Genomic DNA, 57,077 nt, shown 5'->3' on the forward strand with positions numbered 1-57,077 from the left:
CATTGCCCGCGAGGCCGCGCAACGGATGGGCGGGCAGCTGACACTGGAAGAAACTCCGGGCGGTGGCCTGACGGCGGTTATCCATCTGCCACGCACTTGAAAGCCACACCGGCCCCTTGTGGGAGCGGGCTTGCTCGCGAATGCGGTGTGCCAGACAACATTTTCTTCGACTGACACTCCCTCTTCGCGAGCAAGCCCGCTCCCACATTGATCTGTGTCGATCACAAAACCATTGTGGGAGCGGGCTTGCTCCGGGCGGCGTTCCGACGAAGAGGCCCTAAGCAGAATACAAATCTCAGGGCCGGCGATCTTCAACCCGTGCCTGAGTCTTGCTCCAGTCGATCAACAGGCTGTAGGCCACCGCCAACAATGTCGGGCCAATGAACAGGCCGATGAAACCAAAGGCAATCAACCCGCCAAACACCCCAAGCAGCACGATGACCAACGGCAGATTACCGCCACGGCTGATCAGGTACGGCTTGAGCACGTTGTCGACACCACTGATGACGAATGTGCCCCAGATGCCGAGGAATATGGCCATCCCGTACTCGCCTTTCCAGGCCAGCCACGCGGTCGCCGGAATCCACACCAGCGGCGGGCCCATCGGGATCAGGCTGAACATGAACGTCACGATGCCGAGCACCAATGCTCCCGGTACGCCAGCGATCAGGAACCCGATCAGCGCCAGGATCGCCTGGGCCGCCGCGGTGCCGATCACACCGTTCACCACCCGCTGCACCGTGCCCGCCACCAGTTCAATGTAATAGCCGGCCCGCTGACCGATCAGCCGCTCCAGCAATGTGTGTACAAACGCCGCCAGGCGCGGTCCGTCACGATAGAAAAAGAACACGAAGACAATGCTCAGGGTCAGCTCGAGAATACCGCCGCCGATCTGCGCACTGCGCGCCAGCAACCAGTTACCCACCTGCCCCAGGTAAGGCTTGAGCGACACCATCATCGCCGCGCCCTGCTCATCGATGCTGTTCCAGATGCCTACCAACCGCTCGCCCACAAAGGGAATCGAACCCAGCCAGACCGGTGCTTCGGGTAGCCCCTCGACCTGCGCATCCTTGATGAATGCCGTGGCATCGCGCACATGATCGGCAAGGTTGAAACCCAGCCACACCAGCGGTGCCGCTACCAGCACCATCCAGCCCAGCGTCAGCAATGCCGCCGCCAGCGACTCGCGGCCATTGAGCCAACGGGTCAGCAAGCGCATCAGCGGCCAACTGGCAAACGCCAGGACCGCGCCCCAGAACATCGCCGACCAGAACGGCGCCATCACCCAGAAGCTCGCGCCGAACAACACCACGAGCAGGATCTGCACCAACAGGCGATCGTTATTGATCATCAAAAGTCTCGAAAAAGTCAGTCAGCAAAAGAGTAGGCGAACGCAGCTTGCACGCTCGCCCGGTACAGCCTAGCGCAATAGCTCGATGTGCAGGCCAGAGCCTTCGGCACTGCCGGTTTCCATCCGCGCGGCACGCACGCCCTGGCCAATCAGTGCCTGACGCCAGGCTTCGGCGTTCGCTCCGGAAATGCTGACCCGCAAGGTGGTGTCCAGATTCAGTCCGCGAGAAATCAGGCGTAGCCATGTCTCGTCAGGTACGCTGTTCAACATGGGAAAATCAAGCTCGCCGGTGCTCTTGAGTTCACGCAGCAAGGTCGCGGAAGTCGGCAACAACTCGCCCAGCGGCGCCGAAGCGTCGAACTGCTCGACATGCAGGTAAGCTTTGCGATTACCCCGAGTGATGCTGTACAGCGCGACGAGCGTGTTGTCTCGTGGAGCGGCAAGTCGCAGCAGCAGATAGGCTTGTTGATCGTCGGCGCCGTACAGCTTGGCATTGCCGAAGACCTCATTGGCCCAGAGGCTGCTTTCGCCGCAATCGCGCGCCTGGCACCAAAAGAGCAACCCGGCGCCCTGCTGTTGCAAAGCCTCGCGGGCAGCAGTGAACGCCTGGATGGATGAATGCTCCGGTGGCAACTCGTAGGTCACCGAAGTGACGTTGCCGCGGGCACTGACCTGACCGTCGAAACGTAACTGGCCACTGATTTTACGGATCGAGCCCAACGGGTAGATCCGCTCCAGTTCGGCGGCGGGGCGATAGTCGACAATCTGGGCGTCGACCATGCGCGGCACTATCGGGAGGTCCTGACTGCCCGGAACATCGGCGGCGAACAACAAGGGACTGAAACTGCCCAGCACCAGCAAACTGAATGAACGCATGGATAGACTCATCGGATCAGCATGGCCTGGGCGCCCTTGATGACACTGGCTTCATCGGCGCGTATCGGTACCTGCAGACCACGCTGCACCGCCGGCCGGGCCTCCATGGTTGCCATCCAGCGTTGCAACGCCGTCAAGCCCTCCACCGAGACGCCCGACCACTCGTAACCGCGCACCCAGGGAAAGGTGGCGATGTCGGCAATGCTGTACTGATCGGCGAGGAACTCCACGCTTTGCAACCGCGTGTCGAGCACTTCGTAGAGGCGGCGGGTTTCATGCTGATAGCGGTCGATGGCGCCCTGGAGCTTTTCCGGAAAGTAGCGGAAGAACACGTTGGCCTGACCCTGCATCGGGCCGATCCCGCCCATCTGGAACATCAGCCACTGCAATACCAGCGAACGGCCCTTCGGGTTCGATGGCATCAGTTTGCCGGTCTGTTCAGCGAGGTAAATCAGGATGGCGCCGGATTCGAACACGGCGAAATCGCCGTTGGCGCGATCGACAATCGCCGGAATCCGGCCATTGGGGTTGATCTTGAGGAAGTCCGCGGACTTCTGTTCCTTCTTGTCGAAACTCAGGGCATGCACCGTGTAGGGCAGGCCGAGTTCCTCGAGCACGATAGAGACCTTGTGGCCATTCGGGGTCGCAGCGGTGTAGAGATCTATCATGGTTGTCTCCCTTTTCAACCCGCCAAGCCTCGACAGTTGCCCGGCGCAAGTCAAGGAATGGCGAAAAACCGATTGAAACAGTCTGCGACAAGCTCGGCACCGGACTCGTCATTCAGGTGCAAATGGTGGCCGCCTGGCAGCTGTTCCCGGCTAAAGGGTAGACGCTCCAGCAATTCCGGGTGTTTGGCGAGCATGCCGTCGGCAGCCACCACCAATGTTGCAGGACACTTGATCCGCTGGACGAAGGCCATGGCCTGTTCGGTGGTAAGTCGCAGCGGCGATGGCAGTGTGAGGCGATTGTCGGTGCGCCAGGTGTAACCGCCCGGCACCGGCATCAGGCCACGCTGCGCCAACAGTTCAGCGGCCTCGCGGCTGACCGCCACCAGGCCCTTCATGCGCGCTTCGATGGCTCGGTCGAGGGTGTCGTAGACCGGTTTGCGCTTTTCCCGCAGGTCCAGTTGCGCCTGCAGGGCCATGCCCATTCGTTCGGCAGCGTTTTCACCTTTGTCTGTAGGAGGAATGATGCCGTCGATCAACGCCAGGTGGGTGACCCGCTCAGGCATCGACCCGGCAATGATCAACGAAGCAATGGCGCCCATCGAATGCCCCATCAGCGCAAATTTGCGCAGGCCAAGCTGTTCGGCGACTTGCAGCACATCGTGGGCATAGTCCCACATGGCGTAACCGGCGCCCGGCGGGCGATGCCCGGAATGACCGTGACCGGCCATGTCCAACGCGATGATGCGCAGGTCTTTGAGTTTGGGCGCCAGACGGGCAAAGCTGTTGGCGTTGTCCAGCCAGCCATGCAGGGCAATCACCGGCAATCCGTCTTCAGGACCGAACAGGTGCGCCGCCAGTTCGATGTGCGGCAGGCTCAGGCGGACCTCTTCGACGACGTGGTTCATGCGCATTCCTTTTGTCGACGGCCATCCCAGCGATAGAACAGGCCTTTGAGCATGTCAGCAGTAGCAAGGGGACGTTCGAGCGGAAACATGTGGCCGCCAGGCATGGTCAACGACTCGCCCAGCGGCAGGCGGTCCACTGAACTGGCGTGATGGCGCATCACCACGCGGCTGTTGTGCCCGCGAACCACCGCCAGTGGTACTTGCAACTGCCGGGTGCTGCCCGGGCTGGTGTGCGGCACGCCACGGTAGATGCTGATTTCCGTGGCCGGGTCGAACCGCAGGCGCAGCTTGTCGCCGACCTGATGCAAGCCGTGTTGCAGGTAGGCATCGAAGCATTCCGGGTCGAAGCCGCGGAACAGGGTTTTACCGGCGAAATACTTCCGGGCGCTTTCCAGGTCGGTGAACTCTTCACGGCGGCCCAGGGTACGCCCGGCCGGGGTCAGGCGATCAATAAAGCCGAAACGCTTGGCCGCGCGAATCACCCATTGATCGGTTCGGGTCAGCACCGGCGAGTCGAGCATCACCACCCCGCGATACAACTCGGGGCAGCGCAAAGCCGCATGCAGGTGCAACACGCCACCGAAGGAGTGACCGACGCCCCACACGGGCTCGGCCTGTTGTTGCAGGTGATGGATCAGCTCATCCACCAGGTTGTACCAGTTGTCGTCCGCCGGGAAACGCGGGTCGTGGGCGTGCTGCTCCAGATGCGTCACCTGAAATTCGGGTGCCAGCGCCGCAAACAACTTGCCGTAGGTCCCCGAAGGAAAACCATTGGCGTGGGCGAAAAAGATCTGTTGCGACATACCTGCAATTCCATGAGCGTGAACAGGCGTTGATTGTCCGCAAGACCGCGTCCTACAGCAATGACCGTAACTGCCAGGAATGATGACAGACCTGCCGTGGCTATTACGCCACTGCGGGCGCCACCTGTTATTTCTGACAGTTGACTGCCAACCAGTATCAAGTGGATAAGAAGGGCTGTTCCGCCGAGCCATGGGCAAACTCACTATGCCCCACGCCAACACTCCGGCCATCCAGGTACTTGACCCGCGCGGGCTGAGCGTGCGCGGTGTGGCGTATCACCGGCGCGAGAGCGCGTCGGTACCAGAGCCTTGCATCACCCAACAGGAATATGACGGTGCCGGTCGAGCTGTTCTGAATCGTGATCCACGCCTGTTCCGTTTGCATCAAGACGGCCAGACGGCAGCCAATCAGCAAAACGTTTTCAGTCTGTCGGGCGCTGTCGTGCTTTCGCAAAACAGCGATGCCGGCTGGCGCCTGGGATTGCTCGGGGCGCATGGGCAACGTGTTGAAGGCTGGGATCAGAAACTCAGTCAGAGCCGCGTGGACTATGACCCTCAGTGCCGACCGGTGGCTGCGTTCGAGCGCGCGTGGCAAGGAGCGGAACGCTGCATCGCACGGTTCACCTATGCCGATACTGATACTGATACTGATACCAACGCCGATGCCGGCCGAAACCTGCGCGGTCAGTTGATTCGGCACGACGACACCGCCGGCACCCTGCTCTTCACCGGGTTCAGTCTGAACGCTACGCCGTTGCAGCACGGCCGCACCTTCCTCGCCGACCCGCAATGGCTGGTGGATTGGCCCGAGTCAGAGCCTGAACGCGACGCCTTGTTGGAGAACGGACCAGCCATCACTCGCCTTTATTGCAACGCCGCCAGCGAGCCCGTCAGCCAGACCGATGCATTGGGCAACCGGCAGACGTTCATTCATACCTGTGCAGGCGAACTGCGCGAAATTCGCGTGAACCTTGCCGGACAGGCCGATGAAACGGCATTGGTCCGGGACATCCAGTACAACGCATTCGGCCAGATCGAACAACAGCGTGCGGGAAACGGCGTTGTTTCATGCGCGACTTATCGGCCCGACGACGGCCGACTGAAACACTTGAAAGCCTATGTGCCAGGGCAACCGGCGTTGCAAGACCTGACCTACGAATACGACGCTGTGGGCAATGTCACCTGCATCACCGACGCCGCTGAAGCGACTCACTATCATCGCAATCAGCGCATCGAGCCGGTTAATCGCTACCGCTACGACAGCCTCTCCCGCCTGATCGAGGCCAGTGGCCGGCAATTGCGCAACGCGCCGGGTGGGCCACAGCTACCGGATTTCCAGCCCACCCCTGATCCCGGACAACTGGAAAACTACACACGTTTCTACACCTACGATGAAGCCGGCAACCTGAAGGTCGTGCAGCATCAGGCAGACAGCGCCAGCCGGATCGAACGCACGGCTGTCGCCCGGTTCAGTAATCGCAGCCTGCCCGAAAAGCCCGATGGCGAGCTGCCCGACGAAGAGGAAATTGCCGTCGGTCACGACCTGAACGGCAACCGTACCGGTCTACAACCGGGACAAACCCTGCAATGGGACCTGCGCAATCAACTGCGGCAGGTCGATCAGGTGGTTCGTGAAGATGAACCGGACGATTGCGAGTTTTATGTGTACGACGGCAGTGGCCTGCGTCAGCGAAAAATCCGTCGGGCCTACACCGGCACATTGACCCGCACCCACGAAACCCGTTACTTGCCGGGCGTGGAAGTGCGCACCTCTGCCAATGAGATCTTGCACGTAGTGACGATCAAGGCCGGACGCAGCACGGTGCAAATCCTGCACTGGCAGACTGAACCACCAGCCGGCATTTCCCGATACCAGCATCGCTACAGTTTTTCCGATCATTTGGGCTCCAGCGCCCTGGAGCTGGACGAAGCGGCCTTGCTCATCTCCCGGGAAAGTTACTACCCCTACGGCGGAACCTGCTGGTGGGCCGGGCGCAACAAACTCGAAGCCAGCTACAAGACGCTGCGCTATTGCGGCCAGGAACGGGATGCCACCGGGTTGTACTACTACGGGTTGCGCTACTACGTGCCCTGGTGCCAACGCTGGCTGAACGCGGACCCGGCGGGAGTTGCCGATGGGTTGAACCTGTTTGTCATGGTGCATGGCAATCCGATGGGACACGTCGACTTTCAGGGGCTGATCACTGTAGATGAAGTGTTTAACGCTGCCGGCGCAACGCTTGCGCGTGATGGGCTGAGTGCCTTGGCGGGTGGAACGGTCAAGTATTTTGTGGCACAGGCACTGACGCAATGGGCAACACCGTCTGACGACGCAGACAGTCAAGCCGTAGACCCTGGCCTCAACCTCGCTTTGACCGTAGCAGGCTCAATGGTGGGTACATTGGCCGGCGGATCGATGGGGATGGGTGCGGGCAGCAATATCGTCTCCCGTTACAGCAACAACCGTACCGCGCAAAGAATCGGGGCGGGTATTGGCGGTTTGTTGGGTGCTGCAGCGGGAGCAGCGGCTCCACTCTATTCATACTTGAGCAACCCTGGGGCATTGAATACGATAGCCATCAGCGTCATTAGCAGTGTGCCAGCGGGGCTGACAAGGGAAACCGGGCAACGAGTCTCCGCAGAGCTTGGCCCCCGGCTCACCCTCGCCCCGTCCGGCGTGGCAACGACCCTGCGCGCAGGCGCCTACGGGGTGTTGCTGTTTAGCGGCGGCGCCATTCAAGCAGAGTTCCCGGCCGTGGCCGCAGTAGCCGTCAGTGCGATCGTCGAAGGTCTCGATGGGGCGTCTATCGTCGGCATCAACGCATTGCGTGGAGGTACCTACGCATCAGGTACCAACCAACTATCCATGCCACATTTCTGGGAGCTGATGTATGGCTGGTCTACGCGTACAGCCGGCTCAGGCTTGACCTCCTCACTGAGGTTCATGTTCACCCCCCTGAACAGTGCGATTGAAAACGCCAATGTGCGGATGGGCCTCGTTGCAGTAATGGCAACGCCTACCGAAGCCAGAACGTATTTGGGGCAACATGTGCAGCGCGGCGTTGCCGCGCTGTTCAGATACGACGATGCGGACTTCACTCTGGACCACTTCACCCAACCGAACAGGGTGTGGACGGGACACCCGGAGATGCCCACTCACAACGACACTCCGATGATAACGTTCAGCAGGCCCCGTGCTTCGAACTCGCCTTAACGCCCCGGCGGCGTCTCACCCAACGGCACCACCGCCATGGTCAGCCGCGACACACAACTGGCCTTGCCCTCATCGCTGGTCAGCCGAATGTCCCAGACATGGGTCGTGCGGCCAATGTGGATCGGTTTGGCCACCGCCGTCACCCGTCCGCTGCGCAGACCGCGCAAATGGTTGGCGTTGATTTCCAGGCCCACGCAATAGAATTTGCTGGCATCGATGCACAGGTAGCTGGCCATGGAACCGACCGATTCGGCCAGCACCACCGAGGCACCGCCATGCAGCAAGCCGTAGGGCTGATGGGTGCGGTGATCGACGACCATGCTGGCGGTCAGGGACTCGTCGTCAAAGGCTTCGAAGCGGATGTCCAGCACTTCGCCAATGGTGTTTTTCTGGATTGCGTTCAACTGATCGATGTTCGGGGTGGTGCGCCACAGGCTCATCGCAGGGTTTCCTTGTTGGTTTTTTTCGTGAGTCAATCCTGCCACAGCACCGCTTCGCTGCGCTCGCTCCATTCCTCAAAGCGCTCACCGTAAGCCGCTTCGATCACGTTGCGCTTGATCTTCAGGGTCGGGGTGAGAAAGCCGTTTTCCACGGCCCAACTGTCCTTGACCACCACCAGGCGCCGCAGTTGTTCATGCTTGTCGAGGGCGCCGTTGACCTCTTCCAGCAGTTTTTCCAGACTCGAATGCAGGCCGGCGCGCGCGGCCCCGCCGGCATCCTGCTGGCCGACCGTCGACAACACGCACAAGCCCAGCGGCGCACTCAAGCCATCGCCCACCACGCAGACCTGCTCGATGCGCGAATGCACGGCCAGGCGATTTTCAATCGGTGCCGGAGCCACGTATTTGCCTTTGCTGGTCTTGAAGATTTCCTTCAGGCGTCCGGTCAGGCGCAGATTGCCTTCGGCGTCTTGCTCGCCCTTGTCGCCGGTACGCAGGAAGCCGTCCTCGGTAATGGTGTCGGCGGTTTTTTCCGGCTCCTTGTAATACCCGAGCATGGTCGCACCACTGCGCACCATGACCTCCCCCGTCTCGGCGATCCGCACTTCGACCTCCGGACACGGTTTGCCGATCCAGCCCGGTTTGTTCTGGCCCGGGATGCCGATGTGGGAGTAACCGCAACTCTCGGTCATGCCGTAGACCTCCAGCACATCCAGCCCCAGTTTGCGGTACCACTGCAGCAAGGTCTGCGGCACCGGAGCTGCGCCGGACAACGCGATGCGCAACGCATCCAGCCCCAACCCGGCGAGGACTTTATGCCCGACCCGTTTGCCGATGATCGGCAGGCCGAGCAGGAAGTCGAGACGTTTTGCCGGGATCTTGCTGTACACGCCCATCTGGAATTTGGTCCAGATACGCGGCACGCCAAACAGTGCGGTCGGGCGCGCACGCTGCAGATCGGAGAGGAACGTGTCCAGGCTCTCGGCGAAAAACACCGTTTGGCCGGTATAGATCGACGCCAGTTCGACGAACATCCGCTCGGCAACGTGGCACAGCGGCAGGTAGGACAACAACCGGTCCGACTCGTTGAGGCCGAACAACGCAGTGCCGCGTGAGGTGGCGAACCCTAGATTGCCGAAGCTGTGCATCACGCCCTTGGGCATGCCCGTGGTGCCGGACGTGTAAATGATGGTCGCCAGTTGATCGGCGGCAGGTTTCGGATCGTCCTGGATTGGCGAGCTGAGTTGCAAGTCGGCCCAACTGAAATCGAACGTACCCGACGGATGCAGCGGCAGGCTGATGGTCGGCAGGTCGGGGCTGACGCCACGGGACATGCCCGGCCAGTCGTCGAGCTTGCCGATGAATGCCAGCGCCGCCTCCGAATGTTCGAGTACCTGGGAAACGGTCTCGGCGGTGAGATTGGGGTACAACGGCACCGACACATGCCCGGCCATCCAGATCGCCAGGTCGGCAATGATCCAGTGCGCACAGTTCTTCGAGATCAGGGCGATATGGCTGCCCTGCGGCAGATCCCGCGCTCGCAACCAATGGGCCGCGCAACGGGCCTGGTGGCCGACGTCCGCCCAGGTCAAAGTCTCGACCTGGCCACCGCCGACAGGCTGGACCAGAAAGCGCTGACGGGGATGACGGGCCTCACGTTCGTAGAAAACGTCCAGTGGCAAACGAAAAGCAGCAGACATGCGACTCGCTCCTGTGATTTTGGTCTGGAGCAAGCGTAGCCAACCAAGCAAGTGCTTGGTTGACTATTTCATACAAAAATTTTCGGGTTATGACGTACCTGTGGGAGCGTGGCTTGCCCGCGATGCAGGCTCCGCGGTTTATCAGGCATAACCGAGTCGATGCCTTCGCGGGCAAGCCACGCTCCCACAGAAAAGCTGCGCTAAGGGTGCTTGATGCTGTTGAGCCTCATCGACCCGACCACCAACTCATTGCTCTCGAGCTCGGCCAGGCCGGCGGTGCTGACCCGCTCCGGTGGATGTCCAGCGCCATGTTGCAAGTAACTCAACAAATTCCCCACCAGCGGATTGTGGCTGACCAGCAGGACATCGCTCACCGCCACCATTTGCTCGGCGACCTTGTCCGGCTCAGTGTCCGGCGTCAGCCACTCGACGGTGCGGATCTCCGGCTCGAACCCCAAAACCTCGCGCACCAGATGCGCGGTCTCCTGCGCTCGCAGGTACGGGCTGGCATAGATCGCCGTCAACGGCTGCCCCATCAACTGCTCGGCGCTGCGCAGCACTTCCTTACGACCGTGGTCCGTCAGCTCCCGCTCCGAATCGTGGGGGCGGGAGCCGTGCGGTACAGCTTCACCATGACGCAATACCCAGAGTTTCATAGCTTGGGTTCCTCATCTCGAGCCGGATGCGGTGCCGGTGCCACGACATGCGGCGCCTCACCTTCCGGTGTACGCGGCGTCGGCCAGTCGGCGAACGGCCAGGGCTTCTGGTCGCTGTGAAAGCTGCCGAAACGACCGATCTGCGCCAGAAACTGGCTCAGGCTGTCGCCGAAATTCATCAAGCTGGCGCTTGGGGCGCCATAGAACAAACGATAGATCAACTGCACCAGCACGACGGCGCCGAGGATGAACTGCGCCACTTGCCACACCAGCACGAAGACGATCATCCACAGCACCCGCAGCAGGATGGACTCGTACTTGGCTTCTACTTTTGGATCGTTCATGCGCAACTCCCTGCTTTTCTGGCAAGCGTGATTAGTTGAAACCACTGGTGGAAATAAAGTCGACGTCGGTTTTCGGCTCGCCACGCATTAACAGGCCGATGACCTGCTCCAGCGTGCGCCCCTCGAACAGGATCGCGTGCAGCCCGGCGACCAGCGGCATGTACACGCCAACCTCCTGGGCCTTGGCCTTGAGCACTTTAAGGGTATTGACCCCTTCGGCGACTTCGCCCAGGCGCGTGACGGCCTCGTCCAGGCTCAGGCCCTGGCCGAGGGCGAAGCCGACCTGATAGTTGCGGCTCTTGGGCGACGAACAGGTCACGATCAGATCGCCCACGCCCGCCAGTCCCAGGAAGGTCATCGGGTTGGCGCCCTGATTCACCGCGAAGCGGGTCATTTCCGCCAATGCCCGGGTGATCAGCATGCTCTTGGTATTTTCCCCCATGCCCAGTGCCACCGCCATGCCGGCGATGATCGCGTAGACATTTTTCAACGCCCCGCCCAGCTCCACGCCGAAACGGTCGGCGCTGGCGTACACACGAAAGGTACGGCCGTGCAGTGCGGCCTGAACCTGCTGGCAGAGTTCGTCGTCTTCACTGGCGACCACCGTGGCAGTCAGTGCATGTTCGGCGATTTCGCGGGCCAGGTTGGGCCCGGACAGGACGCCGATGCGTGCCTGCGGGGCGATCTCTTCGAGGATCTCGCTCATCAACTTGAATGTGTGGGCTTCGATGCCTTTGGTCAGGCTCACCAGCAATTTGCCGGTCAAGCGTTCGGCGTGCGGCACCAGCACCGAGCGCAGTGCGCTGGAGGGCAATGCGACAAAACACAGGTCACAGGCGTCCAGGGTGGCTTGCAGGTCGGTGACCGGTGTGACGCCGGGCAGAATCTTGATGCCTTTGAGGTAACGCGGGTTCTCGCGATTGACCCGGATGGCCTCGGCCTGTTCGGGGTCACGCATCCACTGAAGGACCTGATGCCCGTTCTCGGCCAGCAGATTAGCCACGGCGGTTCCAAAACTTCCGCCTCCCAGGACCGCAATCGGGCGCTGTTCAGTCATATGCAATCCGTTAATCCATACCAGTGGCGATGTCGGCATTATACGGGGCAGCCCACCGGCGGCCAGCCCCGACATCAAATACCTGCACCCGCAGGAAGAAGACCGATAAAACCGAGGAAAATGCAGACATCGTGAATGGAAAAGTCATTCGGCTCGGTTAACATGCGCGCCATCGATCACTGACAGGAATGTGTTGTGTCTCCGGGCTCTCCTTCACCGCATTCGCCTCTGGTACTGGCGCTGATATTCAGCTCGCCAGTGCTGGCCGACGACTTGTTCCTGGACAGCGAACCGCTGCCGCAAGTGCTCACCGCCACACGTCTGAAGCAGTCGCCGGCGGCGGTTCCGGGAAGCATGACGGTGATCGACAGCGCCCTGATCCATGCCAGCGGTGCCCGCGACATCAGCGAACTGCTGCGCCTGGTGCCGGGGATGATGGTCGGCAACATCAGCGGCAACCAGGCAGCGGTGAACTACCACGGCACCAACGCGACTGAAGCGCGACGCATGCAAGTGCTGATCGACGGGCGCTCGGTGTATCGCGCCGGCCTGTCCACCGTCGACTGGAGCGACATTCCGGTGGCCATGGAAGACATCGAGCGCATCGAGGTCTTTCGCGGGCCGAATACCGTCAGCTACGGCGCCAATGCCCTGATGGCGGTGGTCAACATCATTACCCGGCGGCCGGCTGACAGTCACGGTACGCGCATGAAGGTCACCCGGGGCCAGCGCGGCATCAACGATTTTTACGCCAGCCAGGGCCTGGGCTGGGAAGACGGTGACTTGCGCCTGTCCCTGTCCGGCCAGCAAGACGACGGTTTCGACACCGATCGAACCGGCGCGGACTACCATGACAGCCGTCGCCTCGATCGCTTCAATCTCGCCGTCAGCCAGAACCTCGACGAACGGCAAAGCCTCGATTGGCAATTGAATGCCAAGGACGGCACCAACCAACGACCCTATACCTACCGCCCGGTGTTCCCGGGGATTACCCGCGCGGGCAACGACTCCGACGTCACCGCCAAGGACTACGCCGGGTCCTTGCGCTGGAATCTGGACGTCAATCCCGACCACAGCCTTTATATCCAGGGTTCGGCGCAACACTGGGATCGCCAGCAAACCTGGCGCGCCTGTGACGCTGAAATATCGTTCAGCCCGCAACTGACCGAACTCTGGCAATTGAACCCGAACTACACCGAACGCCTGGCCCGCAATATCACGCGTTTCATCGGTCCTGGTGCGCCGGCCGGCACGCCCGCCGAACAGGCGCTGGCCAACCAGGTACTCGATCAATGGCGCAACGGCGCGAGCCAGACGGTTTGCGGCGACATCGACCAGAGCACACGGGAATCGCGCTACGACCTCGAACTGCAGGACACCCTGAGCCTTGCCGATAACCTGCGGCTGGTCAGCGGGATGAACTATCGTTACGACCGGGCGGATTCCGAGACCTACTTCAATGGCACTCTCGATGACACGATCTGGCGGGCGTTCGGCCAGTTCGAGTGGCGTGCCACCGAACACTGGCTGCTGCAAGGCGGTGCCATGTTCGAGGACAGCCGGTTGACCGGCAGCTCGCTGACACCTCGCATGGCAGTCAACTACCTGATCAACCCGCGCCACGGCTTGCGTGCGGTGTACTCCGAGGCCATCCGTTCGCCGGACATGTTCGAGAACAACGTCAACTGGAGTTATCAGGTCACCAACCTCAGACCCGGTGCCTTTGGCCAGTCCAGCGCCCGCTATTTCGTCAAGACCCGTGGCCCCGGCGACCTCGATCAAGAGCGCATGCGCTCCCGGGAGCTGGGCTACAACGGCTATTTCCCCGGACCGGGGCTGGCGCTCGACGTGAAGCTGTTCCACGACGAAATCACCGGCATGATCAGTGAACCGCTGCGCAACAATCAGTACATCGCCAGCAACGCCAACAAAGCGCGTTTTTCGGGGGGCGAAACCCAGCTCGACTGGCGTGTCGGCAGCCTCGATCGCCTGCGACTGACCTATGCCTACGTCGATGCCGACGCCAGCAACCCGCTGGATGCCAGGCAGACGGCAAACAACAGTGGTTCGGCCGGATGGCTGCGCGATTGGGGCCAAGGCTGGAACAGTGCGCTTTTCTATTACGGCGATGACGCCCTCAACGGCTACCGCTTCGAACGGGTCGATGCGCGCATCGCCAAACGCTTCGCCTTGGGCAAGGCCAGCCTGGAACTGGCCGGGGTGCTCCAGCAACGGCTGGACAATCAGCCAACCACCTTCATCGACAACAATTATGACCAGCGCCACGTGATGTATTTCAGCGCGGAGCTGGAGCTTTAAGATGCCGTATCGTCCGGCCTGGAAAGCGCCGCCCCTGCGCCGGCTGCTGGTCGTGCTTTGTCTATTGTTCAGCAGCATGCTCGGTAGCCTGCCGGGTAACGCGGCCGACATTTTGCTCACGGGGGCCGAAGACAGCCCCGGTGTGCGGGCGTTTACCCACGCCCTGAGCGAGTTGCGCCCGCGCGATAACGTCCGATTCCAGACACTGGCCAGTTTGCCGATACCGGACAAACTGCCGGAAAACATCCGTTTGATACTGCTCGACCTGCCCAGCCTCGACTGGCGCCTGCAGGACGCCCAGGGCCCGGCGACACTGGTGTTGCGCATCAGCCGCCTGCAAGCCCGGCAACGCTTGAACAACACCCTGCCTGCGCGTCTTTCCCTGCTATGGAGCGATCCACCATTGGACCGCCAGTTGCGCTTGACCCGCACCCTGTTGCCCCAAGCCAGACGCATCGGCGTGCTCTACGACAACCACAGTGAATTCCTCTTGAATGAGCTGCGTCAGGCCGCCCTCCCCTTGGGTCTGGAAGTGGTCACCCAGCGCTGGGACAACATTCACGACAGTCGTCCGTTACAGGCCCTGCTGAATAACAGCGACGTGTTGCTGGGCCTGGACGATGCCGACCTGTACAACCCGCAAACCGCAAAGAACCTGCTGCTGAGCAGCTATTCACGGCAAATCGCGCTGATCGGACCCAACGCAGGCTTCGTCAAGGCCGGAAGCCTGGCGAGCACCTACAGCGATCAGAGCGACTGGCTGGCGATCCTCGACGAATTGCTCGACCGGCCACCGGCCACCTGGCCGCGCACGCACTATCCCCATCGATTCAAAGTCGCGAGCAATCCGCAGGTGGCGCGTTCATTGGGTATCGAAGAGATAAACGACGCGTCGGTCGCCACACTGCTGGCTGAAGGAGAACGCCGCCCATGAACTTTCGCCGTCGCTGGGACATCAATACTCGCACCCAACTCATCAGCCTCGGCCCTGCTCTGCTGCTGACCTTGTTGCTGATCAGCTTCTTCACGTTCGTGCGCATCCAGGATCTGCGTCAGGAAATCACCCACACCGGCCAGTTGATCGCCAATCAACTGGCCCCGGCCACCGAGTACGGAGTGATTTCGGGCAACATCGAAGTGCTCGAAACTTTGCTCAAGGCGACGCTGGCCACACCTAACGTGAGCTTTCTGGAAATCCAGGACAGCGCCAGCCGGGTTCTGGTGTACGTCGAACAACCGAGCGAACACTACAATCGCGCGCAACAGCTCGAAGTGTTCCAGGCACCGATACGGCTCCAGCGCATCGCGTTGCACAACGATTTTTTCCAGAGCAGCAAAACCGCCAGCGTGGCCCCCACCGAAGACTATCTCGGCCGGGTGATCGTCGGGCTGTCCAACGATGCCTTCAGCCGGCGCCAGCAGGAAATCGTGCTCAAGGCCGCCATTCTGGCCCTGTTTGCCCTGCTGTTTACCTTCTTCCTGGCGCGGCGTCTGGCGGGCAGCCTGTCGCAACCGATCCGTGATATCGGCAATGCGGTCAAGGCGATCCAGGACGGCGACTACAAGACACCGCTGCCGATTGTCGACGACACCGAGCTGGGGGCGCTGTCGCAACATATCAACAACCTCGCCAGCGGTCTCGAGCAAGCCAGCCGCGAACAGCATCAGGCCATGGCGCAGTTGATCCAGACCCGCGAAGAAGCGGAAAAGGCCAACAACGCCAAATCCGACTTCCTCGCCATGATGAGCCATGAACTGCGCACGCCGATGAATGGCGTACTGGGCATGCTGCAGTTGCTGGAAACCACCGACATGACCGAGGAACAGCTCGAGTACGCGGCGCTGGCCTCGGAATCCACCGAGCACTTGCTCAAGGTCATCAACGACATCCTGGATTTCTCGCGGATCGAACGTTCGGAGCTGGAACTGGAGCACATTGCGTTCAACCTCGTCGAACTGATCGGCAGTTGCGCCCAGTCGTTCCAGCACAGCGCCGCGCAACGCGGTCTCGACCTGCAACTGATGATCCCCGATGACATGCGCGGCTTGCAGGTCAAGGGCGACCCGACGCGGATCCGGCAGATACTGGTCAACCTGATCGGCAATGCGCTGAAGTTCACCGAGCAGGGCCGCGTCACCATCGAGGCACAGTGGCAGTCGCTGGACCACGAGTTGCTGTGGTTCACCTGCACCGTGCGTGACAGCGGCATCGGCATCCCGGCGCAAAGCCTGGAATTGATGTTCGACGCGTTCCAGCAGGCCGACAGCTCCATTTCAAGGCGCTACGGCGGCACAGGGCTGGGCCTGCCGATTGCCCGTACCCTCGCCGAACGCATGGGTGGCACCTTGCGCGCGCAGAGTGAGGAAGGCCGCGGTTCGGTATTCACCCTGGAAATCCCCCTGGCACTGCACCAGCAGACGCAGCCACTGTTGCCCCCGCGCACGCAAACCGGCAACAGCGGCGGCGAAGGGTGCAATGTGCTGCTGGTCGAAGACAACCCGGTCAACCAGACGGTCATCGAAGCGATGTTGCGCAGCCTGGGCTTCAAGGTCAGTGTCGCCGCCGACGGCGCGCAGGCGGTACGCAGTGCCGAGAGCCTGATTTTCGAAGCGATCCTGATGGATTGCCGCTTGCCGATCATCGATGGTTATGAAGCCACCCGACAAATCCGCAAGCTACCCGGTTGCACCGACCTGCCGATTATCGCCCTGACCGCCAATGCCTTGCAGGGTGACCGCGAAGCCTGCTTGTCGGCGGGGATGAACGATTACCTGGCCAAGCCGTTCAAACGGACTGATCTGCAGCAAATTCTGCAGCGATGGGTGCAGTAGTACAGGCCTTTCGAGCATCTGCGACTGGCGTGAAAGGCGAAAGTGCGGCAGTCTTAAGCCCCCGAACAGGCCCGAAAAGGGGCTTGAATAATAATTTCAGTGCACAAGTGTACATTCATGTCCTTGGTGCTGTGACTTTCACCACAACGCAATAGTCTATGAGTAGGCTGCCGGTTCGAGGCATGAACGCTTCGATCGGCCGGGAAGATTTGCCCCACCTGCCGCATGGGACTATTGAGGAGCTCGCATGACCAAACAAAACGCCTTTACCCGGGAAGACCTGCTGCGCTGCAGTCGCGGTGAGCTGTTCGGCCCTGGTAACGCGCAACTGCCCGCCCCGAACATGCTGATGGTTGATCGCATCACCCTGATCAGCGAAGAAGGTGGCAAGTACGGCAAAGGTGAATTGGTCGCCGAGCTGGATATCAATCCGGACCTGTGGTTCTTCGCCTGCCACTTCGAAGGCGATCCGGTGATGCCGGGCTGCCTGGGCCTCGACGCCATGTGGCAACTGGTCGGCTTCTTCCTGGGCTGGCAAGGCCTGCCGGGCCGTGGCCGTGCGCTGGGTTCGGGCGAAGTGAAATTCTTCGGCCAGGTCCTGCCAACCGCCAAGAAAGTCACCTATAACATTCATATCAAGCGCGTCCTCAAGGGCAAGCTGAACCTGGCCATTGCCGACGGTTCGGTGACTGTCGACGGTCGCGAAATCTACACCGCCGAAGGCCTCCGGGTCGGCGTGTTCACCTCCACTGACAACTTCTAAGGGTTATCCGCATGCGCCGCGTCGTTATCACTGGTCTGGGCATCGTTTCTTGCCTGGGCAATGACAAAGAGACCGTCTCCGCTAACCTGCGTGCAAGCCGCCCTGGCATCCGGTTCAACCCGGAATATGCCGAAATGGGTCTGCGTAGCCAGGTTTCCGGCTCCATTGACCTCAACCTTGAAGAACTGATCGATCGCAAGATCTATCGCTTCGTCGGCCACGCGGCAGCTTATGCCTACCTGGCCATGAAAGACGCCATCACCGACTCCGGCCTGACCGAAGAGCAGGTGTCCAACCCGCGTACCGGCCTGATCGCCGGTTCCGGTGGCGCATCGACCCTGAACCAGATGGAAGCGCTGGACATCCTGCGCGAGAAAGGCGTCAAGCGCGTCGGCCCATACCGCGTAACGCGGACCATGAGCAGCACCGTTTCCGCTTGCCTGGCCACTCCGTTCAAGATCAAGGGCCTGAACTACTCCATCGCTTCTGCCTGCGCCACCAGTGCTCACTGCATCGGTACCGCCATGGAACAGATCCAGATGGGCAAGCAGGACATCGTCTTCGCCGGCGGCGGTGAAGAAGAGCACTGGAGCCAGTCGTTCCTGTTCGACGCCATGGGCGCCCTGTCCAGCAAGCGCAACGACACTCCGGAAAAAGCTTCCCGTGCCTACGACGCCGACCGTGACGGTTTCGTCATCGCCGGCGGTGGCGGCATGGTCGTGGTTGAAGAGTTGGAACACGCTCTGGCCCGCGGCGCGAAGATCTACGCGGAAATCGTCGGCTACGGCGCGACCTCCGACGGCTACGACATGGTCGCCCCGAGCGGCGAAGGCGCGATCCGCTGCATGCAGCAGGCGCTCTCCACCGTCGATACCCCGATCGACTACCTGAACACCCACGGCACCTCGACTCCGGTCGGCGACGTCGCGGAAATGAAAGGTGTGCGTGAAGTGTTCGGCGACAAGGCTCCGGCCATCAGCTCCACCAAGAGCCTGTCGGGTCACTCCCTGGGCGCCGCCGGCGTTCACGAAGCGATCTACTGCATGCTGATGATGGAAGGCAACTTCATCGCCGGTTCCGCCAACATCGACGAGCTGGACCCTGAAGTGGCCGATCTGCCGGTGCTGACCAAGACCCGCGAAAACGCCACCATCAACACCGTGATGAGCAACAGCTTCGGTTTCGGTGGCACCAACGCCACGCTGGTACTGAAGCGCTGGCAGGGTAAGTAATACCCCCGCCATAACGCCGCACATGAAAACGCCCCGACTGGTTCGGGGCGTTTTTTTTGCCTGCAAAAAATGGAAAACGCCGCAATCCTTGTGGGGGCGGGCTTGCCCGCAAAGGCGTCGTGTCAGCTGATACCTGCATTGACTGATACACCGCATTCGCGGGCAAGCCCGCTCCCACAGGTTCGGTGCTAGACCCGCGATTTCCTTCCTCGCAAACATGAAACCTTTGTCATAAAACTCAAGGCCCTGCGACTGAATGTCACGTATTCCGGGGGCTGCAGGACTTTCTCAAGATTTGCAAAAGTCTGTTTCCAAATCGAAGAGTTTACTTAGCAAGCTACCAAACCCTATAACAGAGGCCTGCACATGCCTTGCTGCAGATAACAGAGATTGGAGCTAGCAGATGACTGTAAAAGTAACTGAACGCGACGATTCACATAAATCCCACGAGGGTGTAGCCGCCGGTATCCGGATCTGGGATGTGCACCAACAAGACCTGCTGGTCGGGATGTTCCATTGCGAGACCGATGCGCAAAACTACAAGGCCGAACTGGAAACCCTGGAGCAGCAACGCGAATTGCGTTCCGCATAGGCAAACACAGCATTGAAAGCGACAAACCCCGCCATGAGCGGGGTTTGTCGTATTGCAGCCTTCAGCGTGTTACCACATCAGATCATCAGGGATTTTATAGGCGGCGTACGGATCATCCTCGACACTCACTTCTTCAGTCTGCACATTCAACTGCACGATGCGTTGCGGGTCGCGCTCCTGAATCTTCAGCGCCGCCTCGCGCGGAATCACTTCGTAGCTGCCAGCGTGATGCACGATGGCCAGCGAACCGCTGCTGAGCTTGTTGCGCATCAGGGTGTTGACGGAAATGCGCTTGACCTTCTTGTCGTCGACGAAGTTGTAGTAATCCTCGGTCGTCAATTTCGGCAGGCGCGAGACTTCGATCAATTGCTTGACCTGCGCGGCACGGGCCTTGGCCTCAGCCTTTTCCTGCTGCTGGCGGTTGAGTTCCTGGTCGCGCTTGACCTTCTCGGCCATGGCTTCCTGTGCCGCGCGCTGCTGGGAGTCATCCAGCTCGATCTGGCCTTTGTGGGCCAGGCGCTGCTGTTTCTGCTTGTCTTTGCTGACCTGCTTGGCCTGCTTCTGGTTGACCAGCCCTGCTTTGAGCAACTGGTCGCGAAGGGAAATGCTCATGGTGCTTATTACTCACTTAGGCCACTGCTCAACCACAGCTGGGCAAATTCTTTTCCTGACGTTTGGCTTCGCCCCACAAGGCGTCCAACTCTTCGAGGGTGCAATCTTCCATGGGACGGCGGGTGTCGCGCAATGCCTGTTCGATAAAACGAAAGCGTCTTTCAAACTTGCCGTTGGCGTCACGCAGTGCGGTTTCCGGATCAACCTTGAGATGCCGCGCCAGATTGACCACGGAAAACAGCAGGTCACCGATCTCGTCGGCCACGGCCTCGGGATCATTTTCCGACATAGCTTCGAGGACTTCATCGAGCTCTTCACGCACTTTATCGAGCACCGGCAAGGCGTCCGGCCAGTCGAAACCGACCTGCCCTGCGCGCTTTTGCAATTTTGCCGAGCGTGACAGCGCCGGTAATGCAGCAGGGACGTCATCAAGCAACGACAGCTGTTCGGGGGCTGAAGATTTCTCCGCGCGCTCCTCGGCCTTGATCTCCTCCCAACGCTGCTTGACCTGCTCTTCACTCAGGCGCGGGACATCCAGCGGTGCATAGAGATCGCCCGTAGGGAACACATGGGGATGACGGCGGATCAGCTTGCGGGTGATGCTGTCGACCACGCCGGCGAACTCGAAGCGCCCTTCTTCCCGGGCCAACTGGCTGTAATACACCACCTGGAACAGCAGATCGCCCAGCTCACCCTGCAAGTGATCGAAGTCACCGCGTTCGATGGCGTCGGCGACTTCATAGGCTTCTTCCAGAGTGTGGGGGACGATGGTGGCGTAAGTTTGCTTGATGTCCCACGGGCAGCCGTACTGCGGGTCGCGCAGGCGGTTCATGAGGTGCAGTAAATCTTCAAGGTTGTACATCATTATTCTGTCTCACCATAAAACCCTGTGGGAGCGGGCTTGCTCGCGAAAGCGGTACATCAGGCAACATTGATGTCGACTGACACTCCCTCTTCGCGAGCAAGCCCGCTCCCACATTGGGTCGGCGCCGGTCTTCAAGGCGTACGGTTACGCCGGGTTTCGATGATGTTCGGCAACTGGGAAATCCGCCCCAGCAACCGCCCCAATGCATCCAGCCCCGGAATCTCGATGGTCAGGGACATCAACGCGGTGTTGTCCTCTTTGTTCGAGCGGGTGTTGACCGCCAGCACGTTGATCCGCTCGTTGAGCAGTACCTGCGAAACGTCACGCAACAAACCGGAACGGTCGTAGGCGCGGATGACGATGTCCACCGGATAGGTGAGTACCGGCACCGGGCCCCAGCTGACCTGGATGATTCGCTCCGGCTCGCGCCCGCTCAGTTGCAGCACCGACGCGCAGTCCTGGCGGTGAATGCTCACGCCGCGCCCCACGGTGATGTAACCAACGATGGCATCACCCGGCAATGGTTGGCAGCAGCCGGCCATCTGGGTCATCAGGTTGCCGACGCCCTGGATCTGGATGTCGCCGCGCTTGCCCGGTTTGTAGCCGGTGGCCTTGCGCGGTATGAGTTCAAGCTGTTCGTTGCCACGCTCCGGCTCGACCAGTTGCTGCGCCAGGTTGACCAGTTGCGCCAGGCGCAAATCCCCGGCGCCGAGGGCGGCGAACAGGTCTTCGGCGGTTCTCATGTTGGCCTTGTCGGCCAGCTTGTCGAAATCCACCGCCGGCAAGCCAAGGCGATTGAGCTCGCGCTCAAGCAGGGTTTTACCGGCCGCGACGTTCTGGTCGCGAGCCTGCAACTTGAACCAGTGAACGATCTTCGCCCGTGCCCGCGACGTGGTGACGTAGCCCAGGTTCGGGTTCAGCCAGTCGCGGCTCGGGGTGCCGTGCTTGCTGGTGATGATCTCGACCTGTTCACCGGTTTGCAGGCTGTAGTTGAGCGGCACGATGCGCCCGTTGATCTTGGCGCCACGGCAGTTGTGACCGATTTCGGTGTGGACGCGGTAGGCGAAGTCCAGCGGGGTCGCGCCCTTCGGCAAGTCGATGGCGTGACCGTCCGGGGTGAAGATGTAGACCCGGTCCGGCTCGATATCGACCCGCAGCTGTTCCGCCAGGCCACCGATGTCGCCCAGCTCTTCGTGCCATTCGAGCACCTGACGCAGCCAGGAGATTTTCTCTTCGTAGTGATTGGAACCGGACTTGACGTCGGTGCCCTTGTAGCGCCAGTGCGCGCACACGCCGAGTTCGGCTTCTTCGTGCATCGCGTGGGTGCGGATCTGCACTTCCAGCACCTTGCCCTCCGGCCCGATCACCGCCGTGTGCAGCGAGCGATAGCCGTTTTCCTTGGGATTGGCGATGTAGTCGTCGAACTCTTTCGGGATGTGTCGCCACAGGGTGTGGACGATACCGAGCGCGGTGTAGCAGTCGCGCATTTCCGGCACCAGCACGCGAACGGCACGCACGTCGTAGATCTGGCTGAACTCCAGACCCTTGCGCTGCATTTTGCGCCAGATCGAATAGATGTGTTTGGCCCGGCCGCTGATGTCGGCATCGACGCCGGTGGCCTGCAATTCGTTTTTCAGCTGGCTCATCACGTCGCTGATGAAACGCTCGCGATCCAGTCGCCGCTCATGGAGCAACTTGGCGATCTGCTTGTACTGGTCCGGCTCCAGGTAACGGAAGGACAAGTCTTCCAGTTCCCACTTGATGTGACCGATACCCAGGCGATGGGCCAGTGGCGCGTAGATGTCGAAGACTTCCCGGGCCACGCGGTTGCGCTTTTCGTCGTCAGCGGTCTTCACCGCACGGATTGCGCAAGTACGCTCGGCCAGCTTGATCAGGGCGACGCGAACGTCGTCGACCATGGCCACCAGCATCTTGCGCAGGTTTTCCACCTGGCCCTGGGTGCCCAGCACCAGGGATTTGCGCGGGCTCAGGCTGTCGCTGATCGCGGCCATGCGCTGCACGCCGTCGATGAGCTTGGACACCACCGGACCGAAGCGCTGGCTGACGGCCGGCAACTTGATCTGATTTTCGCGCACGCCTCGATACAGGATCGCGGCAACCAAAGAGTCCTGGTCAAGCTTGAGGTCGGCGAGGATCTCGGCGATCTCAAGCCCGGTACGGAAAGTCGAGTTACCTTCCGACCACAGATTCTGTGCCGCATTGGCTTGTTGTTCGGCCTCGCGAGCGTACTCGCAGGCCTCTTTCAAGGCTTCGCGATCCAGTGCCAGATCGACACTGACCGCATGATCGAGCCAAGCCTCGAGATTGATACTGCCGTCGGTGTTGATCGGCTGGTGTGCTCTCACCTGTACCATCTTGCTTACCTTCCCTACGACGCAGATTCAATGCGTCAAATCGCTGACCTTCGTTGCCCGTGCGCCCACGTCGGGCTGGGTGCGCGGCTGCACGGGCGGGCCAGTCGGACCAGACGAGCATCCTAGCTCGCTTCAAATAACGCCATGGCCTCGACATGTGCCGTTTGAGGAAACATATCGAGAATCCCGGCACGTTTTAACCGGTAGCCCTGCTTGATCAATTCGACCGTGTCGCGCGCCAGCGTTGCCGGGTTGCACGACACATACACCAATCGTTCGGCGCCAAGGCTCTTGAGCTTGCGCACGACCTCGAAAGCACCGTCACGCGGTGGGTCCAAGAGTACCGCACAAAAGCCTTCGGCGGCCCATTCGGCGTCCGTCAAAGGCTGGGATAAATCGGCCTGAAAAAACTTCGCGTTATGCAGATTATTGCTAGCCGCATTCGCCGCCGCCCGATCGACCATCACCTGCACGCCTTCGACCGCCACCACTTCACGAGCGGCCTTGGCCAGCGGCAAGGCAAAGTTGCCCAGGCCGCAGAACAGATCGAGTACACGTTCATCCGCTGTCGGCTTCAACCAGTCCAGCGCCTGGGCGACCATCGCTTCGTTGACGGCGGCGTTGACCTGGATGAAATCCCCTGGCCGGTAAGCCAGTTCCAGATCCCACTGTTCCAGGCGATAACCCAACGACTGATCGGCCTCGACCGGTTGCGGTTCGCCGTCGCCATGCAGCCACAACTGGGCTTCATGGAACGCGCAGAAATCCTTGAGGATCGTCAGGTCGGCGTCGGACAACGGCGCCATGTGCCGCAGCAACACGGCCAGCGTCGAGCCGCTGAACAACTCCACATGCCCGAGTGCCTGGGGTTTGCTCAAGCGCCGCAGCATCTGGGGCAAGCGACTCATGATCGGTTGCAAGGGTTGTACCAGCACCGGGCAGTCATCAATGCCAACGATGTCCTGGCTGCCGGCGGCACGGAAACCGACTTCGAGTTTTTTCGCCTTCATGTCCCAGCGCACCGCCACGCGGGCGCGACGCCGGTAAGCGAATTCCGCACCGCTCAATGGCGCCGCCCACTCTTCGGGTTCGACGCCCGCGACCCTCGACAACTGCTCGGCGAGCATGCGCTGTTTCAGGGCAAGCTGTTCGTTGTGGGGCAGATGCTGCACGCTGCAACCGCCGCAGCGGCCGGCATGGGCGCACGGTGCCGGGCGGCGTAATTCGCTGGCCTTGAACACCCGTTCGGTGCGCGCCTCGACCACTTTGCCGTGGGCACCGAGTACCCGCGCCTCGATCTCTTCACCGGCCAATGCGCCGATGACGAACCAGGTGCGGCCTTCGAAAAACGCGATACCGCGACCGTCATTGGCCAGGCGCTCGATGGTCAGGCGCTGCTTTTTGCCGGTCGGGACTTGCGGGGCCTTGCTGCCGCCGGTGGGCTGGAAGCGCAGGCCTCTTTCATGTTTGGCCATCAGTTGGGCGCGTCGAAAATGCCGGTCGACAGGTAACGGTCGCCACGGTCGCAGATGATCGCGACGATCACCGCGTTTTCAACTTCTTTGGACAGACGCAGCATTGCCGCCACGGCACCGCCCGAGGACACGCCACAGAAAATGCCTTCTTCGCGGGCCAGACGACGGGTCACGTCTTCGGCTTCGCTTTGGGCCATGTCGACGATGCGGTCCACGCGGTCGGCCTGGTAGATCTTCGGCAGGTATTCCTGAGGCCAGCGGCGGATACCCGGGATCGCCGAGCCTTCCATCGGTTGCAGGCCGATGATCTGCACGTTGTCGTTCTGCTCCTTGAGGTAGCGCGACACGCCCATGATGGTACCGGTGGTGCCCATGGAGCTGACGAAATGGGTGATGGTGCCCTGGGTCTGGCGCCAGATTTCCGGACCGGTGGTGGTGTAGTGCGCCTCGGGGTTGTCACCGTTGGCGAACTGATCCAGCACCTTGCCGCGACCTTCGGCTTCCATCTTCTGCGCGAGGTCACGGGCGCCTTCCATGCCCTGTTCCTGGCTGACCAGAATCAGCTCGGCGCCATAGGCGGTCATGGCCGCCTTGCGTTCGGCGCTGGAGTTGTCCGGCATGATCAGGATCATCCTGTAACCCTTGATCGCAGCGGCCATGGCCAGGGCGATCCCGGTGTTGCCCGAGGTCGCCTCGATCAGCGTATCGCCGGCGTGGATCTGCCCGCGCAGTTCGGCGCGGGTGATCATCGACAGCGCCGGACGGTCCTTGACCGAACCCGCCGGGTTGTTCCCTTCGAGCTTGAGCAAAAGGGTATTGCTGGTGGCGCCGGGCAGGCGCTGCAAACGGACCAGCGGAGTGTTGCCGACGCAATCGGCGATGGTTGGGTACTGCAAGGTCATGGCGTATTCGCAATCCAGACTGCGGGGGTGCCTATCATACCGGCAAACGTTCGCAGGCCATATCACGCAAAGTGTGGTGCTTATGGTTTATGGGAATAAGGCCGGATTTATCGGTGTGTGGAAGGGCCTCATCGCGAGCAGGCTCGCTCCCACAGGGGGCTGAGGTGATCATACGTTTTGCGGTTGAAATACGGTCAATGTGGGAGCGAGCCTGCTCGCGATGACGCCGTCACTGGCATCACCATCATCCGCCAACAAGCGCATATTCAGCCGCAACCCGGTCCCGGTGTTCTGCGCCCAAAGCTGTCCACCCTGACGCTGCACCGCATTCAGGGCGATGCTCAAGCCTAGTCCGAATCCACCATCCCCCGGCCGTGAACCATCGAGACGGGTGAACGGCAGGAAGATCCGCTCCAGATCAGCTTCTGCCACACCGCCGCCCTGATCCTCCAGCCACAGATGCCAGAAATCGCCATCACACCGTCCGCCCAGGTGGACAATGCCTCCCGCCGGCGAATGACGAATGGCATTGCGCAGAATGTTTTCCAATGCCTGGGCCAGGGTGTTGAGATGACCTCGAACCCAGCAGGATGCATCCACCGTGCATTGCAACTGCGTATCGGGCCAGCCACTTTCATAGCAGGCGTTCTCCGTGAGCATTTCCCACAGGGCCTGGATCTGGATCGCTTCGTCGGGCAATCGGGTGCGCTCGGTATCGAGCCACGCCAGTTGCAGCGTGTCTTCCACCAGGCGCTGCATGCCATCGACCTCACGGCCGATGCGTTCGCGCAATGGCTCCAGCCCCTGCTCGCTTTCACTGGCCACCCGCAGACGACTCAAAGGTGTACGCAATTCGTGGGACAAGTCGCGCAGCAGTTGCTGCTGCAAGGCCACGGTGCTTTGCAGGCGCTCGGACATGTGATCGAACGCCCTGCCCAACTCGCCCAGTTCATCCGAACGATTGGTGGTGCGGCTCGATAGGCGCACATTCAGTTGGTCGGCACGCCAGGCGTTGGCCTGCTCACGCAAGTTATTGAGTGGCACCACCAACAAACGGTAGAGCCCGACGCACAGCAGCAAAGTGAACAGCCCCGGAATCACGCCGTTGGTGATCACCCGCCAGAACACCCGGTATTGCCCAGGCAGAAAGCGTTCGGGCAACTCGATCACCAGGCTGCCGGCGGATGGGTCAACGGGAAACGGTATGCGCATCCACGGTCGGCCTTTCTTGTGGATGGGCCAATCGAGGCCGCGTAAAAAAGTCAGGCGTTCGACTTCCTTGTCCGTCAGCGACTGGTTGCTCAAGGACTGCAAATCACCGCCGATGACACCGACCCAGCCGTATTCCCGCTGACGCATGCCTTGCAGCCAGTGATCGACACCGGCGCTCTGGTGCTGCCGCCAAGCCTGCTCGGCTTCGGCGGCGTAGCGCGTCAGGGTGCCGCGGGCCTCATCGGAGAGGAACTGGTTGCGCTGCTCCATGTAACGCCCCCAGGACCAACTCAACCAGATCATCAGCAGACAGAAAGCAACCAATAGACAGGCCAGTTTCCAGAACAGCGAATGCCTGCCCGGCAAGTTACATTTCATCGGCGGCGCTCAGGATGTAACCCTTGCCCCATACCGTACGCACTTCGCGCTCGGTGTAGCCAATGGCCTTGAGCTTGCGGCGGATCTGGCTGATGTGCATGTCCAGGCTGCGGTCATGGGCCGCGTAACCGCGTTGCAGCACCTGTTGATAAAGGAAGGCTTTGCTCAGTACTTCGTCGGCGCTGCGGTGCAGCGTCTCCAGCAACCGATACTCGCTGCGGGTCAGGCCACCGGCCTGTTCACCGTAAAAGACCTCGAAGCTTTCATCGTCGAAACGCAGGCAGTCCATCGACGGGGCTGGCACTGCGGGTGCGGGCCGGCGGTCGAGTGCCACCCGCCGCAGAATGGCTTCGATGCGCACCCGCAACTCCACCATGCTGAAGGGCTTTGGCAGATAATCATCGGCCCCCAGGCGAAAGCCGCTGATGCGATCGGCCTCGGCCCCGAGCGCCGACATCAGCAACACCGGGGTGGAATGGCTCTGGCGCAACTGGGTCAGTACCGCCAGGCCATCCATGCCCGGCAGCAGGATATCCATCAACACCACGTCGAAAGGCTGCCGGCGGGCAATGTCCAGGCCTTCCTGGCCGTTCTGGCACCAGGTCACCTGGAAGCCGCTGCGGTCCAGATGCTCATGAACATAGGCTCCGAGCACAAGGTCGTCTTCAATGGACAGGATTCGAGGGAGGCCAGCAGTGATGGGAGTCATGACTATCTGCAAATAATTCTCAGTTGAGCGATTATTCAAGATTGCCTCGCCAGGGGCAACCCACCGTTTGTCCGTATCGCCATTGAGTCGTCCGGGCCGACGAATGACGGCACCATTTTTACGAGGATTGCCCGCGAGCAAATCGCTACACTGCACAAGTGGTGCATGGCGGATGCATGTGCAGGCCTATAAATAGCGGGATGCAGGAGAGATGCGTGCTCAAGAAACTGGGAATCAAAGGCCGCGTGCTGTTGCTGACCCTGTTGCCCACCAGCCTGATGGCGCTGGTGCTGGGGGGTTATTTTACCTGGATGCAACAGGCTGACCTGCAAACCCAACTCATGCAGCGCGGCGAAATGATCGCCGAGCAGCTGGCTCCACTGGTGGCGCCAGCCATGGGCCATCAGGACAACGAACTGCTCGAACGCATCGCCACCCAGGCCCTGGAACAAACCGACGTACGGGCCGTGACCCTCCTGGCTCCCGACCGCACGTCGCTGGCCCACGCCGGCCCGACCATGCTCAATCAGACGCCCTCTGGCAGTGGCACACAAATGCTGCGCCGCAGTGGCAGCGATGCGACCCGCTATCTGCTGCCGGTATTCGGCAAACACCGCAACCTGGCCGGGGACGTGATTCCCGAAGAAGCCGACCGCCTGCTCGGCTGGGTCGAGCTTGAACTGTCCCATAACGGCATGCTGTTGCGCGGTTACCGCAGCCTGTTCGCCAGCCTGATGCTGATCGCTGCGGGACTGACGGGTGCGGCACTGCTGGCCGTGCGCATGGGCCGCACGATCAATCGGCCGTTGAGCCAGATCAAGCAGGCCGTGGCCCAACTCAAGGACGGCCACCTGGAGACCCGCCTGCCGCCCCTCGGCAGCCAGGAACTGGATGAACTGGCTTCCGGCATCAACCGCATGGCCGGCACCCTGCAAAATGCCCAGGAAGAATTGCAGCACAGCATCGACCAGGCCACCGAGGACGTGCGCCAGAACCTGGAAACCATCGAAATCCAGAACATCGAGCTGGACCTGGCGCGCAAGGAAGCCCTGGAAGCGAGCCGGATCAAGTCCGAATTCCTGGCCAACATGAGCCACGAAATCCGCACGCCGCTCAATGGCATTCTCGGCTTCACCCACCTGTTGCAAAAAAGCGAGCTCACCCCACGCCAGCTCGACTACCTGGGCACTATCGAAAAATCCGCCGACAGCCTGCTGGGCATCATCAACGAGATTCTCGACTTCTCGAAAATCGAAGCCGGCAAGCTGGTGCTCGACCATATTCCGTTCAACCTGCGCGACCTGCTCCAGGACACCCTGACCATCCTCGCCCCGGCCGCCCACGCCAAGCAGCTGGAACTGGTCAGCCTGGTGTATCGGGACACGCCGCTGTCACTGGTGGGCGACCCGCTGCGGCTCAAGCAGATCCTGACGAACCTGGTGAGCAATGCGATCAAGTTCACCCGCGAAGGCACTGTCGTCGCCCGCGCCATGCTCGAAGAAGAACACGAAGACACCGTGCAGCTGCGCATCAGCATTCAGGACACCGGCATCGGCCTGTCGAACCAGGACGTACGCGCCCTGTTCCAGGCCTTCAGTCAGGCCGACAATTCGCTGTCGCGGCAACCCGGCGGCACTGGCCTGGGCCTGGTGATTTCCAAACGCCTGATCGAACAGATGGGCGGCGAGATCGGCGTCGACAGCACGCCGGGGGAAGGGTCGGAATTCTGGATCAGCCTGAGCCTGCCGAAAGCCCGCGACGATGCCGAAGACCTGCCCGCCGCGCCGCTGCTCGGGCGCCGGGTGGCGGTACTGGAAAACCACGAACTGGCCCGGCAGGCGTTGCAGCACCAACTGGAAGACTGCGGCCTCAGCACCACACCGTTCAACACCCTGGAAAGCCTGACCAATGGCGTCACCGCCGCCCACCAGACCGATCAGGCCATCGACCTTGCAGTGCTCGGCATCACCAGCAACGACATGCCGCCGGAACGCCTCAACCAGCACATCTGGGACCTCGAGCATCTTGGCTGCAAAGTGCTGGTGCTGTGCCCGACCACGGAACAGACGCTGTTCCATCTTTCCGTGCCCAACCCCCACAGCCAGCTCCAGGCGAAACCAGCCTGTACCCGCAAGTTGCGACGCTCCCTGTCTGATCTGGTCAACCCGCGCCCGATGCGCAGCGAGCCGGGCGAACCGTTGTCCAGCCGTGCACCGAAGGTGCTTTGCGTCGACGACAATCCGGCCAACCTGATGCTGGTGCAGACCCTGCTCGAAGACATGGGCGCCAATGTGCTCGCGGTGGAAAGCGGTTTTGCCGCCATCAAGGCGGTGCAGAACGAGACATTCGATCTGGTGTTGATGGACGTGCAGATGCCCGGCATGGACGGCCGCCAGAGCACCGAGGCGATCCGCCAGTGGGAAAGCGAACGTCATTGCACGCCGCTGCCGATCGTGGCCCTCACCGCTCACGCCATGGCCAACGAAAAACGCGCGCTGCTGCAAAGCGGCATGGACGACTACCTGACCAAACCGATCAGCGAACGGCAATTGGCCCAGGTGGTGCTGAAATGGAGCGGCCTGGCGCTGCGCAATCACAGCCCGGAGCGCTCCGGCGATGGGCATGCAGGCGCCCACGACCTGTTGGTGCTCGACCACGACGAAGGATTGCGCTTGGCCGCCGGCAAGGCTGATCTGGCGGCGGACATGCTGGCGATGCTGCTGGCGTCCCTGGAGGCTGACCGCGAAGCCATCCGCCTCGCTCAGCAAAGCAACGACCACAACGGCCTGATCGAACGGGTCCATCGCCTGCATGGCGCGACACGTTACTGCGGCGTACCGCAATTACGTGCGGCCTGCCAACGCAGCGAAACCCTGCTCAAGCAACAGGACCCGAAAGCCGGCGTGGCACTGGAAGAGCTCGACCGGGCAATCAATCGCCTGGCAGCCCAGGCGCGCATGAATGCTTGATGCAGCGCAATCGCGAAGGGCTGCCGGCGAGCTAACCTGACGACTGTCGAATGCCGGCTTGCTCAACGGCGCAGGCCACCTTCAAGGAGCACCGCATGCGTACGATTCTTTTCAGCAGCCAGAACTACGACCGCGACAGTTTTCTCGCTGCCGAACAACCGGCCGGCATCGAGCTGCAATTTCAGCCGGCGCGCCTGAGCCTCGACACAGTGGCGCTCGCCCAGGGGTATGAAGCGGTCTGTGCGTTCATCAATGATGACCTCGGCGCGGCGGTACTCGAACGTCTGGCCGCCGGTGGCACACGCCTGATCGCCCTGCGCTCGGCCGGTTACAACCATGTCGACTTGCCGACCGCAAAACGTCTGGGACTGGCCATCGTGCGCGTCCCGGCCTATTCGCCCCACGCGGTGGCCGAACATGCGGTGGCGCTGATCCTCGCACTCAACCGCCGCTTGCCCCGAGCCTGTAACCGCACCCGCGATGGCGACTTCAGACTTCAGGGGCTGACCGGTTTCGATCTGGCAGGCAAGACCGTCGGCGTGGTCGGCACCGGTCAGATTGGCGCCACCTTCGCCAAAATCATGAACGGTTTCGGCTGCCAGTTACTGGCCTATGACCCCTACCCCAACCCACAGGTCGAAGCCCTTGGCGCGCGCTACCTGAGCCTGCCGCAGCTGCTGGCCGAATCGCAGATCATCAGCCTGCACTGCCCGCTCAACGAGCAGAGCAAGCACTTGATCAACCGCCAATCCCTGGCGCTCATGCAACCGGGCGCGATGCTGATCAATACCGGGCGTGGCGGCCTGGTGGACACCCCGGCGCTGATCGATGCCTTGAAAGACGGTCGCCTGGGTTACCTGGGGCTGGATGTGTATGAGGAAGAGGCGCAGTTGTTCTTCGAGGACCGCTCCGACCTGCCGCTGCAAGATGATGTGCTGGCACGGCTGCTGACCTTCCCCAACGTGATCGTCACCGCGCACCAGGCATTCCTGACCCGCGAAGCGCTGGACGCAATTGCCACCACCACGTTACGCAACATTGCAGCCTGGACGGCGGGCACACCGGAAAACCAGGTGACGGGAGACTGAAACGGATCGAAGGTCATCTGCCTGCGCGATGCGGCGTGCAAGCCCGTGATAGCATATCGCGCATATTTGGAGGACCCATGGTCGAACACGATTTCCGCTACAGCCTGATGAACCCGCAACACACCCTCACCGAATGCCGCGCCCTGGTGCCGGGGCGCTATCAAGTCACCGGCAACGGTGGTTCGATTCGCAACAATGACGTGCTGGTCGTGACCCTCAAGGGTGCCAAGGACTTGTCCATGCGCCTGACAGTCGAAACGGTTCGCCACCTGATCAATCCCCCCGGCCAATGGGTCGCGGTGGCCAGTGGCCCGGTGTTCGGCGAACTGGCCATCCACACCTGGCAAGTGAACTGTGACAGCTGCGCCAAAGAGCTGAGCTTCGAGTTCGCCGTCGATGCCAAGCTGGGCAACAAGGCCGAAAAGCCTGCCGCCACCGCGCGGATTGCCGAATTGGGCTGGACCACCGTTGGCGAGAAACACCTGTGCCCGAAATGCCAGGAGCCTGCGTGATGAAACGCCTCGCTCTGAGCGCCATGGTCGGCGCCAGCCTGCTGGGCTGCGCCGCCGAGCCGGTGCAACTGCAACAGAACCGCAGCTACATTCTGGAGTGGATCGGCGAGCGGCCGTTGATGGACTACAGCCACCTGACCATCACCCTCGGCGAAGACGGCCGGGCCTACGGCAATGGCGGCTGCAACCACTGGTTCGCGCCGTACATCCTCGAAGGCCACAAGCTGACCTTCGGCAAAATCGGCAGTACCCGCAAACTGTGCGCGCCAGCGCTGATGGAACAGGAAAAACGCTTCCTTCAGGCCCTGGAAAACGTCCAGCGCTGGGACGTCTCCCCGATCGAGCAGATGCGCTTCTGGCCAGCCGAAGGCAAGCCGCTGCGTTGGTGGCTTGAGGAGGGTTGATCCCGCCTCTGTCCATATGAATGACTATGGCGAGGGGCTTACCCCTTCGCCAAATTGAATGATCAGTTTTTAGCCTGCAACGCCTCAAGCTTCGCCATCACCCCCGCCGCCGTCTGTTCACCCATCAACTGCTCACGCACCTTGCCCTTGTTATCGATGATGTACGTCACCGGCAACGCCTCGCTGCGCGGCAGCTCGAACAGTTCGGAAGGGTCCTGGGCCAGCACGGTGAACCTGATCCCCAGTTTCTCGCTCGCGCCCTTCAGCTCTTGCCCCTGGACATTGTCGAAGTTGACCCCGAACACACCGATTTTCTTGTCCTTGAGTTGCTCGGCCAGGGTGTTCAATTCCGGGATCTCGGTACGGCAAGGCCCGCACCATTCTGCCCAGTAGTTGAGCACCAGCCATTTGCCGTCCAGGCGGTCAGAGGCGATTTCATGACCGTCCTGGTCGATGCCATAGTCATTACCGCAGCCCCCCAGCATCAACGTTCCGATGATCGTCAATGCTGCTGCCAGTCGCCTTGTCATGTCGTGTTCCTTGTCAAAAATTGAATGCGCCTGCGACCCATCGCCTCTCACGGTTCTGGATTGCGCGCTGCACAGTTAGAATAGCCGCCACCTTACGCAAGATGCGACCCGCTCATGACCGATCTGACGCTTTATCACAACCCGCGCTGCTCGAAATCCCGCGGTGCGCTCGAACTGCTTGAAGCCCGTGGCCTGACGCCGACCGTGGTCCGTTACCTGGAAACCCCGCTGGACGCCGCGCAGATCCAGAGCCTGCTGGGCAAACTCGGGATCAGCGCCCGGCAATTGCTGCGCACCGGCGAGGACGAGTACAAGACCCTCGAACTGGCTGACAGCAGCCTGAGCGAAGCGCAATTGATCGCCGCCATCGCCGCCCACCCGAAATTGATGGAGCGACCTATTCTCGAGGCCGGTGACAAAGCCATCATCGGCCGCCCACCGGAGCAGATCCTGGAACTGTTGCCATGAGTGCACCGTACATTCTGGTTCTGTACTACAGCCGCAGCGGCTCGACCAACGAAATGGCCCGGCAGATTGCCCGCGGCGTCGAACAGGCCGGGCTTGAGGCCCGCCTGCGCACGGTGCCGGCGATTTCCAGCGAGTGCGAAGCCGTTTCGCCGGAGATTCCTGACGAAGGCGCGCTCTATGCCAGCCTCGACGACCTGAAGAACTGCGCCGGCCTGGCACTCGGCAGCCCGACCCGCTTCGGCAACATGGCGGCACCACTGAAGTATTTCCTCGACGGCACCAGCAACCTGTGGCTGACCGGCGCTCTGGTGGGCAAACCGGCGGGCGTGTTCACCTCCACGGCGAGCCTGCACGGCGGCCAGGAAACCACGCTGCTGTCGATGATGTTGCCGTTGCTGCACCACGGCATGCTGATCACCGGCCTGCCCTACAGCGAGTCGGCACTGCTGGAAACCCAGGGCGGCGGCACGCCTTACGGCGCCAGCCACCACGCCGGTGCAGATGGCAAAAGCGGTCTGGATGCCCATGAAGTGGCGCTGTGCCGCGCGCTGGGTATGCGCCTGGCCAAGACCGCACAGAAACTGGAGAGCTGAGGTGGCCAAGAAACCGAAGATTCTGCCCGCCCTCGAATGGCTCGAACCACGCGTCAAGGCGATGCGCGCCATCAGCCTGCTGTGCTTTTTCGGCCTGGTGGGACTGCTGTGTGCTTACTACCTGGCGATAGCCGACCTGCATGGGGCACGCCCCTGGGTGATCCTGTTGATCGAACTGGTGCCACTGCTGATTCTGGCACCAGGGATGATCATCGGCAGCCCTCGCGGGCATTCGTGGATGTGCTTTGTGGTGAACCTGTATTTCATCAAGGGCGCATTGGCGGCCTATGACCCGAACCGGCAAATCTTCGGTTTGCTGGAAATGGGCGCGAGTTTGGCGGTGTTTTGCTCGGCGCTGTTGTATGTGCGCTGGCGGTATCAGTTGGACCGTAAATTGGCTGGCGAGGGTGAGATTTCCGTCGCCTGATCTGACGCCTTCGCGAGCAAGTCGAATCGTCGCACCGCCGCTCCCACATTGAAATGCGATCAAATGTGGGAGCGGCGGTGCGACGATTCGACTTGCTCGCGAAGGGGACAACTCGGTCTCAATGATTGACGGTATAAGCCAGCATCATCGAAATCTGGCTCATCGGCCGCCCGCCACTTTCCTCATGCCACTGGTTGAACACGTCCTGCACCAACGCCAGGTCGCGCAGACTGCTCGGCACCTTGTCGATGACGTCCTGCGCATTCAGCGCCGCCACCACGTCATAGCTCGGCACAAAAGTGTCCTTGCCGATCATGCGCAGGAAGCGCGGGGCTGACAGCCCGCCCAACTGATGTCCGCGTTTTTTCAGGAAGGTCCAGAGCCCGACGATATCGGTCACCGGCCAATCGGCGATCAGCGCACCGAAGCTGCCCTTTTCATGGGCCACGTCCAGTATGAACTGCGCATTGCGCGGCACACTCTTGAGCTTGCCCAGGTGACGGATGATCCGCGTGTCCTGCATCAGGCGCTCAAGGTGCTCGGCGCTCATCAGCACGACTTTTTCCGGGTCGAACTGGAAGAACACTTCTTCGAAGGCCGGCCACTTGGCATCCACCAGGCTGTGCTTGAGCCCGGCGCGGAATACCCGTAGCGCCATCATCGAGAGGTAGCGATCGTCGCTGATCTTGCGCAGTTGCGCCGGGGTTTTGGGAACGGGCAGATGGGCTTCCAGTTCAGCTGCCGATCCGAAGCGGTTCAGACAGTATTCATTGAGCCACTTGTAATCGCGCATGCCCTCTCCTGAGGTAAACGAAAAACCTGTGGGAGCGGGCTTGCTCGCGAAGACGTAGTGTCAGCCAACATCAATACTGAAGACACACCGCCTTCGCGAGCAAGCCCGCTCCCACGGTTTTAATCAGAGGTTGACCACGTTGACGAAACGCGAAGCCGCGCTTTCGTCGATCTTCAGGCTGGTGAAGTCGAACAGATTGCGGTCCGCCAGTTGCGACGGGATCACGTTCTGCAGGCTGCGGAAAATGCTCTCGGTACGGCCCGGGGTCTTACGCTCCCAGTCCAGCAGCATTTCCTTGACCACCTGACGCTGCAGATTCTCCTGGGAACCACAGAGGTTGCACGGGATGATCGGGAATTGCTTGAAGTCCGAGTAGGCCTGGATGTCTTTTTCGTTGCAGTAGGCCAGCGGGCGGATCACCACGTTGCGACCATCGTCGGCGCGCAGCTTCGGAGGCATGGCCTTGAGCGAACCGTTGAAGAACATGTTCAGGAAGAACGTTTCGACGATGTCGTCGCGATGGTGACCGAGGGCCATCTTGGTCGCGCCGATTTCATCGGCGAAGGTGTAGAGCGTGCCGCGACGCAGGCGCGAGCACAGCGAGCAGGTGGTCTTGCCTTCCGGAATCAGTTCCTTGACCACCGAGTAAGTGTCTTTCTCGACGATGTGGTACTCGATACCCAGTTCTTTGAGGTAGGCCGGCAATACGTGCTCCGGGAAGCCCGGCTGTTTCTGGTCCATGTTCACGGCCACGATCTCGAACTTGATCGGCGCGACCTTCTGCAAGTGCATCAGCACATCGAGCATGGTGTAGCTGTCCTTGCCACCGGACAGACAGACCATGACCTTGTCGCCGTCTTCAATCATGTTGAAATCGGCAACCGCCTCACCGGCCAGTCGGCGAAGGCGCTTTTGCAGTTTGTTCTGGTTGACCGTGAGATTGCCCATGACGCGAAATCCGTGAGGTGTGACGAAAGGCCGGCATTTTACGCAAATTCTTTGCACTTGTGGCGAGGGGGCAACATCTCCAGTTCACCTACAGACCCTGCAGCGATTAACAAACAGGTTTACAGCGCGATTTGCTCTAAAGCCCCTACTTCCTCTGGGGAAACTCCTCCCTATACTGCGACATAAGGTCACATACAAATTCAGACCTATGACTTACTTGGCCACATTGGCCCGTAGGCGCTCCACTGGGGGGCGACGGTAAAACAAGAGGAGTGACTGGCATGATCCATCACGTAGTGGGGCTCTTCACCCACCCTGACCAAGAATGGAAAGAAATCCGTGGCGACCAAGAGGAAAGCATCAGCCACATGTACCTGACCCATACGCTGATCCTGGCGGCGATCCCCGCCGTGTCTGCCTTTATTGGCACCACACAGGTCGGCTGGGTCATCGGCAATCGGCCTCCCGTAATGCTGACCGTAGAAAGTGCGATATGGATGACGATCATGTCGTACCTGGCGATGCTCGGCGGTGTCGCGGTAATGGGCGCATTCATCCACTGGATGGCCCGCACCTATGACGCCAACCCAAGCCTCGCCCGCTGCATTGCGTTTGCCACCTACACCGCCACACCGCTGTTCATCGGCGGCCTCGCCGCCTTGTACCCGCACTTGTGGCTGGGGATGATCGTCGGCACCGCCGCCATCTGCTACACGGTGTATTTGCTGTACGTGGGCTTGCCGACATTCATGAACATTCCATCTGACGAGGGTTTCCTGTTTTCAAGTTCGGTGCTCGCCGTAGGCCTGGTGGTGCTGGTCGCCATCATGGCGTTCACTGTAATTGTCTGGGGACTCGGCGTGGGCCCGGTCTACACCAGTTAGCCGCTCATCACTGATAATCAGAACTGCCGACAAAGGCCGCCGCAAGGCGGCCTTTTCATTCTTCAGCAACGAAAACGCACACGACCATTCGGCAACTTGGCGATTCGCAAGGTCCGAGGGTTGCGGCATACTCGAGCGCTCTGGAGATCCATCAAGCATGCCCGAGCAACTCAATACCCGCGTCGAAGACTGTTTCCAACTAGCCGAATCCTTTTTCAAACGACCTTTCAAGCGCCCCGTGGTGAGCCTCAAGCTGCGCGGGCAAAAAGCCGGTGTCGCGCATTTGCACGAGAACCTGCTGCGCTTCAACCCGCAGCTGTACCGGGAAAACACCGAAGATTTCCTCAAGCAGACCGTGGCCCATGAAGTCGCGCACCTGATCGCCCACCAGCTGTTCGGCGACCGCATCCAGCCCCATGGTGAAGAGTGGCAACTGATCATGCGCGGCGTGTACGAACTGCCGCCCAACCGCTGCCACACCTATGACGTCAAACGCCGCAGCGTGACCCGCTACATCTACAAGTGCCCGTGCGCCGACAGCGACTTCCCGTTCTCGGCGCAGCGCCACGGCCTGGTTCGGCAAGGTCGGCGATATTTGTGCCGACGGTGTCGCAATACCCTGGTGTTCAGTGGGGAGATGCGGGTCGAATAGCGGGATGTACAGTGGCTGTACTGGCCTCTTCGCGGGCAAGCCCGCTCCCACAGGGGATCTGTGGCGTGACACAAAACCAGTGTGGGAGCGGGCTTGCCCGCGAAGAGGTTGGTGCTGACGCTAGAGAATTACCTTGGCGAACCGCAATTGAGCAATCCGCTCAGCACTCAACCCCAACTCCCCCAACACCTGATCCGTATGCTGCCCCAGCGCCACGCCAATATGCCGAGGCTCAGGCAAACCTTGCGAAAACTTCAGCGGGCACGCCATCTGCGCCTGGGTCGAGCCATCGCCACGGGGCACGTCGGTCACCAACTCCCGCGCCTGCAACTGCGGATGACACAGCGCTTCTCCCAGACTCAACACCGGCTCGACACAAGCATCCAGTTCGGCGAACAGCGCGCGCAAATCGGCGAAGTCATGCTTTTCGAATTCGACCCTCAGCGCGTCTTTAAGCTGTTTCTGATGCGCCGGATGCGGTGACAGGCCGAGGCTGGCCAATTCCTCCAGCCCCAACGCCGTACACAACTGTTTCATGAAGGCCGGTTCCAGGCTGCCCACCGACAGCCAGCGCCCATCCCGGGAGCGGTAGTAATCGTAGAAGCTGCCGCCGTTGAGCACCTGGTTTTCCGGACCCGGCTCGACGCCACAGGCCAGATACCCGGCACCCGCCATCGCATTGAGGCTGAACGCGCAGTCGGTCATGCTCACATCCAGGTGCTGGCCCTGACCGGTTTGCTGCCGGGCAATGACCGCCGCCAGCAAGCCAATCACCCCGTGCAGCGAACCACCGGCGACATCCGCCACCTGCATGCCCAACGGCAGCGGCCCACTGTCGGTTCGGCCGGTGTAACTCGCCAGCCCGGACAGGGCCAGGTAGTTGATGTCATGGCCGGCGCGGTCCTTGTAGGGGCCGGTCTGGCCGTAGCCGGTGATCGACACATAAATCAATTTCGGATTGATCGCCTTCAGGGCTTCGTAACCCAGGCCCAGACGTTCCATGACGCCCGGGCGGAACTGCTCGAGCACAACGTCGTAATCCTGCAGCAACGACCGGATCACCTCCAGCGCCTCAGGTTGCTTGAGGTCCAGGGCCAGGCTGCGCTTGTTACGGTTGAGGTAGGCATGACTGGCTGACACGCCTTGATCGTGGGGCGGCAATACCCGCAGCAGATCCATGCGCGTCGGTGATTCGATGCGCAGCACCTCGGCGCCCATGTCCGCCAGAAGCAACGAGGCGAACGGCCCCGGCAGCAGTGTCGAGAAATCCAGAACCTTGAGTGATGCCAGTGGACCGAGCATGAGCGTTCTCCCTATACGATGCCCCCAGACTAGGCAGCCGATCGCTTTGCAGCAATCACCTTATACGCCACGTGCAGTGACCGTTACGCTCAATCGCCGGGCATGAAAAAACCCGCCGAAGCGGGTTTTTCATTACAACAAGGCTTACTTGGCGTTAGCCGGGGCTACCTCTTCGACGTGGCCCAAAACATCGTCTTTAGGCTCGTCGGCAATGCCGCGACCGCCCGAGGCCAGCTCCGCTTGCAGCACGTCGGTATCCAGCTCCTTGACCCACTTGGCCACGACGACAGTGGCAACGGCGTTGCCGATCAGGTTGGTCAAGGCACGGGCTTCAGACATGAAGCGGTCGATGCCGAGGATCAACGCCAGGCCGGCAACCGGCAGGTGGCCGACGGCGGACAGGGTCGCAGCCAGTACGATGAAACCCGAACCGGTCACACCGGCGGCGCCTTTGGAGGACAGCAGCAACACCACCAGCAGGGTGATCTGGTGCGTGATGTCCATGGGCGTATCGGTGGCCTGGGCAATGAACACCGCGGCCATGGTCAGGTAGATGGCGGTACCGTCGAGGTTGAACGAGTAGCCGGTCGGGATCACCAGACCCACGACAGATTTCTGCGCGCCCAGACGCTCCATCTTGATCAGCATGCGTGGCAGTACCGATTCCGAAGAAGAAGTACCCAGCACGATCAGCAGTTCCTCACGGATGTAGCGGATCACTTTCAGCACGCTGAAGCCGTGCAGACGGGCGATGGAGCCCAGCACGATCAGGATGAACAGCAGGCAAGTGATGTAGAAGCACGCCATCAACTGACCCAGCTGTACCAGCGAGCCGACACCGTAGGCGCCGATGGTGAACGCCATGGCACCGAAGGCACCGATTGGCGCGAGCTTCATGATCATGTTGATGATGTTGAACATCACGTGGGCGAAGCGATCGATGAAGTCCAGCAGCGGCTTGCCGTAGGCGCCCAGGCGATGCAGGGCGAAACCGAAGATCACCGAGAACATCAGCACTTGGAGGATGTCACCGGTGGCGAAGGCGCCGACGATGGTGCTCGGGATCACGTTCAGCAGGAAGCCGACGACGCTTTGGTCAGCGCCGGCCGCCACATAAGCGGCAACCTTGGAGGCATCAAGGGTAGCGACGTCGATGTGCATGCCATTGCCCGGCTGCACGATGTTGACCACGACCAGACCGACCAGCAGGGCGATGGTCGAAACGATCTCGAAGTACAGCAGTGCGTAGCCGCCGGTCTTGCCGACCGATTTCATGTTCTGCATGCCGGCGATACCGCTGACGACGGTACAGAAGATGATTGGGGCGATGATCATTTTGATCAGTTTGATGAACCCGTCACCCAATGGTTTAACGGCCACACCGAGCTGTGGATAGTAGTGACCGAGCGCGATACCGATGACAATTGCAACGATCACCTGGAAATACAGGGATTTGTACAGTGGCTGACGAGTCGTCATTGCAAAGTTCCTCAAGGGTGCCCGGTAACAACATCCATCTGTTGCCCGCAACACCGCAATTGCGAACCCTCCTGCACTGGAGGGATTTGTTTTTTCGAGCTGCGCAACGGCAGGCATCTGCTCGTTGTATCGCAAGGCCCGTGCCACCTTCCATAAAATCCCTGCTAGCCTTTTGATATCTGGGGTTGCAGCGAACTCCTTGTCACCGAACGGCTACAAGCATGTGGCGGATTTCCGCCCTTCCATTAAAAGTCGTCCTGCTATTTGGCGGATATCCGCCCTGTTCATGCCCGCGGTGCGCAGCTAACATCCGTCGATCAACGGTCGGATCTGCTGCCATGCGCGAACGCACCATCGCCAGTCATTTCGCCCGCGCCGCCCTGGGTGGTGCGCGTCGGCACGGCTACGACTATTCGAGCCTGCTACAGCAACTGGGAATCAGCCCCGAGTTGCTGGACGAGCCCCGGGCACGCATCGCTCCGGAGCAATTCACCCAACTGATCCAGGCGTTATGGCTGGCACTGGACGACGAGTACCTGGGGTTCGGGCAAGCCCCAAGCAGGCCGGGCAGCTTCGCGATGATGTGCCATGCCGTGATTCACTGTCGCAACCTGGATAAGGCACTCAATCGCGGCTTATTGTTTTACAGCCTATTCCCCGGGGCTCCGCGTTTGACCCTGAGCCGCGAAGATGAATGGGTGCGCCTGAGCCTGGACGACTCGCAACTCTGGGACCCGGATCATTTCCTCAGCGAAAGCCTGCTGGTGATCTGGCACCGTTTCGGCAGTTGGTTGATCGGCCAGCGCATTCGCCTGGAACAGGCCACGTTCAGCTACCCCCGGCCCGAACACGGCGCCGAGTACGACCTGCTGTTTTCCTGTCCGCTTGAGTTTTCCAGGCCCCAGAGCAGCTTGTTGTTTCACAGCCGCTACCTGACCATGCCGCTGTTGCAGGATGAACGCACCCTCAAGCATTTCCTCGAGCGCTCCCCCGCCGACCTGCTCTCGCGCCCGGACGATGGCGACAGTTTGAGCAGTCGGCTGCGGCGCTTGCTCAGTCGCGACAGCTCACGCTGGCCCGACCTGGAAGCCGTGGCCGCGCACCTGCACATCAGCCCGCAGACCTTGCGCCGGCATTTGCGGGAAGAGGGTTCGAGCTTTCAGGAATTGAAGGACCAGTTGCGCCGGGACATCGCGATTTATCACCTGAGTCGCGCTGACCTGTCGTTGCAACAGATCGCCGAGCAGCTGGGGTTTTCCGAGCCGTCGGCGTTTCACCGGGCGTTCAAGAAGTGGACGGGGCTGACGCCGGGGGCTTATCGGGCGCAGGAGAGCTGAGTTTCAGCACCCGCGTTGCGCAGTGATCACTGGCACCCTTGCGAACACACTCGAAAATACCCCGTCCAGGTTTTGCGAACGCTTACTCTAAAGGCGGGATGATGAGTGACAAGCCAGGGTAAATTTTATCTGGATGATCCAGCACCGACCTGTTCGCATTAAAGATCAGTGGGTACTTGGCGGCATCACCATAAAACTCTCTGGCAATCTTGGACAATGTATCGCCCCTTACAACCACATACATATTCAACTGACTGACCGGCGGAATCGCCAGTGTGGCCGGTGATTCGAAATCCACATCGCCCAGCCGGTTTATCTGTTCGATGAACCGGCCAAGATTATTGGCCGTGGTCGCGTGTATGTCATGCATGAGCACAATGGAGTTCTTTCTGTTCCTTATTTGCTCAACACCATGGGATACCCAGCCTCCCGGTTGGTAGTTGCTGTTCCAGTCCAGGGTATCCACGCTCCAGAGAACCTGCCGGTACCCCAACTCGGCGACAGTGCGATCGACCAGCGCATCGTGAGCGCCATAAGGCGGCCTCATGATCAGGTCCGGCTGCTGGTAGGGAGCCAGTGCCTGCTCCGTCATTTTGATCTGATCGATGATCGTGTCCTTGTCCTGGCCGACCAGCCTTAGATGATCGTAAGTGTGATTGCCGATCCGGTGCCCTTCGCCCAGGATGCGCTTGATACGCTCGCCATGCCTGGCAACCAGATTGCCAACAATAAAAAACGTTGCCTTGATATCAAACAGCGCCAGTGTTTCGAGCACGGTTTCGGTCTGGGTTTGCCGAGGACCGTCGTCAAACGTCAGCCAAACTTTCTTCCTTTCCATTTTTATCTCCTTTGGTGGCTTGTAACGCTTCAGCCCCTATCCACTCATGCACCAACACAGGCTCTGCGTGTGCATGTCGTCAATAAGGCGAGGCTTATTACCTGCCAGCAAACGGCTGAACGCCAACAAAACATTGTTGCCGGTCGTTTAACGCTTGATGCCTGTAGCGGCCCGAAAAGACCGCTATCAAATACCCGTTCAAAGCGCCGGAAAATGAATCCGGAACGCCGCTCCGCCCATCGGCGAATCGCCCAGGGTCAGCTTGGCGCTGTAGCTCTCGATGATGTCCTTGACCACCGCCAGGCCGATGCCCTGCCCCGGGTGCTGGCGGTCCAGGCGCTCTCCGCGCTCGAGAATCCGTGAGCGCTGATCCTGTGGTACGCCGGGGCCGTCGTCCTCGACACACAACTCGGTGCCGCTGAGGGTTTCACGCACACTGATGCGTATTTCGCCCAGGCACAGGCGATAGGCGTTTTCCAGCAGGTTGCCCATCATCTCCAACAGAGCGCCCTGTTCGATCGGAACGTAGCACGGGTCGGGCAGGTCGAACGCGACGTGCACGCGCTTGTCGCGATAGACCTTGTCCAGCGTGTCGCACAGACTTTTCAGCACTGGCCGCAAGTGCACCTGATGACGTACCAGGCCGCTTTTTCGCAGGCTGGCACGCTGCAACTGGTAGCTGATCTGCTGGCTCATGCGTTCGATCTGGGTTTGCAGCACCCAGGCCTGATCGCGATCCTCGGGACGCTGGGCCAGGTCTTCACTGACGCCTTGCAACACCGCCAGGGGCGTTTTCAGACTATGGGCCAGGTCATCAAGGGAATCACGGTAGCGACTGCGCTGCTCACGCTCACTGTGCAGCAAACGGTTGAGAGAGCCGGTCAGACGCAGCAATTCCCGGGGATGTTCCTCACTGAGGCTTTCGCGGGTGCCACCTTCGATCTGGTCCAGTTCCTGGCTCAAACGCCGTAATGCCTGCAAGCCCCAGGTCAGGCCGATCCACAGCAACGCCAGCAGCACCAGCAGTGCCGCGCCAAAACCCAGATAGAGATTTTCCCGCAGGCCTTCGAGGGTCACCTCGTACTCGCGAACCGGCTGCAACGCCACGATGCTGAAGGCTGCGCTTTTGCCGCCGAGCAACTTGACCTCGACGTCGTAGACGAAGAACTCCTGGCCATTGGCTTCGCGGATCCGCGCAAACTCGTTGCCACGCCCGTCGTAGCGCGGCTTGTAATTGATGCGTTCTTCCTGGGTCGCCTTCGAACGCCAGACCAGATGCCCTTCACGGTCATAGATGTAGCCGAGCAATCGGCTATCGGTGAGGTTGAAGCGTTCGTCGGGCAATTGCGCCGGCATCTGCAGGCTGTTGTTCTCCACTCGGGCGGCAGAGATCAGCGTGGTCACGTCGGATGCCAGACGCTGTTCGATGGAGTCCTGCAGCGCCAGGCTGAAGGCACCCTGCATCGCCGGCAGCAACGCCAGCATGAACAACACCGCCAACAGCGTGGCGGCGAGCATCAAGCGAATGCGCAGCGAACGGATCAAGTGCAACGCTCATTGAACAGGTAGCCCAGGCCGCGCACGGTGTCGATCGGCTTGAACCCGCCCGGCGCCTCCAGTTTGCGGCGCAGACGGCCGACCAGCACCTCGATCACATTCGGATCACGCTCGCCGTCATCCGGGTAGAGCTGTTCCATCAAGCGGTCCTTGGGTACCACTTGCTGATGGTGACGCATCAGGTATTCGAGAATGCGGTACTCATACGCAGTCAGCGCCAGCGGCTGTTCGTCGAGGGACGCCTGCTTGCGGTTCAGGTCCAGCAGCAAGGGACCGGCAACGATGGTCGACTGGGTGAAACCACTGGAGCGGCGCAGCAAGGCATTCAGGCGGGCCTCCAGCTCTTCGAACTGAAACGGCTTGACCACGTAATCGTCGGCACCGGCGGCCAGGCCTTCGACCTTGTCCTGCCAGTTGCCGCGCGCGGTGAGGATCAGGATCGGGAAGCTCTTGCCACTTGAGCGCAACTGGCGGATCAGGTCGAGCCCGCTCATGCCCGGCAGACCGAGGTCGATCACCGCCAGGTCAAAGTTGAACTGTGCGGTCTGGTACAGCGCCTCCTCGGCGTTGGCCACGGACTCGACCACGTGGCCGCTCTCCGTCAGGCGGGTTTGCAGGTGATGACGCAGCAGCGCTTCATCTTCGACAACCAGCAGTTTCATAACGCTCTCCCGGGCAAATCAACATCTCCAGAGGCACAACGTCGCACCTCAATAGCTAACATGGCAACGCCGGATCAGTCACTCGGGCTGATCCGGCGCAGGCCGCTCACGAAACGCTTGTCAGAAAGCGTAGTTCGCGGACAGGTAAGTCTGGGCGCTGCTGGTCAGGTCCAGCGAACCCTGCTTGCTGCCGCCGCGTTCACTCATCTCGGTACTGGCGTTGCTGCGCAGGTAACGGTAACCCAGTTCAACCGAGGTGTTCTGCGAAACCTGTTGCAGCACACCCACCTGGCCGCCGATGGCGTAGCCGATATCGCTGTCGCGGCTGAAGCCTGGCGACTCCTGAGTCATTTTGGTCAGGCCGGCTGTGGCGCCACCGAACAGCCTGGTGCTGCCGCCTACCGGGTAGAACAGATCGTAGCTGCCCAGGAGGTTTTCCTGACGCAGCTTAATGCCGTTGTGCGAGCCCGACACATTGTCGTAAGTGGCGTAGTAGCGGCCCTTGGTGTTTTGCTGGCCCAGACGAACACCCCATGTAGTGTCCTTGCCGATCACGCTATCGGCGTTCGGGTGATTGAGGTTGTCGTTCAAGGCGTGGGATTTTTTGACCTTGTCGCTGGTCTGTCCAAGAGTAAGGCTGGCGAAGTTATCGTCGGACGCGAAAGCCGCAGTGCTTGCGCCCAGAATCGTGAATGCCAGAAGCAGTTTTTTGAATCCAGTCATTGGGAAGTTTCCTCATGTGCCGTTTGCTTTTTGGGTACGGGGCAAGGTTACGCACCGCGCCCTGAACTCCCCCTGAACACACTCTGAACCTGGGCTGAACCGACCCGCCCTGAATATTTCGACACGTTTCAACAGGAAATCCGACCATGCAATGGACAAGGTCGGCGCCGACCACCCATTCGTCAGAAGCTTTGCACTACCCAGCCTCAAGCCAACCCGGCAAAATGCCAGATATGAATCCAACCCCCGCCCTGCCCGTCTGCTGCACGCCCCTCGATGACCATTGGCCGCTGCCGTTTGTGCTGCCCGATACGGTCCTGTTGAGTACTCACTTCGATAGCGCCCGACTGGCCAGCGATGACTTTCAGCGCAGCGCTGTCGAAGCGCCGGCGAGCATTCAGCGCTCTGTCGCCAAACGGCAGGCGGAGTTTCTCGCTGGGCGAGTGTGTGCCCGGGCCGCGTTACAGCAGCTCGAAGGATTGAGCTTCATTCCGGCCATCGGTGAAGATCGGGCACCGGTCTGGCCTGCTCATATCACTGGCTCGATCACCCACAGCACTGGTCGGGCCGCGGCGATCGTGGCGAACAAAAGCCATTGGCGCGGCTTGGGCATGGACCTGGAAAACCTGCTCAATGCCGAACGGGCCGAACGCCTGGCCGGGGAAATCCTCAATCCGCCGGAGCTACGTCGCCTGGCGGCCGGTGATCACGATCAACGGGCGTTGCTGGTCACCCTGACGTTCTCGGTCAAGGAAAGCCTGTTCAAGGCGCTCTATCCGATCGTTCGGCGCCGTTTTTATTTCGAACACGCCGAAGTGCTGGAATGGAGTGAGTCGGGTGAGGTGCGGTTGCGATTGCTTACTGATTTGTCCAGGGAATGGCGCAATGGCACCGAGCTGGATGCGCAGTTCGGGGTCAAGGATGGGCAGTTGTTGAGTCTGGTCAGCATCAGGGCCTGAAGTTTTTTGGCGCATGACCGGGCCTCTTCGCGAGCAAGTCGAATCGTCGCACCGCCGCTCCCACACTGGATCTTCATTGAACACACTATTTATGAACATCACAGATCAAAAGTGGGAGCGGCGATGCGGCGATCCGACTTGCTCGCGACGGCGGGTCATCATTCAGCGCATTTCTCAACGCTTCTCCTGATTGCGCGGCCAGCTCAGACTGAAGCACGCCCCGCCCAGGCTCTTGCTCTTGCCGATCAACGCGCGCCCGCCATGCCAATGGATGATGCGGCGCACAATGGACAGGCCTAACCCATGGCCTCCAGATGCACGGGTGCGGCTGTCGTCGAGACGCAGGAACGGCGTAAAGATCTTCTCCCACGCCGACTCCGGTACGCCCGGCCCGTCATCCTCGATATCCACCCGGCATCGCTGCTGCCCCACCTGATAGCTGATGGTCACCCGTGATTGCGCGTGGCGCATGGCATTAGTCACCAGGTTCTGGATCGCCCGATGCAGATAGCGCGGTTCAGCCTCGACCCAGGCGTCGTCGTTATCGGCAGCTGACAGGCACAACCCGCGTTGCACCGTGACGTCGGCGCGCAACGGCGCCAGTTCTTCGATCACCTGGTCGACCAAGGCATCCAGATCGATCCGCTGAAAGTTCAGCGCCGGCGAGCCCTGCTCCAACCGCGCGTAGGTCAGCATCTCGTCCACCAGCCGGTCGAGGTCCTCGATGTCGTGGTCCATGCCCTGGCAGTATTTTTCCAGGGCTTGCGGCGTAGTGGCCGAGCCAATCATCTCCAGGCCAAAGCGCAGGCGCGCCACCGGCGTGCGCAATTCGTGGGACACCGCGCGCACCAGTTCACGCTGGATCGCCAGCAACTGCTGCAAGTGTTCGGCCATGCCGTTGAACGCCGAAGCCAGCCGCCCCACCGAGTCCGCGCCTCGCGCCGGCACGCGGGTTTCCAGGCTGCCCTTGGCGATGCGCGTGGCGGCGGCCTCCAGGCCACGCAAGCGTCGCTCGAGCTGACGCACCAACAGATAGACGATCAAACCGATCAGCGTCAGGCCCAGCGCGGCGATCAGCACCAGCCATTCCGGCGGATAAGGATTCATCTGATACAACGGGCCGATTTCCAGGACCCACGGCGTGCCGACCATGCCGGCAAATACCCGGATCGAGTCGCCCCCCTTGCCCAGCGCCATCACGGTGTCACCCTCGGACACCCGGCGGCTCTGGTCTTCGTCCATGTCCGCCTGGTCGACCGTGACCAGCCGCAGGTCAAAGCCGAAGCCCTTGCTTTCCTTCAATTGCGCCAGGCGCAAGGGCTGGTCGGCGACCGGGGTGCGCACCAGTTCATCGGTCAACAGGTAGATGGTGGCCCGGGCCAGTTGCTCGCTGATCTGCTGCACTTCCCCGGTGAGCATCAACTGCTCCTTGTCGCTGACCAGCTTGTAGACCTTCGCCGCGTGCGGCCCGGTCTGTTCCACCAATGCCTGGCCGCGCAACACACGGGTGCGCTGGGTCAGGTCGAGGTCAGTCTCGGCAAAGGTTTTCAGCGCCAGCGGAATCCCCAGCAGCCGCTCCCACACCAGCAAGGCCCGGTGGCGCTCGGTCTGGTTCATCGGTTGCAGGTTGTCGGCCATCAGCGAAAACGTGCCGTGAGCCAGGCGCTCGCGGTATTGCTCGCTGCGCACCTCATTGAGCAGGTGCAACGCCAGCACACCGAGCACCGCCACCAGAATCAGCGCGGCGCACATGCCGCCATAGATACGCAGGAAGATCGAGTTCACAGGGATGGGTCTACGCAAGCCTCGGGAACGAACAGATAGCCCTTGCTGCGCACGGTCTTGATCAGCCGTGGATGCTCCGGGTCATCGCCGATCTTCGGGCGGATGCGCGAGATGCGCACATCGATGGAGCGGTCCTGACCGTCATAGCCGATGCCCCGCAGCGCGGTGAAGATCTCCTCCCGGGAGAGGATGCGCCCGGCATTGGCCACCAATAGCCAGAGCAGGTCGAATTCGGCGCTGGTCAGCTCGATGCCGTTGCCCTGCAACCAGGCTTCGCGCAAGGCGTTGTCGACGATCAGCGGGCCGAACTGCAGGCGCCGCTGTTTTTCCGGGGCAACTTCGGGTGTTTCACTGCGACGCAGCAGTGCCTGGATACGCGCCAGCAGCAGGCGCGGGCGTACCGGTTTGCACACATAGTCGTCAGCCCCCAGGTCCAGGCCGAGAATCTGGTCAGTGTCATCGGTGCGGGCGGTGAGCATCAGGATCGGGCCGTCATAGCGGGCGCGGACCTTGCGGCAAATGCTCAGGCCATCTTCACCGGGGAGCATCAGGTCGAGGATCACCAGGTCCGGTTGTTCCTTGATGATGCGATTCGCAGCGAGCGCACCATCCCCTTCGATCGATACACGCAGGCCATTGGCTTCCAGGTAATCTCGGGTCAGTTCGGCCAGTCGCTGGTCGTCCTCCACAATCAATACCTGCCAGGCTTCTTGCTCCACGGGTGACCTCTGCTTGCCAAAAACACCAATAAGGAAGGATCCGCCCGTCTTTTTGTAATGATTCGGGGGGATAAAAATGTATACACGCTGGGCCGATTGTATAAACGTCGCTCGTCGAGAACACAAGCGGGTAAATGCGTTCGGACAACAGGGTTTTTTGTGATAGGGTTCGCGCCCTTAAAAATCCGCCCGGCCGTTTTCGATCGTTGAAAATCGCTGAAAAAAGGTCCGGTCCAGCAAGGTCGCGGCCTACACGCCGGTTCCCTCTTTCACACACAATTTACGCACAGGTTTATCCACAGGCAGTACGTTGCAATCGCCCCCCAAAACGCATTATCTTGTAGCCCGGCGCTAAAAAAACCCTAGATGTAGGGTTTTGCGTAAAAAACCAAACACAAACCAGACACCAATTTCAAGCGCTTTTATTGCCTCTGTCCGGTTGAACCATACGTATTTTCGAAAGACCAAACCGCGCATGCGGATGGCTACTGTGTTTCGGCCCCGAGTGGTGAAAACGGTACGGGTGTTGCAGTCCCAACTGTCACCTGCAAAGGACCAAGGTTTCAGGCCCAAGGCGTGAGACCAAAGACTTCGGCATGGAAGCGGCGCTCGATAAAGCCCCCTTCCTACTGTCCCGAAGTTGTTATGCCCGGCGCTCGCCGGTTGTAGTGCTTCAGGACGGAACGGTGGGCACCGTGATGGTGCCCAAACAAACATAGAGAATGTGGAGACACTCCCCCATGCAAACCGACACAACTCGCGAGAACCCGCAGGGCACCTTGCCGCAGGCCGCTGATTCGAATTCGGATCTGTCCGCCACCGCGCCTGGCCAACTGCGCGTGATCAAGCGTAACGGCACTGTCGTTCCCTACACCGATGACAAAATCACCGTCGCCATCACCAAAGCGTTCCTCGCAGTTGAAGGCGGCACCGCTGCTGCCTCGTCGCGAATCCACGACACCGTTGCCCGCCTGACCGAACAGGTCACCGCGACCTTCAAGCGTCGCATGCCATCGGGCGGCACCATCCACATCGAAGAAATCCAGGACCAGGTCGAACTGGCCCTGATGCGTGCCGGCGAGCAGAAAGTTGCGCGCGACTACGTGATCTACCGTGACGGTCGTTCGAAAGAACGCGCTGCCCACGCACCGGCCGAAGAAGCGGTCAATGCTCACCCGTCGATCCGCATCACCCGTGCCGACGGCAGCCTGGCGCCGCTGGACATGGGCCGCCTGAACACCATCGTCACCGAAGCGTGCGAAGGCCTGGAAGAAGTCGACGGCGACCTGATCCAGCGCGAAACCCTGAAAAACCTGTACGACGGCGTGGCCCTGACCGACGTCAACACCGCACTGGTGATGACCGCGCGTACCCTGGTTGAGCGTGAGCCGAACTACTCGTTCGTGACCGCCCGCCTGCTGATGGACACCCTGCGTGCCGAAGGCCTGGGCTTCCTGGGCGTGGCCGAAAGCGCCACTCACCACGAAATGGTCGACCTGTACGCCAAGGCACTGCCGGCCTACATCGCCAAAGGTATCGAGTTCGAACTGCTGAACCCTGTGCTGGCCTCCTTCGACCTGGAAAAACTGGGCAAGGCGATCAACCACGAGCGCGATCAGCAATTCACCTACCTGGGCCTGCAAACCCTGTACGACCGTTACTTCATCCACAAGGACGGTATCCGCTTCGAACTGCCGCAGATCTTCTTCATGCGCGTGGCCATGGGCCTGGCGATCGAAGAGAAGCAAAAAGAAGACCGCGCCATCGAGTTCTACAACCTGCTGTCGTCCTTCGACTACATGGCTTCGACCCCGACCCTGTTCAACGCCGGTACCCTGCGTCCACAGCTGTCGAGCTGCTACCTGACCACCGTGCCGGATGACCTGTCGGGCATCTACCACGCGATCCACGACAACGCCATGTTGTCGAAATTCGCTGGCGGCCTGGGCAACGACTGGACTCCGGTGCGTGCGCTGGGTTCGTACATCAAGGGCACCAACGGCAAGTCGCAAGGCGTGGTTCCGTTCCTCAAAGTAGTGAACGACACCGCTGTAGCCGTTAACCAGGGTGGCAAGCGCAAAGGCGCTGTGTGTGCCTACCTGGAAACCTGGCACATGGACATCGAAGAGTTCATCGAACTGCGCAAGAACACCGGTGATGACCGTCGTCGTACCCACGACATGAACACTGCCAACTGGATCCCTGACCTGTTCATGAAGCGCGTCTTCGATGACGGCAAGTGGACCCTGTTCTCGCCATCCGAAGTACCGGACCTGCACGACCTGACCGGCAAGGCCTTCGAAGAGCGCTACGAGTACTACGAAGCCCTGACCGAGTACCCGGGCAAGGTCAAGCTGTTCAAGACCATCCAGGCCAAAGACCTGTGGCGCAAGATGTTGTCCATGCTGTTCGAAACCGGCCACCCATGGCTGACCTTCAAGGACCCGTGCAACCTGCGCAGCCCGCAGCAACACGTGGGCGTGGTCCACAGCTCGAACCTGTGCACCGAGATCACCTTGAACACCAACAAGGACGAGATCGCCGTTTGCAACCTGGGTTCGATCAACCTGCCGAACCACATCGTCGACGGCAAGCTGGACACCGCCAAGCTGCAACGCACCGTGAACACCGCCGTGCGCATGCTCGATAACGTGATCGACATCAACTACTACTCGGTGCCGCAAGCGAAGAACTCCAACTTCAAGCACCGTCCGGTCGGCCTGGGCATCATGGGCTTCCAGGACGCTTTGTACCTGCAGCACATCCCTTACGGCTCCGACGCTGCCGTCGAGTTCGCCGACAAGTCGATGGAAGCGGTCAGCTACTACGCGATCCAGGCTTCCTGCGACCTGGCCGACGAGCGCGGCGCCTACGAGACGTTCCAGGGTTCGCTGTGGTCCAAAGGCATCCTGCCGCTGGATTCGCAACAGATCCTGATCGAGTCCCGTGGCCAGAAGTACATCGATGTCGACCTGAACGAATCCCTGGACTGGGCACCGGTTCGCGCCCGTGTACAGAAAGGCATCCGTAACTCCAACATCATGGCCATCGCACCGACCGCGACCATCGCCAACATCACTGGCGTATCGCAGTCGATCGAACCGACCTACCAGAACCTGTATGTGAAATCGAACCTGTCGGGCGAATTCACCGTGATCAACCCGTACCTGGTTCGCGACCTGAAGGCTCGCGGTCTGTGGGATTCGGTCATGATCAACGACCTGAAGTACTACGACGGTTCGGTGCAGCAGATCGAGCGCATCCCGCAAGAACTCAAGGAGCTCTACGCGACGGCCTTCGAAGTGGACACCAAGTGGATCGTCGACGCGGCAAGCCGTCGTCAGAAGTGGATCGACCAGGCTCAGTCGCTGAACCTGTACATCGCTGGCGCTTCGGGCAAGAAGCTGGACGTGACCTACCGCATGGCCTGGTACCGTGGCCTGAAAACCACTTACTACCTCCGTGCCCTGGCTGCGACCAGCACCGAGAAGTCGACCATCAACACCGGCAAGCTGAACGCTGTTTCCAGCGGCGGCAACCACGGTGACGACTCGGTCCTGGCAGCGCCTGCCGGTCCTGCTCCAGTGCCGAAGGCTTGCGCCATCGACGAGCCGGATTGCGAAGCTTGCCAATAAGCTGAGCCGGTAAGCGCTGCAAGGCGCTTACTCGAAACCCCCGATCAGCCTCTGGCGGGTCGGGGGTTTTCTTTTGCCTCGAGGAAATGGGTGACTGATCTGACGCTTTCGCGAGCAAGCCCGCTCCCACAGGGGACCGAGTTTTTCCAGATAAACACGATCAACTGTGGGAGCGGGCTTGCCCGCGAAGAGGCCATCACCTCCAACACAAAACCTCAGGGCACAAAAAAGCCCCTCTGATGAGGGGCTCCTTGCACAGCACTTTCCAGCATCAGGTCATCTGAATGATGGTCTGCATGATGGTGCTCTGGGTGGAGATGGTCTTGGCGTTCGCCTGGTAGTTGCTCTGCGCCTTGATCAGGTCGACCAGTTCATTGGTCAGGTTGACGTTGGACTCTTCCAGGGAGTTGGAAACGATCGAACCCAGGGTGCCGGTCTCCGGTGCATCGTAGCCCGGGATGCCCGACGCGTAGGTTTCTTTCCAGCTGGTGCCGCCTACCGGTTGCAGGCCTTGCTCGTTGGTGAAGCTGGCCAGGGAAATCTGGCCGATCGGCTTGGTCTGGTTGTTGCTGAAGTTGGCCAGCAGCACACCGCTGCCGTCGATGGTCAGGTTGGTGATCTGGCCCGTGGCGTAACCGTTCTGCGCCGGGATCGAACGCGCGGTGTCGGCGTTGAACTGGGTGGTGCTGGCCATGGCGATGGTCAAACCTGCTGGATCGGCTGCCGCGCCGTTGGCTGTCCAGACGCCATTGGTGACACTGCCCGGGGTCCAGTTGGTGATTTTCAGGTCACTGCTGATTACTGAAGTCGGTGGCGTGGTTGGCGGTGTCACGGGTGTGCTGACCGAAGTCAGTTTGCCGGTGGAATCGAACGACATGGTCGAAGCAACCGGCGCGGTAACGGTAGGATCACTGCCATCCGGATTGCGGCCATCGATCAGCGTGTAGGTGTCCCACGTGTTCGCTCCAGTCTTGACCATGTATTGATCCATGGTGTGCTGGTTACCCTGAGTATCGAAGATCGGGGTACTGAACGACTTGGTAAAGGTCTCGGTCTTGGACGGGTCGAACTTGTTCGCCGCCACTGCCTGGTCGATCACCGCCGAGGTGGAGTTCAGGTTGATCGTCGACGACACGGTGCTGGTGGATTTCGGCGCCAGGTTGGAGGTGTCGATCCGCAGGTCGGTCAGCACGCCATTGACGATCTTGCCGTTGGCATCCACACCGTAACCTTGCAGGCGGGCAGTGCCGTCGCTGTTGGTGACGTAGCCTTCCTTGTCGGTCTTGAACGTACCGGCACGGGTGTAGGTCAGCGAACCGTTGTTGCTCAGGACGAAGAAGCCGTTGCCCTGGATACCCATGTCGAGCACGTTGCCGGTGTTGCTCACGTCACCCTGGCCGAACTGCTGGGAAACGTTGGCCAGGCGCACGCCGTTGCCGACGGTCTTGCTGCCGGTGCCCAGGCGGGTCGCCGAGTACACGTCTTCGAATTCTGCGCGGGACGATTTGAAACCGGTGGTCGCGACGTTGGCGATGTTGTTGCCGGTCACGTCCAGTTGTTTATTGGCTGCATAGAGACCGCTAAGGCCGATATTGAAAGACATCATCCACTCCTTTGTGCCGTGTTAGTCGGCTCTACATACCAATGGTTTGTACTTTGGACAGGGCAACGCTGCCCAGCCCGGCCAGATTGAGCATCAACTCACCGCCGGTCTGGCTGATGGTCACGCTGTTGACGGTGGCGGGCAGGTTGGTGATCAACGCGACGGACTGGCCATCGATCGTGCTCGTGGCGCCGAAGGTGTAGGTGCCCGCAGGTACCGTCTCACCCGCATCGTTCTTGCCGTCCCAGATGAAGCTGGCGTTGCCGGCCTTCTGCGAACCGAGGTCGATGGTGCGCACGGTCTTGCCGTCGGCGTCGGTGATCTTCAGGGTGGCGGACGCCACCGAAGACGGAACCACCACCGTGCCGCTGAGGCTCTTGGTGGTATCGACCACGGCCTTGTCGCCCGGCGCGATGACCGAACGGCCCACCAGCGACGACGCCTGCAAGGCCTGGGACGAGTTGTAGTTGCTGGCCAGGCCGCTCACGGTGCTGTTGAGCGTGGTGATGCCTTCCAGGCTGCTGAACTGCGCCAACTGGGCCACGAACGCGCCATTGTCCTGGGGCTCCAGTGGGTTCTGGTTTTTCAGCTGGGTCACCAGCAACTGCAGGAACGCATCCTTGCCCAGCGCCTGATTGCCCGCGGCGCTGCCGGTTGCCGACGCGAGGCCGTCAGTCGTGGTGTTGGTCTTGATCGAGGAGTTGGCCAGGATATCGTTGAGGCTCAAACCACTGGTGGAATCGGTAACACTCATCTGAGTCGCCCCTTATCACTGACCGAGGGTCAGGACCTTCTGCATCATGGTTTTGGCGGTGTTCATCATTTCGGCGTTGGTCTGGAACGAACGGCTCGCGGAAATCATGTCGGCCATTTCCTCCACCACGTTGACGTTCGGGTAGTAGACATAACCCTTGGCATCGGCCGCCGGATGGTTCGGCTCGTAGCGCGCCTCGAGATTGCTCTGGTCTTCGACCACACCCAGCACCTGCACGCCTTGGCCAGCGGCATCCTGGCTCTGGAACAACGAGTCGCTGCCGCCGCTCTGGCCGCCCTGGAACATGGTGGCGAATACCGGGTGGCGCGCGCGGTAGGTCTGGTCGATGCTCGACGAGACCGTCTCGGCGTTGGCGATGTTCGAAGCGACGGTGTTCAAGCGCGTGGTCTGCGCACTCATGCCGCTACCGGCAATGTTGAAAACACTGGATAGAGACATGGCTTACTCTCCGCGCAGGGCTGACACCAGCCCTTTGAATTTGCTGTTGAGCAGGGTGAAGCTGGCCTGGAAGCCGATCGCGTTTTCCGCGTAGTTCGACTGTTCCAGCTGAGCGTCCACGGTGTTCTGGTCGATCGACGGTTGCATCGGCGTGCGATACAGCAACGACTCGTCGCCATTGCCCAGGCCTTCAGCTTCAATATGACGGCTGTTGGTCATGTTCAAGGCGAAGGTGCCGCTTTTGGTTTTCTCGTTCTGCTCGGCGAGCACTTTCGAGAAGTCCAGGTCCCGAGCCTTGTAGTTCGGGGTATCGGCGTTGGCGATGTTGTTGGCCAGGACTTCGGCGCGCTGGGCGCGGAAGCCCAGGGCTTGTTCGTGGATACCGAGCGCTTTATCGAAGCTGATGCTCATGTCGGGAAACCTTCGGGTGACCTGATTTTTCGTAGGATCAACTTAGCAAGCCCCATGCCAATTCAAAAAAGCCCGGAAACCGGGGCTTTGCCGGCCATGGCAACGCGGCAATGCCAGAAAAGCGGCAACGGTTTTCCGCCGGATGCCGCTTTTCTGCCGCTTGGCACTCATCTCACCAACGCCACCGAACAACTGTGGGAGCGGGCTTGCTCGCGAAAGCGGTGTGTCAGAAAAACAAATACTGGCTGACAAGACGCTTTCGCGAGCAAGCCCGCTCCCACAGGGGTAGGTGGTGCCTGTGAGAAA

At 60.7% G+C, this 57,077-nt stretch carries 52 protein-coding genes (1 of these 52 only partly in view); 20 read left to right on the top strand and 32 right to left on the bottom strand.

Translation table 11 applies throughout. From position 1 onward, the window contains the following. Positions 1 to 100, top strand: partial view of a sensor histidine kinase gene (locus AC3IT6_RS21915; RefSeq protein ID WP_489352735.1) — the end only. Its footprint begins 950 nt before the window's first position; 100 of the gene's 1,050 nt are visible here — the last part of the coding sequence; its start codon lies beyond the left edge, outside the window; the stop codon is at positions 98 to 100. 195 nt (positions 101 to 295) lie between these two features. Here AC3IT6_RS21915 and AC3IT6_RS21920 read toward each other — a convergent pair whose 3' ends face one another. From AC3IT6_RS21920 to AC3IT6_RS21940, 5 genes are all read right to left on the bottom strand, one after another. Beyond that, positions 296 to 1,351: an AI-2E family transporter gene (locus AC3IT6_RS21920; protein ID WP_150754034.1), complete on the bottom strand. Its 1,056-nt coding sequence runs from the start codon at positions 1,349 to 1,351 to the stop codon at positions 296 to 298. Between the two features lie 69 nt (positions 1,352 to 1,420). Further along, the gene (locus AC3IT6_RS21925; RefSeq protein ID WP_489352737.1) at positions 1,421 to 2,227 is read right to left on the bottom strand and encodes a DUF4892 domain-containing protein; all 807 of its coding nucleotides are present in this window, start codon (positions 2,225 to 2,227) and stop codon (positions 1,421 to 1,423) included. An 8-nt stretch (positions 2,228 to 2,235) separates the two neighbouring features. Further along, positions 2,236 to 2,895, bottom strand: coding sequence for a glutathione S-transferase family protein (locus AC3IT6_RS21930; protein WP_489352739.1), 660 nt, complete (start codon positions 2,893 to 2,895; stop codon positions 2,236 to 2,238). A gap of 50 nt (positions 2,896 to 2,945) precedes the next feature. Next, complete coding sequence (locus AC3IT6_RS21935) at positions 2,946 to 3,800, bottom strand: alpha/beta hydrolase (RefSeq protein WP_489352741.1); 855 nt, start codon at positions 3,798 to 3,800, stop codon at positions 2,946 to 2,948. Then, complete coding sequence (locus tag AC3IT6_RS21940) at positions 3,797 to 4,603, bottom strand: alpha/beta fold hydrolase (RefSeq protein ID WP_489352743.1); 807 nt, start codon at positions 4,601 to 4,603, stop codon at positions 3,797 to 3,799. The genes AC3IT6_RS21935 and AC3IT6_RS21940 overlap by 4 nt, the downstream gene beginning before the upstream one ends. 190 nt (positions 4,604 to 4,793) lie before the next feature. Between AC3IT6_RS21940 and AC3IT6_RS21945 the strand changes: the two genes are divergently transcribed. After that, positions 4,794 to 7,817: an RHS repeat domain-containing protein gene (locus AC3IT6_RS21945; protein ID WP_489352745.1), complete on the top strand. Its 3,024-nt coding sequence runs from the start codon at positions 4,794 to 4,796 to the stop codon at positions 7,815 to 7,817. Here the strand turns inward: AC3IT6_RS21945 and AC3IT6_RS21950 are convergent. The 5 genes from AC3IT6_RS21950 to AC3IT6_RS21970 form a co-directional block, all read right to left on the bottom strand. Beyond that, positions 7,814 to 8,257, bottom strand: a complete 444-nt coding sequence (locus AC3IT6_RS21950; protein WP_489352747.1) for a hotdog fold thioesterase — start codon at positions 8,255 to 8,257, stop codon at positions 7,814 to 7,816. The two genes, AC3IT6_RS21945 and AC3IT6_RS21950, sit on opposite strands and share 4 nt — an antisense overlap. Positions 8,258 to 8,289: 32 nt before the next feature. Further along, positions 8,290 to 9,957 carry an AMP-binding protein gene (locus tag AC3IT6_RS21955; RefSeq protein ID WP_489352749.1) on the bottom strand — a complete coding sequence of 556 codons (1,668 nt, stop codon included), beginning with the start codon at positions 9,955 to 9,957 and terminating at the stop codon, positions 8,290 to 8,292. Positions 9,958 to 10,157: 200 nt separating this feature from the next. Continuing rightward, positions 10,158 to 10,613, bottom strand: a complete 456-nt coding sequence (gene sixA / locus AC3IT6_RS21960) for a phosphohistidine phosphatase SixA (RefSeq protein ID WP_150759674.1) — start codon at positions 10,611 to 10,613, stop codon at positions 10,158 to 10,160. Beyond that, positions 10,610 to 10,957, bottom strand: coding sequence for a DUF4389 domain-containing protein (locus AC3IT6_RS21965; protein WP_007974561.1), 348 nt, complete (start codon positions 10,955 to 10,957; stop codon positions 10,610 to 10,612). The genes sixA and AC3IT6_RS21965 overlap by 4 nt, the downstream gene beginning before the upstream one ends. A 31-nt stretch (positions 10,958 to 10,988) precedes the next feature. Next, positions 10,989 to 12,014, bottom strand: coding sequence for an NAD(P)H-dependent glycerol-3-phosphate dehydrogenase (locus AC3IT6_RS21970; protein ID WP_489352752.1), 1,026 nt, complete (start codon positions 12,012 to 12,014; stop codon positions 10,989 to 10,991). 195 nt (positions 12,015 to 12,209) lie between these two features. Between AC3IT6_RS21970 and AC3IT6_RS21975 the strand changes: the two genes are divergently transcribed. From AC3IT6_RS21975 to AC3IT6_RS22000, 6 genes are all read left to right on the top strand, one after another. Beyond that, on the top strand, positions 12,210 to 14,333 hold the full coding sequence (locus AC3IT6_RS21975; RefSeq protein WP_489352754.1) for a TonB-dependent receptor plug domain-containing protein: 2,124 nt from the start codon (positions 12,210 to 12,212) through the stop codon (positions 14,331 to 14,333). A gap of 1 nt (position 14,334) precedes the next feature. Further along, positions 14,335 to 15,267 (top strand): ABC transporter substrate-binding protein, encoded by a 933-nt coding sequence (locus tag AC3IT6_RS21980; RefSeq protein ID WP_489352756.1) that lies wholly within the window; start codon positions 14,335 to 14,337, stop codon positions 15,265 to 15,267. After that, positions 15,264 to 17,165, top strand: a complete 1,902-nt coding sequence (locus tag AC3IT6_RS21985) for an ATP-binding protein (protein WP_489352758.1) — start codon at positions 15,264 to 15,266, stop codon at positions 17,163 to 17,165. The genes AC3IT6_RS21980 and AC3IT6_RS21985 overlap by 4 nt, the downstream gene beginning before the upstream one ends. 247 nt (positions 17,166 to 17,412) lie before the next feature. After that, positions 17,413 to 17,928, top strand: coding sequence for a 3-hydroxyacyl-[acyl-carrier-protein] dehydratase FabA (fabA, locus tag AC3IT6_RS21990; RefSeq protein ID WP_003227150.1), 516 nt, complete (start codon positions 17,413 to 17,415; stop codon positions 17,926 to 17,928). 11 nt (positions 17,929 to 17,939) lie between these two features. Beyond that, on the top strand, positions 17,940 to 19,160 hold the full coding sequence (gene fabB / locus AC3IT6_RS21995; RefSeq protein ID WP_046042997.1) for a beta-ketoacyl-ACP synthase I: 1,221 nt from the start codon (positions 17,940 to 17,942) through the stop codon (positions 19,158 to 19,160). A 403-nt stretch (positions 19,161 to 19,563) separates the two neighbouring features. After that, positions 19,564 to 19,752 carry a hypothetical protein gene (locus tag AC3IT6_RS22000; protein ID WP_489352760.1) on the top strand — a complete coding sequence of 63 codons (189 nt, stop codon included), beginning with the start codon at positions 19,564 to 19,566 and terminating at the stop codon, positions 19,750 to 19,752. Between the two features lie 69 nt (positions 19,753 to 19,821). On the opposite strand, the gene AC3IT6_RS22005 is transcribed toward AC3IT6_RS22000, so the two are convergent. From AC3IT6_RS22005 to AC3IT6_RS22035, 7 genes are all read right to left on the bottom strand, one after another. Beyond that, complete coding sequence (locus AC3IT6_RS22005; RefSeq protein WP_489352762.1) at positions 19,822 to 20,364, bottom strand: DUF2058 domain-containing protein; 543 nt, start codon at positions 20,362 to 20,364, stop codon at positions 19,822 to 19,824. Between the two features lie 28 nt (positions 20,365 to 20,392). Then, positions 20,393 to 21,226, bottom strand: a complete 834-nt coding sequence (mazG, locus tag AC3IT6_RS22010; RefSeq protein WP_489356644.1) for a nucleoside triphosphate pyrophosphohydrolase — start codon at positions 21,224 to 21,226, stop codon at positions 20,393 to 20,395. A 134-nt stretch (positions 21,227 to 21,360) separates the two neighbouring features. Then, positions 21,361 to 23,604 (bottom strand): GTP diphosphokinase, encoded by a 2,244-nt coding sequence (gene relA, locus AC3IT6_RS22015; protein WP_489352764.1) that lies wholly within the window; start codon positions 23,602 to 23,604, stop codon positions 21,361 to 21,363. Between the two features lie 122 nt (positions 23,605 to 23,726). Then, entirely contained in the window at positions 23,727 to 25,079 is a 1,353-nt protein-coding gene (rlmD, locus tag AC3IT6_RS22020; protein ID WP_458370274.1) for a 23S rRNA (uracil(1939)-C(5))-methyltransferase RlmD, read from the bottom strand. Beyond that, positions 25,079 to 25,981: a cysteine synthase CysM gene (cysM, locus tag AC3IT6_RS22025; RefSeq protein ID WP_046043004.1), complete on the bottom strand. Its 903-nt coding sequence runs from the start codon at positions 25,979 to 25,981 to the stop codon at positions 25,079 to 25,081. The genes rlmD and cysM overlap by 1 nt, the downstream gene beginning before the upstream one ends. A gap of 168 nt (positions 25,982 to 26,149) precedes the next feature. Then, on the bottom strand, positions 26,150 to 27,571 hold the full coding sequence (locus AC3IT6_RS22030) for a histidine kinase sensor domain-containing protein (protein WP_489352766.1): 1,422 nt from the start codon (positions 27,569 to 27,571) through the stop codon (positions 26,150 to 26,152). Further along, positions 27,561 to 28,280 carry a response regulator transcription factor gene (locus AC3IT6_RS22035; protein ID WP_489352768.1) on the bottom strand — a complete coding sequence of 240 codons (720 nt, stop codon included), beginning with the start codon at positions 28,278 to 28,280 and terminating at the stop codon, positions 27,561 to 27,563. The genes AC3IT6_RS22030 and AC3IT6_RS22035 overlap by 11 nt, the downstream gene beginning before the upstream one ends. 215 nt (positions 28,281 to 28,495) lie before the next feature. Between AC3IT6_RS22035 and AC3IT6_RS22040 the strand changes: the two genes are divergently transcribed. The 4 genes from AC3IT6_RS22040 (at position 28,496) to AC3IT6_RS22055 (ending at position 33,253) form a co-directional block, all read left to right on the top strand. After that, positions 28,496 to 31,249, top strand: coding sequence for a response regulator (locus AC3IT6_RS22040; RefSeq protein WP_489352769.1), 2,754 nt, complete (start codon positions 28,496 to 28,498; stop codon positions 31,247 to 31,249). A 95-nt stretch (positions 31,250 to 31,344) separates the two neighbouring features. Further along, complete coding sequence (locus tag AC3IT6_RS22045; RefSeq protein WP_489352771.1) at positions 31,345 to 32,337, top strand: 2-hydroxyacid dehydrogenase; 993 nt, start codon at positions 31,345 to 31,347, stop codon at positions 32,335 to 32,337. Between the two features lie 77 nt (positions 32,338 to 32,414). Next, positions 32,415 to 32,849 (top strand): hypothetical protein, encoded by a 435-nt coding sequence (locus tag AC3IT6_RS22050; RefSeq protein ID WP_007988765.1) that lies wholly within the window; start codon positions 32,415 to 32,417, stop codon positions 32,847 to 32,849. After that, the gene (locus tag AC3IT6_RS22055) at positions 32,849 to 33,253 is read left to right on the top strand and encodes an META domain-containing protein (RefSeq protein WP_489352773.1); all 405 of its coding nucleotides are present in this window, start codon (positions 32,849 to 32,851) and stop codon (positions 33,251 to 33,253) included. Before AC3IT6_RS22050 ends, AC3IT6_RS22055 begins: the two co-directional genes overlap by 1 nt. Positions 33,254 to 33,315: 62 nt before the next feature. Here the strand turns inward: AC3IT6_RS22055 and AC3IT6_RS22060 are convergent, their stop codons facing one another. After that, on the bottom strand, positions 33,316 to 33,783 hold the full coding sequence (locus tag AC3IT6_RS22060; RefSeq protein WP_489352775.1) for a TlpA disulfide reductase family protein: 468 nt from the start codon (positions 33,781 to 33,783) through the stop codon (positions 33,316 to 33,318). 114 nt (positions 33,784 to 33,897) lie between these two features. Between AC3IT6_RS22060 and arsC the strand changes: the two genes are divergently transcribed. The 3 genes from arsC to AC3IT6_RS22075 are packed head-to-tail and all read left to right on the top strand — an operon-like array spanning position 33,898 to position 35,271. Then, on the top strand, positions 33,898 to 34,251 hold the full coding sequence (gene arsC, locus AC3IT6_RS22065; protein ID WP_489352777.1) for an arsenate reductase (glutaredoxin): 354 nt from the start codon (positions 33,898 to 33,900) through the stop codon (positions 34,249 to 34,251). Beyond that, the gene (gene wrbA, locus AC3IT6_RS22070) at positions 34,248 to 34,844 is read left to right on the top strand and encodes an NAD(P)H:quinone oxidoreductase (protein ID WP_095942677.1); all 597 of its coding nucleotides are present in this window, start codon (positions 34,248 to 34,250) and stop codon (positions 34,842 to 34,844) included. The genes arsC and wrbA overlap by 4 nt, the downstream gene beginning before the upstream one ends. 1 nt (position 34,845) lies before the next feature. Then, positions 34,846 to 35,271 (top strand): DUF2069 domain-containing protein, encoded by a 426-nt coding sequence (locus AC3IT6_RS22075; protein WP_223446591.1) that lies wholly within the window; start codon positions 34,846 to 34,848, stop codon positions 35,269 to 35,271. A 118-nt stretch (positions 35,272 to 35,389) separates the two neighbouring features. On the opposite strand, the gene AC3IT6_RS22080 is transcribed toward AC3IT6_RS22075, so the two are convergent. Together AC3IT6_RS22080 and ttcA are read right to left on the bottom strand one after the other, a co-directional pair. Then, the gene (locus tag AC3IT6_RS22080; protein ID WP_151214536.1) at positions 35,390 to 36,064 is read right to left on the bottom strand and encodes a DNA-3-methyladenine glycosylase I; all 675 of its coding nucleotides are present in this window, start codon (positions 36,062 to 36,064) and stop codon (positions 35,390 to 35,392) included. A gap of 123 nt (positions 36,065 to 36,187) precedes the next feature. Beyond that, a complete protein-coding gene (gene ttcA / locus AC3IT6_RS22085) occupies positions 36,188 to 37,012 on the bottom strand; it encodes a tRNA 2-thiocytidine(32) synthetase TtcA (RefSeq protein WP_489352780.1) in 825 nt (274 codons plus the stop codon). 281 nt (positions 37,013 to 37,293) lie between these two features. Here ttcA and AC3IT6_RS22090 point away from each other — a divergent pair, with 281 nt between their 5' ends. Both AC3IT6_RS22090 and AC3IT6_RS22095 read left to right on the top strand, forming a co-directional pair. Next, positions 37,294 to 37,896 (top strand): Yip1 family protein, encoded by a 603-nt coding sequence (locus AC3IT6_RS22090; RefSeq protein WP_008051494.1) that lies wholly within the window; start codon positions 37,294 to 37,296, stop codon positions 37,894 to 37,896. A 157-nt stretch (positions 37,897 to 38,053) separates the two neighbouring features. Continuing rightward, positions 38,054 to 38,548 (top strand): SprT family zinc-dependent metalloprotease, encoded by a 495-nt coding sequence (locus AC3IT6_RS22095; protein WP_150726116.1) that lies wholly within the window; start codon positions 38,054 to 38,056, stop codon positions 38,546 to 38,548. Positions 38,549 to 38,668: 120 nt separating this feature from the next. On the opposite strand, the gene AC3IT6_RS22100 is transcribed toward AC3IT6_RS22095, so the two are convergent. Further along, positions 38,669 to 39,850 (bottom strand): CaiB/BaiF CoA transferase family protein, encoded by a 1,182-nt coding sequence (locus tag AC3IT6_RS22100; RefSeq protein ID WP_489352782.1) that lies wholly within the window; start codon positions 39,848 to 39,850, stop codon positions 38,669 to 38,671. Between the two features lie 144 nt (positions 39,851 to 39,994). Next, the gene (locus AC3IT6_RS22105) at positions 39,995 to 41,329 is read right to left on the bottom strand and encodes a dicarboxylate/amino acid:cation symporter (RefSeq protein ID WP_489352784.1); all 1,335 of its coding nucleotides are present in this window, start codon (positions 41,327 to 41,329) and stop codon (positions 39,995 to 39,997) included. Between the two features lie 338 nt (positions 41,330 to 41,667). On the opposite strand from AC3IT6_RS22105, the gene AC3IT6_RS22110 reads away from it, so the two are divergent. After that, positions 41,668 to 42,666, top strand: a complete 999-nt coding sequence (locus AC3IT6_RS22110; RefSeq protein ID WP_489352786.1) for an AraC family transcriptional regulator — start codon at positions 41,668 to 41,670, stop codon at positions 42,664 to 42,666. A gap of 82 nt (positions 42,667 to 42,748) precedes the next feature. Here AC3IT6_RS22110 and AC3IT6_RS22115 read toward each other — a convergent pair whose 3' ends face one another. From AC3IT6_RS22115 to AC3IT6_RS22130, 4 genes are all read right to left on the bottom strand, one after another. After that, entirely contained in the window at positions 42,749 to 43,504 is a 756-nt protein-coding gene (locus AC3IT6_RS22115; RefSeq protein ID WP_489352788.1) for a polysaccharide deacetylase family protein, read from the bottom strand. Between the two features lie 198 nt (positions 43,505 to 43,702). Continuing rightward, positions 43,703 to 45,049: an ATP-binding protein gene (locus AC3IT6_RS22120; RefSeq protein ID WP_150726111.1), complete on the bottom strand. Its 1,347-nt coding sequence runs from the start codon at positions 45,047 to 45,049 to the stop codon at positions 43,703 to 43,705. Beyond that, entirely contained in the window at positions 45,046 to 45,723 is a 678-nt protein-coding gene (locus AC3IT6_RS22125) for a response regulator (RefSeq protein WP_489352791.1), read from the bottom strand. Before AC3IT6_RS22125 ends, AC3IT6_RS22120 begins: the two co-directional genes overlap by 4 nt. A gap of 120 nt (positions 45,724 to 45,843) precedes the next feature. Continuing rightward, a complete protein-coding gene (locus AC3IT6_RS22130; protein WP_489352793.1) occupies positions 45,844 to 46,446 on the bottom strand; it encodes a hypothetical protein in 603 nt (200 codons plus the stop codon). A gap of 233 nt (positions 46,447 to 46,679) precedes the next feature. On the opposite strand from AC3IT6_RS22130, the gene AC3IT6_RS22135 reads away from it, so the two are divergent. Beyond that, positions 46,680 to 47,405, top strand: coding sequence for a 4'-phosphopantetheinyl transferase family protein (locus AC3IT6_RS22135; RefSeq protein WP_489352795.1), 726 nt, complete (start codon positions 46,680 to 46,682; stop codon positions 47,403 to 47,405). 174 nt (positions 47,406 to 47,579) lie between these two features. Here the strand turns inward: AC3IT6_RS22135 and AC3IT6_RS22140 are convergent, their stop codons facing one another. Beyond that, positions 47,580 to 49,190, bottom strand: coding sequence for an ATP-binding protein (locus tag AC3IT6_RS22140; protein WP_223446608.1), 1,611 nt, complete (start codon positions 49,188 to 49,190; stop codon positions 47,580 to 47,582). Further along, positions 49,187 to 49,909 (bottom strand): response regulator, encoded by a 723-nt coding sequence (locus AC3IT6_RS22145; protein WP_150714827.1) that lies wholly within the window; start codon positions 49,907 to 49,909, stop codon positions 49,187 to 49,189. Before AC3IT6_RS22145 ends, AC3IT6_RS22140 begins: the two co-directional genes overlap by 4 nt. Before the next feature lie 740 nt (positions 49,910 to 50,649). On the opposite strand from AC3IT6_RS22145, the gene AC3IT6_RS22150 reads away from it, so the two are divergent. After that, a complete protein-coding gene (locus tag AC3IT6_RS22150; RefSeq protein WP_489352798.1) occupies positions 50,650 to 53,544 on the top strand; it encodes a ribonucleoside-diphosphate reductase subunit alpha in 2,895 nt (964 codons plus the stop codon). A gap of 271 nt (positions 53,545 to 53,815) precedes the next feature. Here the strand turns inward: AC3IT6_RS22150 and flgE are convergent, their stop codons facing one another. Genes flgE through flgB form a run of 4 tightly spaced genes read right to left on the bottom strand, consistent with a single transcriptional unit; the run spans position 53,816 to position 56,771 of the window. After that, positions 53,816 to 55,147 carry a flagellar hook protein FlgE gene (flgE, locus tag AC3IT6_RS22155; RefSeq protein WP_489352800.1) on the bottom strand — a complete coding sequence of 444 codons (1,332 nt, stop codon included), beginning with the start codon at positions 55,145 to 55,147 and terminating at the stop codon, positions 53,816 to 53,818. A gap of 31 nt (positions 55,148 to 55,178) precedes the next feature. Beyond that, on the bottom strand, positions 55,179 to 55,901 hold the full coding sequence (gene flgD, locus AC3IT6_RS22160; protein WP_489352802.1) for a flagellar hook assembly protein FlgD: 723 nt from the start codon (positions 55,899 to 55,901) through the stop codon (positions 55,179 to 55,181). Positions 55,902 to 55,916: 15 nt separating this feature from the next. Continuing rightward, positions 55,917 to 56,360: a flagellar basal body rod protein FlgC gene (gene flgC, locus AC3IT6_RS22165; protein WP_007980123.1), complete on the bottom strand. Its 444-nt coding sequence runs from the start codon at positions 56,358 to 56,360 to the stop codon at positions 55,917 to 55,919. A 3-nt stretch (positions 56,361 to 56,363) separates the two neighbouring features. Next, positions 56,364 to 56,771, bottom strand: a complete 408-nt coding sequence (flgB, locus tag AC3IT6_RS22170; protein ID WP_008051530.1) for a flagellar basal body rod protein FlgB — start codon at positions 56,769 to 56,771, stop codon at positions 56,364 to 56,366. Positions 56,772 to 57,077: the final 306 nt, after the last annotated feature.

It is taken from the genome of Pseudomonas sp. KH_017, from assembly GCF_057840285.1.

Bases quoted from the DNA above. Each gene is read 5' to 3' on its own strand.
- AC3IT6_RS22030 (WP_489352766.1), bottom strand. From the start codon at position 27,571: ATGAAATGTAACTTGCCGGGCAGGCATTCGCTGTTCTGGAAACTGGCC.
- AC3IT6_RS22060 (WP_489352775.1), bottom strand. From the start codon at position 33,783: ATGACAAGGCGACTGGCAGCAGCATTGACGATCATCGGAACGTTGATG.
- AC3IT6_RS22110 (WP_489352786.1), top strand. From the start codon at position 41,668: ATGCGCGAACGCACCATCGCCAGTCATTTCGCCCGCGCCGCCCTGGGT.
- AC3IT6_RS22035 (WP_489352768.1), bottom strand. From the start codon at position 28,280: ATGACTCCCATCACTGCTGGCCTCCCTCGAATCCTGTCCATTGAAGAC.
- AC3IT6_RS22135 (WP_489352795.1), top strand. From the start codon at position 46,680: ATGAATCCAACCCCCGCCCTGCCCGTCTGCTGCACGCCCCTCGATGAC.
- AC3IT6_RS21985 (WP_489352758.1), top strand. From the start codon at position 15,264: ATGAACTTTCGCCGTCGCTGGGACATCAATACTCGCACCCAACTCATC.
- AC3IT6_RS21940 (WP_489352743.1), bottom strand. From the start codon at position 4,603: ATGTCGCAACAGATCTTTTTCGCCCACGCCAATGGTTTTCCTTCGGGG.
- AC3IT6_RS21950 (WP_489352747.1), bottom strand. From the start codon at position 8,257: ATGAGCCTGTGGCGCACCACCCCGAACATCGATCAGTTGAACGCAATC.
- flgD (WP_489352802.1), bottom strand. From the start codon at position 55,901: ATGAGTGTTACCGATTCCACCAGTGGTTTGAGCCTCAACGATATCCTG.
- AC3IT6_RS22115 (WP_489352788.1), bottom strand. From the start codon at position 43,504: ATGGAAAGGAAGAAAGTTTGGCTGACGTTTGACGACGGTCCTCGGCAA.
- AC3IT6_RS21930 (WP_489352739.1), bottom strand. From the start codon at position 2,895: ATGATAGATCTCTACACCGCTGCGACCCCGAATGGCCACAAGGTCTCT.
- AC3IT6_RS21955 (WP_489352749.1), bottom strand. From the start codon at position 9,957: ATGTCTGCTGCTTTTCGTTTGCCACTGGACGTTTTCTACGAACGTGAG.
- AC3IT6_RS22090 (WP_008051494.1), top strand. From the start codon at position 37,294: ATGATCCATCACGTAGTGGGGCTCTTCACCCACCCTGACCAAGAATGG.
- AC3IT6_RS21965 (WP_007974561.1), bottom strand. From the start codon at position 10,957: ATGAACGATCCAAAAGTAGAAGCCAAGTACGAGTCCATCCTGCTGCGG.
- AC3IT6_RS21970 (WP_489352752.1), bottom strand. From the start codon at position 12,014: ATGACTGAACAGCGCCCGATTGCGGTCCTGGGAGGCGGAAGTTTTGGA.
- AC3IT6_RS21945 (WP_489352745.1), top strand. From the start codon at position 4,794: ATGGGCAAACTCACTATGCCCCACGCCAACACTCCGGCCATCCAGGTA.
- AC3IT6_RS22150 (WP_489352798.1), top strand. From the start codon at position 50,650: ATGCAAACCGACACAACTCGCGAGAACCCGCAGGGCACCTTGCCGCAG.
- sixA (WP_150759674.1), bottom strand. From the start codon at position 10,613: ATGAAACTCTGGGTATTGCGTCATGGTGAAGCTGTACCGCACGGCTCC.
- AC3IT6_RS22100 (WP_489352782.1), bottom strand. From the start codon at position 39,850: ATGCTCGGTCCACTGGCATCACTCAAGGTTCTGGATTTCTCGACACTG.
- AC3IT6_RS22130 (WP_489352793.1), bottom strand. From the start codon at position 46,446: ATGACTGGATTCAAAAAACTGCTTCTGGCATTCACGATTCTGGGCGCA.
- AC3IT6_RS22055 (WP_489352773.1), top strand. From the start codon at position 32,849: ATGAAACGCCTCGCTCTGAGCGCCATGGTCGGCGCCAGCCTGCTGGGC.
- AC3IT6_RS21925 (WP_489352737.1), bottom strand. From the start codon at position 2,227: ATGCGTTCATTCAGTTTGCTGGTGCTGGGCAGTTTCAGTCCCTTGTTG.
- relA (WP_489352764.1), bottom strand. From the start codon at position 23,604: ATGGTACAGGTGAGAGCACACCAGCCGATCAACACCGACGGCAGTATC.
- arsC (WP_489352777.1), top strand. From the start codon at position 33,898: ATGACCGATCTGACGCTTTATCACAACCCGCGCTGCTCGAAATCCCGC.
- AC3IT6_RS22000 (WP_489352760.1), top strand. From the start codon at position 19,564: ATGACTGTAAAAGTAACTGAACGCGACGATTCACATAAATCCCACGAG.
- AC3IT6_RS21920 (WP_150754034.1), bottom strand. From the start codon at position 1,351: ATGATCAATAACGATCGCCTGTTGGTGCAGATCCTGCTCGTGGTGTTG.
- ttcA (WP_489352780.1), bottom strand. From the start codon at position 37,012: ATGGGCAATCTCACGGTCAACCAGAACAAACTGCAAAAGCGCCTTCGC.
- rlmD (WP_458370274.1), bottom strand. From the start codon at position 25,079: ATGGCCAAACATGAAAGAGGCCTGCGCTTCCAGCCCACCGGCGGCAGC.
- wrbA (WP_095942677.1), top strand. From the start codon at position 34,248: ATGAGTGCACCGTACATTCTGGTTCTGTACTACAGCCGCAGCGGCTCG.
- AC3IT6_RS21935 (WP_489352741.1), bottom strand. From the start codon at position 3,800: ATGAACCACGTCGTCGAAGAGGTCCGCCTGAGCCTGCCGCACATCGAA.
- mazG (WP_489356644.1), bottom strand. From the start codon at position 21,226: ATGTACAACCTTGAAGATTTACTGCACCTCATGAACCGCCTGCGCGAC.
- AC3IT6_RS21980 (WP_489352756.1), top strand. From the start codon at position 14,335: ATGCCGTATCGTCCGGCCTGGAAAGCGCCGCCCCTGCGCCGGCTGCTG.
- flgB (WP_008051530.1), bottom strand. From the start codon at position 56,771: ATGAGCATCAGCTTCGATAAAGCGCTCGGTATCCACGAACAAGCCCTG.
- flgC (WP_007980123.1), bottom strand. From the start codon at position 56,360: ATGTCTCTATCCAGTGTTTTCAACATTGCCGGTAGCGGCATGAGTGCG.
- AC3IT6_RS22080 (WP_151214536.1), bottom strand. From the start codon at position 36,064: ATGCGCGATTACAAGTGGCTCAATGAATACTGTCTGAACCGCTTCGGA.
- fabB (WP_046042997.1), top strand. From the start codon at position 17,940: ATGCGCCGCGTCGTTATCACTGGTCTGGGCATCGTTTCTTGCCTGGGC.
- AC3IT6_RS22005 (WP_489352762.1), bottom strand. From the start codon at position 20,364: ATGAGCATTTCCCTTCGCGACCAGTTGCTCAAAGCAGGGCTGGTCAAC.
- AC3IT6_RS22045 (WP_489352771.1), top strand. From the start codon at position 31,345: ATGCGTACGATTCTTTTCAGCAGCCAGAACTACGACCGCGACAGTTTT.
- flgE (WP_489352800.1), bottom strand. From the start codon at position 55,147: ATGTCTTTCAATATCGGCCTTAGCGGTCTCTATGCAGCCAATAAACAA.
- AC3IT6_RS22125 (WP_489352791.1), bottom strand. From the start codon at position 45,723: ATGAAACTGCTGGTTGTCGAAGATGAAGCGCTGCTGCGTCATCACCTG.
- cysM (WP_046043004.1), bottom strand. From the start codon at position 25,981: ATGACCTTGCAGTACCCAACCATCGCCGATTGCGTCGGCAACACTCCG.
- AC3IT6_RS22105 (WP_489352784.1), bottom strand. From the start codon at position 41,329: ATGACGACTCGTCAGCCACTGTACAAATCCCTGTATTTCCAGGTGATC.
- AC3IT6_RS22050 (WP_007988765.1), top strand. From the start codon at position 32,415: ATGGTCGAACACGATTTCCGCTACAGCCTGATGAACCCGCAACACACC.
- AC3IT6_RS22095 (WP_150726116.1), top strand. From the start codon at position 38,054: ATGCCCGAGCAACTCAATACCCGCGTCGAAGACTGTTTCCAACTAGCC.
- fabA (WP_003227150.1), top strand. From the start codon at position 17,413: ATGACCAAACAAAACGCCTTTACCCGGGAAGACCTGCTGCGCTGCAGT.